We start from the raw sequence: 47,624 nt of genomic DNA on the forward strand, positions 1-47,624 counted from the left end.
CATGCCGCCAGCGTTCAATCTGAGCCAGGATCAAACTCTTCAGTTCAAACCTGTTACTGTTTTTCGGTTCAGTTAAGAACCGGTCGCTCACTCAACGTACTGACGAATGATCATCCTGTCCGAAGTTATGACACCCCAGCAGGAAAACCTTCCTTTAATACTAGTGTGAGACTTGATACTTTCGCTTATGCCAGACTCCGAAGAATCCGGCTCGCGTCGCGCATCAAGCGCCCACACTTATCGGCTGTTAATTTTTAAAGATCGAGTACGCATTCACCACCAAACCAGCACCGCGTCGCACACTTCGCAACCACCGGTACCGCTTCGTTCTGCGTCGCTGCATCAGCAGCAGAGAAACGAGATTATGAAGGCTCTTTTTCGTTTTGTCAACAACATTTTTCCGCTTTCGCTTAAAACCTTGTTGACGCCACCGCCGCTGGTTTCCGCCGCGGCCCTCGTTCGCAAACGAGGAGGCGAACTATAGGCGAACTTGGGTCACGTGACAAGGCTTTGGCGAAAATCTTTTTTTGACGGCTTACTTCCGAGTCGAATTCACTAAAGCTGCGATCGGAACCGCTTCGGCCATCGCGGTGTACCCAGCATCGCTAGGATGAATATGATCGCCGCTGTCAAAGACGTGTTGCAGACGATCCGGTTGCGCCGAATCGCGTAATGCAGCGTCGAAATCTACAACGCCGTCGAAGCCGCGACTGGTTCGAATCCATTGATTGACCGCAAGCCGGATCGCCTCCCGTTGCGCCGGCAGAGAAGCCGGTGTCAACGTTGCGCCGAACACCTTCACCCCACGGTGCCGTGCAGCCGCAACCACCCGCTGGTAACCGGCAATCAGATCGGCGGCTGTCACCGCGGTATGTGGGGCATCGCAGTCGAGCCCCTTACGCGGCGGCATCTCCGCAAAATTGATGTCGTTGATTCCGATCAGCAAAATCGCCGTCTTGACGCCCGGGCGCTCCAGCACGTCCCGGTCGAAACGCTGGACGAGTGCGTCGCCATAGCAGGGAGAATCGCTCAATAGGCGATTGCCGCTAATGCCAAGATTAACGATCGCCGTCGAGTGGTCGCCGGTACTGGCGAACCGGCGGGCCAGCGCGTCCGGCCAGCGTCGATTCTGATTCAGGCTGGAGCGCATGCCGTCGGTGATCGAGTCGCCAATCGCGGCGACGGCCGCTGATGAAGGCGCGTCTACCGACAAGCCCGTTACCCATACATATTGCGTAAACCGGCCGCGAAACGACTCAGCAGAAGCGTCGGCGGTGTGATTACCCGGTCCGGAAACGAAGTTCAACTGATTCGAAACCCGATGCCACGCCACGATTCGCTGTTCCGGCCCCATGAACGCGCTAATCGCATAGGGCGCCCCTTCAGCGATATCAACAGCAATCGGGTCGCTATCCAACTCCCCGCCCGGTGGCACACTCACCGAGCTCTTGCCACCAAACGTCACACGCGCCCCGCCATCGCTCAGCGCCGCGGCGCCACCGGGCGAGCGCGCAATGCGCAGATCTTCGATAACGAGCGCGGTCTTGCCATACTCGTTGCTGAGATGAATTCGGGCGGATTTACCTGACAACGTGGGATAAACGATCTGACGCACCGTACGTCCAGCGACCTCCGGCGCACGGTAAAGCGGCGGCAAATCCGACCGTTGCGGAATGGGTTGCAACGCCGTTGCCCAGGCGGTAACCCAATGGGCCGGGGCGTCGGCGGCAAAAGCAGTCGGAGAAACGGCAAATTGGCAAAGCAGCGCCGCGCCACATGCGGCAGCCAGGGTGCGAATGGTCATTCGGGTGGTCAGTTCGATGCGAAACGTGCATTGTGCCCGATCGCCATGGCCATCGCGGTCGACCTGACGAATGCTGCCGTACGATCGGACCGCCCCACACCGAACGTGCCAAGAGACAGATATGGATGGGCAAGCGCCGACCGATCAACCCGCCGCCAACGCTCCGGTCATCTTCAACGCCAGCGCCTCGGCCACCTCGATCCCGTCGATGGCAGCCGAATAAATTCCGCCGGCATACCCCGCGCCTTCGCCGGCCGGATACAAACCCTCGACATTCATGCTCTGGTAGTCGTCCCGGCGCCGCACGCGAATCGGCGATGAGGTTCTCGTCTCGACGCCCGTCAATACGGCGTCATGCATGGCGAACCCGGCGATCTTCTTGTCCATCTGCGGCAAGGCTTCGCGGATCGCTTCGATCACGTAGTCAGGCAGCGCCGTGCTGAGATCCGTCGGATGCACGCCAGGCTTGTAGGACGGCACCACCGACCCCAGCGACGTTGACGGCCGCCCGGCAATAAAATCGCCGACCAGCTGGCCCGGCGCCATATAGTTGCCGCCGCCCAATTCGAACGCCCGCTCTTCCCATTTGCGCTGAAAGGCGATGCCGGCGAGCGGGCCGCCCGGATAATCTTCCGGCGTGATGCCGACGACAATCCCGGCATTGGCATTGCGTTCCGCCCGTGAGTATTGACTCATGCCGTTGGTCACCACACGGCCCGGCTCGGAGGTCGCCGCGACCACCGTGCCGCCCGGACACATGCAAAAGCTATAAACGGCGCGCCCATTGCTGCAGTGATGCACCACCTTATAGTCGGCAGCGCCGAGTTGCTTGTGCCCCGCGAACTTGCCGAATCGGCTGCGATCGATCAACCCTTGCGGATGCTCGATCCGGAACCCGAGCGAAAACGGCTTAGCTTCCATATACACGCCGCGATCGTTCAGCATCTGGAAGGTATCGCGCGCGCTATGGCCGACCGCCAGCACCACATGATCGCAGCGCAGAATCTCGCCTGTCGAAAGCTTGAGCCCGCGCACTTTGCCCTGATCGATGTCGATATCGTCAACCCGCGTCTCAAAACGCACTTCGCCGCCCAGTTCGTGAATGGTGGCGCGCATCTTTTCGACCATGCTGACGAGGCGGAACGTGCCGATATGGGGCCGGCTCAGATAAAGAATGTCCTCCGGTGCGCCCGCACGGACGAATTCATCGAGAACCTTGCGCCCGTAGTGCTTCGGATCCTTGATCTGACTGTAAAGCTTGCCGTCTGAGAACGTACCCGCGCCGCCTTCGCCAAATTGCACGTTCGATTCGGGATTGAGCACCGACTTGCGCCATAGGCCGAAAGTATCTTTGGTGCGCTCGCGCACGGCCTTGCCGCGCTCCAGAATAATCGGACGAAACCCCATTTGGGCAAGAATCAGCCCGGCAAACAGGCCGCAGGGGCCCATACCGATCACGACCGGACGCGGAGCGGTCATCTGCGCCGGCGCCTTGGCAACAAAACGGTACGTCATATCGGGCGTTACACCGCAGTGCGGCACGTCGGCGAGCCGCTTGAGCGCGGCCGCTTCATCCTTCACCTCAACGTCGACGATATAAGTGAGCTTGATGTCGGCGCGCTTGCGCGCGTCGTGTGCGCGTCGGAACACGGTGTACCGGATGAGCCCTTCGTCGCCCACACCGAGCTCAGCGAGGCGCGCGCGGACAGCGGCTTCGAGAACGCTCTCGGGATGATCGAGCGGGAGTTTGATTTCGCTTAGACGTAACATGAGTACCGGGGGATGCAGGAAGGCCGCAAATCGCAGCCAATTCGCAATTTTATAGGTTAAGTGTCGGCGCGGGGCAGCGGCGCAGGTGAAACGCCTTCGGCGTCGCCTCTTCCTTCCTCTATCGACAATCGCCGTTCGTCTCAAAAAATTTATTAACCGACCGGTCGGTTGGTTTATACTGCGCAGACACAGACAACTTCCGCTGAGAGCGTCCCCATGTACACGCAATCCCTGGATATCCCCGGCAACGTCGCCCCGCTCGACGCCGCAGCGGGTTCGCCCGAGCAGGCGCAATTCGACGCGGTCATGGCCGCCGACGGCAAGATCGAGCCTCAGGACTGGATGCCCGAGGCCTACCGCAAGACGCTGGTGCGGCAAATCTCGCAGCACGCGCATTCCGAGATCGTCGGCATGCTGCCGGAAGGCAACTGGATCACGCGCGCGCCCAGCCTGAAGCGCAAGGCGATTCTGCTCGCCAAAGTGCAGGACGAAGCCGGCCACGGCCTCTATCTATATAGCGCGGCCGAAACGCTCGGCGTTTCGCGCGACCATCTGATCGCCGCGCTGCACGCGGGCAAAGCCAAATATTCGAGCATCTTCAATTACCCGACGCCTACGTGGGCGGACGTCGGCGTGATCGGCTGGCTGGTGGACGGCGCGGCGATCATGAACCAGATCCCACTGTGCCGCTGCACTTATGGCCCGTACGCACGCGCCATGATCCGTATCTGCAAGGAAGAGTCATTCCATCAGCGCCAGGGCTTCGACGCGCTCATGTCGATGATGAGCGGCACCGAAGCGCAACGCGAACTGGTCCAGCAAGCCGTGAACCGCTGGTGGTGGCCGGTGCTGATGATGTTCGGCCCGAGCGACAAGGACTCGATCCACAGCAATCAGTCGTCGAAATGGGGCATCAAGCGCATCTCGAACGACGACCTGCGCCAGAAATTCGTCGACGCTACCGTCGACCAGGCCAAGGTGCTCGGCGTCACGCTGCCGGACCCGGACCTGAAGTGGAATGAAGCCCGCGGTCATCACGACTATGGCGACATCGACTGGGAAGAATTCTGGCGCGTCGTAAATGGTGACGGTCCGTGCAACAGCGAACGTCTCGCCACCCGCGTGAAAGCGCACGACGACGGCGCCTGGGTGCGCGAAGCCGCCCTCGCCCACGCCGAAAAACAACGCCAGCGCGCGCAACAGCACGCCGCCTAACTCAAGCGGCCGCAGGCTAACGCGGCAAGCCGAACAAAGTATCAGGAGATCAGCAATGAACAAGGAATGGCCGATTTGGGAAGTCTTCGTGCGCAGCAAGCAGGGACTCGACCATAAACACTGCGGCAGTCTGCATGCCGCCGACGCGCCGATGGCGCTGCGCATGGCGCGCGACGTCTACACGCGCCGCCAGGAAGGCGTGAGCATCTGGGTGGTGCCGTCCTCGGCGATCACGGCGTCCGCGCCGGAAGACAAGGCGGAGTTGTTCGAACCGGCTGGCGACAAGATTTACCGTCACCCGACGTTCTACACGCTCCCCGACGAAGTCAACCACATGTAAGCGCGGCCATGAACATCACGCCCCAACACTTGCAGTATGTACTGCGCCTCGCGGATACCGCGCTGATCCTCGGTCAGCGCAATACCGAATGGTGCGGACACGGCCCGATCCTCGAAGAGGACATCGCGCTGTCGAACATGAGTCTCGATCTGATCGGCCAGGCGCGCCTGTTGTACACGCACGCCGCCGCGCTGGAACAGCAACTTACCGGCAAAAACCGTACGGAAGACGATTACGCCTATTTCCGCGCCGAGCGCGAGTTCGCCAACTACACGCTGGCCGAGTTGCCGCACTACGGCCCGCTTGCCGGCACCGCGCAAGCCGAAAAGGACTACGCGGTCACGATCGTGCGCAATTTCCTGTACTCGACGCTGATGGCGCATCTGTGGTCGGCACTCACTGCCTCGAAGGACGAACAGCTTGCCGCGATCGCCGCGAAGTCGATCAAGGAAACCAGCTACCACGTGCACCACGCGAGCGAATGGCTGATCCGCTTCGGCGACGGCACGGACGAATCACATCGCCGCGCGCAGGCCGCGCTCGACTATCTGCTGCCGTACACGCGCGAGTTTTTCAGTGCCGACGCAGTGGAGGCGGCCATCGCCGCCGCCGGCATCGGGCCGCTGACGTCGGACCTGGAAGCAGCATGGCTTGAAGACGTAAAGGCCACACTCGACCAGGCCACCCTCACGCTGCCCGCAGCGGTCAAGCACATCACGACCGGCAAGCACGGCGAACACTCCGAGCACATGGGCTTCGTGCTGGCCGAAATGCAAAGCCTCGCGCGCCAGCATCCCGGCGCCACCTGGTAAGTACGCACCTGAGCACGCACCCGAGCGCACAACCGGAACCCAACGGACCGCCACGATGACAACCTTGACTGCCACGCCCACCGCCGACGCCACGCTGGAACGCGCATGGGCCGCGCTCGAAACGGTGCCTGATCCGGAGATTCCGGTGGTGTCGATTCGGGAACTCGGCATTCTGCGCGACGTGCGGCGCGCCGCCGACGGCGCGCTCGAAGTCGTGATCACGCCAACCTATTCCGGTTGCCCGGCAATGTCGCAGATTGCCGAAGACGTCGCCCATGCGCTCGATGTGGCCGAACTGAAGCCTTATCGGATTGCCACGGTGCTGGCCCCGGCCTGGACCACCGACTGGATGACCGCCGAGGCGCGTGAAAAGCTGCGCGCCTACGGAATCGCGCCGCCCACGGGCAATTGCGGCTCGGCCGTGCCGTCCCAGGAAAAAGTGCTGCGTTTCATGCCACGTGCGCTGCCGGCGCCCTCGTGTCCGCGCTGCGGCTCGGCGCATACCGAGCGTCTCGCGCAATTCGGCTCGACGGCTTGCAAGGCGCTGTACCGCTGCCTCGACTGCCGCGAACCCTTCGACTACTTCAAACCATACTGATATGGCTACCCCGCAATTTCACCCGCTGCGTATCCGCGAAGTACGACCTGAAACCGCCGACGCTGTGTCGGTCGCCTTCGAAGTCCCTGCCGAACTGCGCGATCAGTATCGCTTCACGCAGGGCCAGTTCGTCACGCTGAAGACGCACATCGACGGTGAGGAAACGCGCCGTTCGTATTCGATCTGCGTCGGCGTCACCGACTACGATCGCGACGGCGAACTGCGCATCGGCATCAAGCGCGTACGCGGCGGGCGTTTCTCGAACTTCGCCTTCGACACGCTGCAACCCGGTCACACGATTGAGGTGATGACACCCGACGGCCGTTTTTTCACGCATCTCAACGCGGACCAGGGTCAGCAGTACCTCGCGTTTTCCGGTGGCTCGGGCATCACGCCGGTGCTCGCGATCATCAAGACCACGCTCGAAGTCGAGCCGCGCAGCAGCTTCACACTGGTGTACGGCAACCGCAGCGTCGATCAGATCATGTTCGCGGAAGAGCTCGAAGATCTGAAGAACCGCTTCATGAACCGCTTCGTGCTCTATCACGTGCTGTCCGACGACCTGCAGGACGTCGAGCTGTTCAACGGTGTGCTCGACCAGCAGAAGTGCGCGGCCTTCATCGAAAATCTGCTGCCGGCCGATGCAATCGACGAAGCCTTCATCTGCGGCCCCGCCCCGATGATGGACGCGGCCGAGGCCGCGCTGAAAGCCGCGGGCGTGCCTTCGGCAAAAGTACACGTGGAGCGCTTCGGTTCGCCGCTGCCGCAAGCGGGCGTGCCACCGGTCGAGATCACCGACGACACGCCGGCCGCCGACCTCGAGATCGTCCTCGACGGAAAACGGCGCAAACTGCGTCTGCCGTATCAGGGCGTGAGTGTGCTCGACGTCGGCTTGCGTGCCGGCCTCGCGCTGCCGTATGCGTGCAAGGGCGGCGTCTGCTGCACTTGCCGTGCCAAGGTGCTCGAGGGCGAAGTCAAGATGGAAAAGAACTACACGCTGGAAGAACATGAAATCCGCGACGGTTTCGTGCTGACCTGCCAATGCCACCCCATCAGCGATCGCGTGGTGGTCAGTTACGACGAGCGTTGAACCAGGCGCGCCGGGCAAGCTTGCGACGCCCGGAACGCTTTCAGCAGGTCCGCGATCCGCTTACACTAGGGGCCGCTCGCGATCGGATATCTGCCCGATCGATGAGCGGCCCCTTTATTCGTTTTTCGCAAGCCCAAGCCACTGCCGATGAGCACCATCCACCTCACCAACGGCGACGTCGCCGCCGAGTCACTGCGCGCTGCGCTAGCCGAGGCAGGCCGCGACGATCGCGTGCACGCGTTGCGCGACGATCTTGCAGTCGGTCCGCTGCGCGGTATCGATGATGGCCCCGACGTGCGGGCAGAATTCTGGGACCGGGTCAGCACGGACACTCGGCGCGATTTTCTGCGGGAATTCCGCGAGCAGGCGGCCGCGCTGGAGAACATCGCGCGCGGCGAAGCGAACCTGGTGGTCTGGCATGGTGAAAGTTCGGCCGACCAACTCATGCTGCGGCGCGTCTGCTACCACCTGCGCAACAGTCCGCAACGGCTCAATGAAGTGCGCCTGTCGATCCAGGACCTCACCGATCCGGGCGCATGGGCGCACAGCCGCAAAGACCGCGCGACATCCGTCGGCATGTTCGCGCCGGCTGTGCTGCAAGGACGCCTGCCGGATGCGGCGCCGATTTCGGTTCTGCGCATCAGCCGGCTCGCGCTCGAATGGCAGGAAGCCAAACACGCCAATGGCGAGACACGGCGTTGGCGCGACAACACGTTCACGAGCGGCAGCTTCGCCGATCTGGACGCGCTGATCCTCGAACAGGCCACCGGCGACTGGCAGCCCGCCGCGCGGGTTGCCGCCGAGCTGATGGCCGCCGAACTCTGGTATCTGGTAAGTGACAGCATCGTGCTGTGGCGTTTCCGCGAACTGGCCGCTACGCGTCGCATCAAGCTGCGTGGCGACGCGGGCGCATGGCGCACGCTCGAAATGTGCGCGGCACTTGCCCCCTGTCCACACTAATAAAAATCAAATAGACGACCATGGCCCGTACCCGAGCACCCGACCACGAAACCCAGCGCGATCAGATTCTCGAACTGGCCGCAGCGAAATTCGCGCAGACCAGCTACCCGAGCACCTCGATGGCCGACCTCGCCGCCGCCAGCGGCACCTCGAAAGCGCGCCTCTATCATTACTACGCGAGCAAGGAAGCGATCCTGTTCGACCTGCTGGATCGCTACACGAAGCGGCTGATGCTGATCATCGCCGAGGTGGAAGGTGCAAGCCAACGCCGCGGGCTATCCGAGCGGGAAACCTTTGCGGAGCTGATCCGGGCCTTTCTGTCCGAGTACGAAACGTCGCACAGTCGCCACGTCGCGCTCCTGAACGACGTGAAGTATCTGGTCGACACCCAGCGGGAAGTCATCCTGAACCGTCAGCGCGATGTGGTCGCGGCGTTTGCGCGGCAACTGGCGCGCGCTTATCCGGAACGCGCCACGCGCGATAACCAGACCGCCCTCACGATGATGGTGTTCGGCATGATCAACTGGACCTTCACCTGGCTCAAGCCGGACGGCCGGATGGGGTACCGGGAGTTTGCCGAGCAGGTGGTCAATATGGTGGACCACGGATTGAGTTCTGCCGAACGCTGACCGCCCGCGGCGGCCCTATTCAGAGGGAATGGTTGGCACCAGCTGCTTCGCCGCAACAGCTTGTCACGAACGCTCGTTCAATTTATTTTTCTTTAATAATCAATCAATTAAAAATAGGGCGCTAGTTCTTTAGGCAATCTCCTCAATTTTAGATACGGGTTTTCCCTAGTATCGAGACAGGGTTTCCGCTAAAATTGTTTTTGCGGTGCACCATACCGCTCGATCAAAAGGAGAACCCGACCATGAACATGATTACACCCCGCGCCGCTGAGCCGATCGTCGCGCACGATCGTCTGTTGCAGCCAGGCGGTCGTGCGCCTGCTCTGGTCCGTGAACTCACCACGGTCGACCGTGAGCGGCTGCTCACCCACTTCCTGGCACTCGGCGAAGACGACCGCCTCCTGCGCTTTGGCCAGATCGTGCCGAACCACGTCATTGAGAACTACGTCCGCGCGATCGATTTCACGCGCGACACGGTCTTCGGCGTGTTCAACAGCCAGTTGCAACTCACCGGCGTCGGCCATCTGGCTTATCTGCCGGCCGAAGGTAACAAGCGTACCGCCGAGTTCGGCGTGTCGGTGCTGGAAAGCGCTCGCGGGCGAGGCATTGGCTCCAAGCTCTTCGAACGTGCAGCCATCCGCAGCCGCAATACGCATGTCACCACGCTGTACATGCACTGTCTGTCGCGCAATTCGACCATGATGCACATCGCGAAAAAGGCCGGCATGAAGATCGAATACGCGTACGGAGAAGCCGACGCCTATCTGACACTGTCGCCGGCGGATCAATCGAGCATCATTGCCGAGATGCTGCAGGAACAAGCTGCGGTATTCGACTACGCCCTCAAGCGTCAAGCGCGCCAGGCGTCGAAGCTGTTCGAATCGTTCATGCCAGCAACTGAAGCCGCTTGACCCATCAGCGCTTCGGTGAAAAAGAGGGCGGCCTTACGGCTGCCCTTTTTGTTTGCCCATCACTTGATTGCGGTCAGGTGCTCACAAAATCGGCAGCGCCGTCGTTTCCTTGAATTTCTCGAGTGAAAAGCTCGTCTTCACGTCGATTACCGAGGGATGGTGCAGCAACTGCTCCTGCACAAAGCGTGAAAAGTGCGCCATATCTTCAACCTGGACACGCAACAGGTAATCCATGTCACCCGTCATTGCGTGGCATGCGACCACTTCCGGCCACGTCTGCACTGCCGCGCGAAACAGATCGGCATGCGTGGTGTCGCCACGCGGGCGAAGCGCCGGATCGCTACGTTTTTCCAACCGCACGTTGACGTAGGCCAGCAGATCGAGCCCAAGCTTTTGCGCATCGAGCAGCGCGACATAACCGCGAATCACCCCGCTCTCCTCCAGCCGACGAATACGCCGTAGACACGGGCTCGGCGACAGATTGATGCGCTCGGCAAGCTCCTGATTCGACAAGCGGCCATTCTCCTGAAGGATCGCCAGAATGCGTCTGTCGATGGCGTCTATCTCTATTTTGGCCATTTTCTGCCGTCCACGTTGAGAAATTAGCTAGAAAATAGCTCAAGCGTATCGATACGCGATTAACTTCGCAAGTTTTCGTCGCCAGCCGGCCTTTACACTTGCGTCATTCAGTCGCGCTAGTTTTGATCGACAACTTTGTATGGGACCGCAGTAAGCGCTAAAGCGCCAACTGCGGTCGACTACTTTGTATGGGACCGCAGTAAGCGCTAAAGCGCCAACTGCGGTCGACTACTTTGTATGGGACCGCAGTAAGCGCTAAAGCGCCAACTGCGGTCGACACAGGAGACAGGTAATGCAGGTTTCAACTTGGGACAACCCCGTCGGCACCGACGGCTTCGAGTTCATCGAATACACCGCGCCAGATCCGAAAGCGCTCGGCAAGCTGTTCGAACAGATGGGCTTCACCGCCGTCGCACGGCATCGTCACAAAGACGTGACGCTGTATCGCCAGGGCGACATCAACTTCATCGTCAACGGGGAACAGCACTCGTTCGCGCAACGTTTCACTCGCCTGCATGGCCCGTCGATCTGCGCGATCGCCTTCCGTGTGCAGGATGCAGCGAAGGCGTACCAGCAAGCTCTTGAAAAAGGCGCGTGGGGCTTCGACAACAAGACCGGTCCGATGGAACTCAACATCCCGGCAATCAAAGGTATCGGCGACTCGCTGATCTATTTCGTCGACCGCTGGCGCGGCAAGAACGGCGCTGAGCCGGGCACCATCGGCAACATCGATATTTACGACGTCGACTTCGAGCCGATTCCTGGCGCGAATCCGAACCCGGTCGGCCACGGCCTGACCTACATCGATCACCTGACGCACAACGTGCATCGCGGCCGCATGCAGGAATGGGCGGAGTTCTACGAGCGCCTGTTCAATTTCCGGGAAGTGCGTTACTTCGACATCGAAGGCAAAGTAACCGGCGTGAAATCGAAGGCGATGACGTCGCCGTGCGGCAAGATCCGCATTCCGATCAACGAGGAAGGGTCGGACGTAGCCGGTCAGATCCAGGAGTATCTGGACCAGTACCACGGCGAAGGCATCCAGCACATCGCGCTGGGCAGCAACGACATCTACCGCACAGTGGACGGTTTGCGCGCGGCTAACATTTCGCTGCTCGATACGATCGACACGTACTATGAACTGGTCGACCGCCGTGTGCCGAATCACGGCGAGCCGCTCGACGAATTGCGTAAGCGCAAGATCCTGATCGACGGCGCCCCCGACGATCTGCTGCTGCAGATCTTCACCGAGAACCAGATCGGGCCGATCTTCTTTGAGATCATCCAGCGCAAGGGCAATCAGGGCTTCGGCGAGGGCAATTTCAAGGCGCTGTTCGAATCGATCGAGCTGGATCAGATTCGCCGCGGCGTGGTTCAGGACAAGGCCTGACGACTGACACCCCGCGCAGAATCTGGGGGCGGTAAAAAAGGGCGAGGATCTTGCGATCCTCGCCCTTTGTCGTTTATGCCGTCGCCCAAAGCAGGACAACGGCCGATTTCCAATCGACGCGTCGCTTTAGCGACACATCACGAATTCTGCTCTTCCTCGTCGGCCTTCGTGGATCGCGCAATGCGCTCCACCGCGATAGAGGCGGGCGCCACTTGCGCCGTGCTGGTGATCGCGTTCGACAGCGCCCCCGCGCTGCCCGAGTTTGTGCTCGAGCGCACCGGCGCGCTCATGGCGAAAAATGCGGCCGAAACCATCAGGAACGTCTGGATGTTTCTAGTGTTCATGCGTACTCCTTTTCTAACTACCCTGCTGTCCTGAAGCTCCACCGAATGCGGAGCGTTGCGCAGACATTGCTCGCAGGTGGGGTGTTAGACAGACATTTCAACTGCGGTTCCGTAGATTTGTAGCTTTTACAGCTTGTTACAGTGCGCACCGTCGCAGGAAATACTCCGATGTGCCCGTGAAAATCACGCTGCACTGCCGCATTTTCAGACACGCTGCGGCGGGTTTTTACCAGTGCTACCATCACTTAAAACACGTCAATATGGCGACCCCGGCCATACGCATTCACAAGATGCCGCGGCCCAAAAAGTTTTGGCGATCCCAAACTGGGTGGAGGAGTACACATAATGAATGCCCCGCTAGACGCAGGTCAGCGAGCCTCGCTCGAAGCCGCGCTATCTTCCGTCACGCTCGACGACAAATACACCCTGGAACGCGGCCGCGCATATATGAGCGGCATCCAGGCGCTGGTACGCCTGCCCATGCTGCAGCAGGAACGCGACCAGGCCGCCGGACTCAATACCGCGGGCTTTATCTCCGGTTATCGCGGATCGCCGCTCGGCGGACTCGACCAATCCCTGTGGAAAGCGAAGCAGCATCTCGCCGCGCACCGTGTGGTCTTCCAGCCCGGCGTCAACGAAGACCTCGCGGCCACCGCCGTATGGGGTTCACAGCAGGTCAATCTGTACCCGAGCGCCAAATACGACGGCGTGTTCTCGATGTGGTACGGCAAGGGCCCGGGCGTCGACCGCTCCGGCGACGTCTTCAAGCACGGCAATTCAGCCGGTTCGGCGCAACACGGCGGCGTTCTCGTGCTCGCCGGCGACGACCACGCCGCCAAATCCTCGACACTCGCGCATCAGTCGGAACACATCTTCAAAGCGTGTGGCCTGCCAGTGCTGTTTCCGTCGAACGTACAGGAATATCTGGACTTCGGCCTGCATGGCTGGGCGATGAGCCGCTACTCGGGCCTGTGGGTGGCGATGAAGTGCGTGACCGATGTGGTCGAATCGTCGGCTTCGGTCGATATCGATCCCCATCGCACAAAAATCATCCTCCCGGACGACTTCGCGATGCCCGAGGGCGGTCTTAACATTCGCTGGCCGGATCCGCCGCTCGTGCAGGAAGCGCGTCTACTCGACTACAAGTGGTACGCGGCGCTTGCCTATGTGCGCGCCAACAAGCTGGACCGCGTCGAAATCGATTCGCCTCACGCGCGTTTCGGCATCATGACCGGCGGCAAGGCATACCTCGACGTTCGTCAGGCCTTGACCGATCTCGGTCTCGATGACGAAACCTGTTCGCGCATCGGCATCCGTCTGTACAAGGTCGGCTGTGTATGGCCGCTCGAAGCACAAGGCGCACATGCGTTCGCGCGCGGCCTCGATGAAATCCTGGTGGTCGAAGAGAAGCGCCAGATTCTCGAATACGCGATCAAGGAAGAACTGTACAACTGGCCCGACACGCAGCGTCCGCGTGTGTTCGGCAAGTTCGACGAGAAGGACGGCGCCGGCGGCGAATGGTCGGTACCGATGGGCAACTGGCTGCTGCCGGCCCACTATGAACTTTCGCCGGCGATCATCGCCAAGGCAATCGCCACGCGGCTCGACAAGTTCGACCTGCCGTCCGACGTGCGTGCGCGCATCGCGACACGTATCGCGGTAATCGAAGCGAAGGAAAAGGCTCTCGCGCGTCCACGCGTCGAAGCCGAGCGCAAGCCGTGGTTCTGCTCAGGCTGCCCGCACAACACGTCAACGAACGTGCCGGAAGGCTCGCGTGCGATGGCCGGCATCGGTTGCCACTACATGACCGTGTGGATGGACCGCAGCACCAGCACCTTCAGCCAGATGGGCGGCGAAGGCGTCGCGTGGATCGGCCAGGCGCCGTTCACCAACGACAAGCACGTGTTCGCCAACCTTGGCGACGGCACCTACTTCCACTCCGGCCTGCTCGCGATTCGGGCGGCGATCGCGTCGAAAGCGAACATCACCTACAAGATTCTCTACAACGACGCGGTCGCGATGACGGGCGGCCAGCCGGTCGACGGCGTGCTGACCGTGCCGCAGATTACGCATCAACTGGCCGCCGAAGGCGCGACGAAGATCGTGATCGTCACCGACGAGCCGGAAAAGTACAACGCGAACGTCGGTCTCGCGCCCGGCATCGACATTCATCATCGCGACAAGCTCGACGAAATTCAGCGCCAGCTTCGCGAGATTTCCGGCACCACGATCCTGATCTATGACCAGACCTGCGCGACCGAGAAACGCCGCCGCAGGAAACGCGGCACGTACCCGGACCCGGCGCGCCGTGTCGTGATCAACGAAGCAGTGTGCGAAGGCTGCGGCGATTGCTCGGTCAAGTCGAACTGCCTTTCGGTGGAACCGCTCGATACCGAGTACGGCACCAAACGCCAGATCAATCAGTCGACCTGCAACAAGGACTTCTCGTGCGTGAACGGGTTCTGCCCGAGCTTTGTCTCGGTGGAAGGCGGCCAACTGCGCAAGCCGAAGGCGGCCTCAGGTATCGTTGCCGACGCGATGCCGCCGGTGCCGGAGCCTGAACTGCCGTCGATCGAACGTCCTTACGGTGTGCTGGTGACTGGCGTCGGCGGCACGGGCGTCGTGACGATCGGTGCATTGCTCGGGATGGCTGCGCATCTGGAAAACAAGGGCGTCACGGTACTCGACGTCACCGGCCTCGCGCAAAAGGGCGGCGCCGTAATGAGCCACGTGCAGATCGCCAGGAACCCTGCCGACATCCACGCAACCCGCATCGCGATGGGCGAAGCAAGTCTCGTGATCGGCTGCGACGCGATCGTCACCGCGAGCGACGAATGCGTCTCGCGGATGCAGGCGGGCCACACACGCGTCGTGCTCAATAGTGCGCACACGCCGACCGCCGCGCTTATCAAGAACCCGGACTGGCGTTTCCCCGGCAGCAGCACCGAGGCAGACGTGCGGGCCGGCGCGGGCGACGACGGTGTCGACATGGTCGACGCGAATCACTTTGCCGTCGCGCTGCTCGGCGACGCGATCTACACGAACCCGTTCGTGCTCGGCTATGCATGGCAACGTGGCTGGGTGCCGTTGACCTATCAGTCGTTGATGCGCGCGATCGAACTGAACAACGTGCAGATCGAGAAGAATCGCGCGGCGTTCGAATGGGGCCGCCGTGCCGCGCATGATCTGGCAGCGGTACGCGAGCTCGCGAAGTCGCAAGGACGCGGGGCCGCAACGGAAACAGTGAGCAGCAAGATCATCTCGCTGCACACGCCGAAGGCGCTCGACACGCTGATCGACAAGCGCGCCGACTATCTCACCGCATACCAGAACCCTGCTTACGCGGACCGTTATCGTGCGTTGGTATCGCAAGTGCGTGTGGCGGAATCGGCGCTGGATTCGATCGACGGCCAGTTGCCATTGACCGAGGCGGTCGCGAAGAATCTGCACAAGCTGATGGCCTACAAAGACGAATACGAAGTCGCACGGCTCTACAGCGACCCCGCGTTCATCGAAAAACTGAAGGCGAATTTCGAAGGGGACTGGAAGCTGCACCTCCACCTCGCACCGCCGACGTTTTCGAAGAAGGACGCCAAAGGTCATCTGGTCAAGAAAAAGTACGGGCCGTGGATGTTCAGCGCCATGCACATGCTGGCCAAGCTGAAATTCCTGCGCGGCACGGGACTTGATCCGTTCGGCAAGACAGAAGAACGTCGCACCGAACGCGCGCTAATCGGCGAATATGAGGCACTGGTGCGCGAATTGATCGGCGGCCTGACTGTGCAAAAGCGCGAGCTGGCCATCGAGATGGCAAATCTGCCGGACGGCATCCGCGGCTACGGTCACGTGAAGGAAAACAATCTGAAGGGCGTGCGGGTCAAGTGGAACGAGTTGCTGACTCGCTGGCGCTCGGCGGAAGCAGGGAAGACACAGCACGCGGCATGATTTTGCCGGCTTGACCGACTGATGTCGGGTTGAAATGGAAAAGGCGGCTGCCCTCACGGACAGTCGCCTTTTTTTGCCTGTTTCGACACGTGATGCGTGTGTACAAGAACAAGCGGTACTGCTCCTTCCAACAACACAACAACAACCAACCAAAAACAAACAACAACCAGACAGCAACTACGACCTGCAACTTCAACTACTAACTACAACTGCCAACTTCAACCACCAACTGCAACCACCAACTTCAACTTCAACTACAACTACAACTGCCAACTACAACCACCAACTGCAACCACCAACTTCAACTTCAACTTCAACTGCCAACTACAACTACAACTACAACTACAACTACAAACTTCAACTACCACTACCAACCACCAACCACCAACTACACACATCTACTGCGAGTACTACAACCCATTGGTACTACTGTCTTCATCATCAGAACTGCAACTACTCAACACCAGAGATGAAGCGCAACGCCTACAGGGGACAAGGGAGTAACCAGCCGACTGTTCCGTTGCCACCAGGCAGTGCCGCGCCTCAGAAGTAACTTTACAAAAGTGTCACAGCGAATCGAATAGGACCAGTCCTAAAGCCGGTCTATCGACCTAAGAATTCTTCAGATCAACTCCCATTAAATTCAGATCGCATCAACAAAAAAAGCGCCACGGAATTCGCTTCCGTGGCGCTTTTGCAAGATGACTGCGAACGCCGCGATGCGGCGCCGCTTCGACATCAAATCGTCTTTACTGCGCGTTCACCCGCTTGCGCACATTGGCCGAAGCCACCGCGGTCATGTTGATGATGCGGCGCACGGTCGCGGCCGGCGTCAGGATGTGCACCGGCTTTTCCGCGCCCAGCAGGAACGGACCGACGGTCACGCCTTCACCGCCGACCATCTTCAGCAGGTTGTACGCAATGTTCGCGGCTTCGACGTTCGGCATGATCAGCAGGTTCGCTTCGCCGCTCAATGTCGTGCCGGGGAAGGCAGCCTTGCGGACCACTTCCGACAACGCTGCGTCGCCGTGCATTTCGCCGTCGATCTCGAGCGACGGCGCACGTTCGGCAATCAGCTTGCGCGCCGCCGCCATACGTTGCGACGACGCCGACGGCGCGCTGCCGAAGTTCGAATTCGACAGCAACGCGACCTTCGGCGTGATGCCGAATTTTTCGATTTCGCGCGAAGCCAGCATCGTCATGTCGGCGAGCTGTTCGGCGGTCGGCGTTTCATTCACGTATGTGTCGCAGATGAACAGGTTGCGGCCCGGCAACATCAGCAGATTCATCGCGGCGAAGTTCTGCACGTTGTCCGCCTTGCCCAGCACCTGCTCGATGAACTTCAGATGCGTGTGGTACTGGCCAATCATCCCGCAGATCATGCCGTCGGCTTCGCCGAGGCGCACCAGGATCGCGCCGATCAGCGTGTTGAACTTGCGCATCGCGGCCTTCGCGACGTCCGGCGTCACGCCTTCGCGCGCGCCGAGTTCGTGGTAAGCCTGCCAGCATTGCTGATAGCGCGGATCGTCTTCCGGATCGACGACTACGAAGTCTTCACCGCACTTCAGCTTCGAGCCCATCTTCTTCAGACGCATTTCGATCACCGACGGACGGCCCACCAGAATCGGCTTGGCAATCTTTTCCAGCAACACGAATTGCGCGGCGCGCAGCACGCGCTCGTCTTCACCTTCGGCGAACACGATACGCGCCGGCTCCGACTTCGCCGCAGCGAATACCGGACGCATCACCATGCCGGTGCGGTACACGGTCGTGCCGAGTTCTTCGCGATACGCGTCCATGTCCTTGATCGGACGGGTTGCGACGCCCGAGTCCATCGCGGCCTGTGCAACAGCCGGCGCGATCTTGATGATCAGGCGCGGGTCGAACGGCTTCGGAATCAGGTATTCCGGACCGAATTCGAGTGAATGGCCTTCGTAGGCCTTGGCGACTTCATCGCCCTGATCGGTTTCTTCGGCCAGCTCGGCAATCGCGCGCACGCACGCGAGCTTCATTTCTTCCGTGATCGTGGTCGCGCCGACATCCAGCGCGCCGCGGAAAATGAACGGGAAGCACAACACGTTGTTGACCTGGTTCGGATAGTCCGAACGGCCCGTTGCGATGATGCAGTCCGGGCGGACCTTCTTCGCTTCTTCCGGACGGATTTCCGGTTCCGGATTCGCCAGCGCGAGAATCAGCGGCTGCGTGCCCATTTCGGCGACCATTTCCGGCTTCAGCACGCCGGCGCTCGAGCAACCGAGGAACACGTCGGCGCCGCGAATCGCGTCAGCCAGCGTGCGCGCTTCAGTGTTCGCCGCGTAGCGTTCCTTCGACGGATCCAGATTGCCGCGGCCTTCGTAAATCACGCCCTTCGAGTCCGTGACCAGCACGTTCTTTTTCGACAGGCCGAGGTTCACCAGCAGATCCAGACACGCAATGGCAGCCGCGCCTGCGCCCGAACACACCAGCTTCACTTCATCGAGCTTCTTGCCGACCACTTTCAGGCCGTTCAGGATCGCCGCCGAGGCGATGATCGCCGTGCCGTGCTGGTCGTCGTGGAAGACCGGAATCTTCATGCGCTCGCGCAGCTTCTTCTCGATGTAGAAGCATTCCGGCGCCTTGATGTCTTCAAGGTTGATGCCGCCCAAGGTCGGCTCGAGCATGGCGATCGCTTCGACCAGCTTGTCCGGATCGGATTCGGAGAGTTCGATGTCGAACACGTCGATACCGGCGAACTTCTTGAACAGGCAGCCCTTGCCTTCCATGACCGGCTTCGCGGCGAGCGGGCCGATGTTGCCGAGACCGAGCACGGCCGTGCCGTTTGTAATCACACCGACGAGATTGCCGCGCGAGGTGTACTTCTGCGCGTCGAGCGGTTCCTCGTAGATCGCCATACAGGCCGCGGCGACACCCGGCGAGTACGCAAGCGACAGGTCGAGCTGGTTCGACAGCGGCTTGGTGGGCGTGACCGAAATCTTGCCGGGTTTCGGATTCTGGTGGTAGGCGAGAGCGCTTTGCTTAAGTTGTTCGTCCATTTTTTAACCTGCGAGACGTAAGTAATTGGGCCCGGCACACTGCCCGTTGACGGCGCTTCGCGTCTATCGAATGGATAATCGACGGCGGCGGTTTTCGCATGCGCCGGTTGGGCGCAGCGTCGAACCTCGGCGGAGCGCAAGACGGTGCGGAGTGCTACGCGGGTCGATCAGTGTACACCCCGAATGAGTCGATGCACTGACTGGTTAACGCGGCTCACCATCGGCGAAACAGGCGCTGGCAATGCTGCAGCGCCGCATGCGGCGGCCATTTATGCTTACGACCGCGCATGCGTCACGCGTAGGTCATTCGAGTTCGGCGCCGCGTCGTTCGGGAATCAGAAAGAGTGTCGCGAAGATGTCGAGCAGATAGATCGAGGCGAGTAAAGCGAGCGCGGCACCGAATGAATAGCGCGCGGCCAATGCGCCCACCACCACCGGCCCGAAGCCGCCGACCGCCCGGCCGACGTTGAACAGCACGTTCTGCGCGGTGGCCCGCGCATCGGTCGGATAAAGCTCGGAGATCAGCGCGCCATAGCCGCCGATCATCCCGTTGACGAACACGCCCATGGCCGCGCCGCCGATCAGCAGCGCCATCGGCGTGGTCAGATGTGCGTAGACGAACACCATCACCACCGCGCCCACCTGGTAGAACAGGAACGTCGGCTTGCGGCCGAACCGGTCGGCGGCCATGCCGAACAGCCAGATGCCAGCCGCCATGCCGAGAACCGTCGCGGCGGTCCACACGCCGGATTTGGTGAGCGAATAACCGAACGTCTTCGACAAATAGCTCGGAAGCCAGATCATCAGACCGTAATAGCCGAAGTTCTGTACAGAACAGAGAATCGCGACGCCGATGCTCGCACGTGTGGTGCGTGCGTCGGCCACCAGCAATTTGAGCGGCAGCTTGCGCATGCCGCGCGCGACGCGTTCAGTGAACAGCGCCGGCTCCTCGACGCTGCGTCGCACGAAGAACGACACCACGGCGGGCAGCAATCCAAGCGCGAACATGCCGCGCCAGCCGATCACCGGCAGCAGCAGCGGCGTCAGCAACGCGGCCGCCAGCACCCCGAGCTGCCAGCCCAGCCCGACATAGGACGACACGCGCGCCCGCTGCGACGCCGGCCACGCTTCGGCCACCAGCGTCATGCCGATGCCGAACTCGCCGCCAAGACCAATGCCTGCAATGGTCCGATAAGTCAGCAGGTCGGTATAACCCTGCGCCAGCGCGCACAGGCCGGTGAAGACGGCGAAGATCAGAATCGTCCACGTCAGCATTCGCACGCGGCCAAAATAGTCGCTTAAAACGCCGAAGATCAGGCCGCCGGCAACAGCGCCAATCAGCGTCCAGGTCACGAGCGAGCCTGCCTGAGAGGAACTCAGGTGCAGATCCGCGGCAATCACCGGCAACATGAAGCCGAGGATCAGCAGATCGAAGCCATCCATCGCGTAGCCAAGCACCGATGCGATCAGCGCGCGTCCCGCATAGCCGCTCCTGGCGGTTTCTCGGGTCTGGGTGGCGGAAGAAGCGGCAGTCATTGAAAGCATTCCGTAGGACATGGCGGCGACCTGCAGACGCGGTCGCCATGAAATTCGCGTGAGTGTAAAGGCGCCCTAAGCTGCTCACAAGCCAGCCATAAAACCGGTCCCAAAACTGGTTTGGAAGCGGCGATGAAGCAGCGCCCAACGCGCCTTGCAAGCGCCGTCCGGCGTGGCCGTTATGACCGCCATTCGTGGCCGGCCCATGCGACGGCCTCCTCGGGAGGGCCTATTTCGGGTAAAATGTCGGGCTACGCGCGCAGCAAAACCGGCCTGCACTCCACTGACCGTCCGCGTATTCCGCCCATCATGGCGCGGCATACGCCACTTGCTGCGCCATCGGGCCCCGCGCCCGCTTCTCCTCGCTCACACCCAAGGATCCGCCCATGACAGGCTTCGATCGCCAGACGATCTCCGACACCACCGCCAAGATGCTGCTGGAAGTGCAAGCAGTGCACTTCAATGCGGAGAAACCGTACATTTTCACGTCCGGCTGGGCGAGCCCGGTTTATATCGACTGCCGCAAGCTGATCTCGTATCCGCGCGTGCGCCGCGGCCTGATGGAAATGGCCGAAGCCACGATCCTGCGCGACGTCGGCTATGAGCAGATCGACGCGGTGGCCGGTGGTGAAACCGCCGGTATCCCGTTCGCGGCGTGGCTCTCCGACCGCCTGATGGTGCCGATGCAATACGTGCGCAAGAAGCCGAAGGGTTTCGGCCGTAACGCGCAGATCGAAGGTCTGCTGACCGAAGGGCAACGCGTATTGCTGGTCGAGGATCTGACCACGGACAGCCGCAGCAAGATCAACTTCATCAATGCGCTGCGCACCGCCGGCGCAACGGTGAACCACTGCTTCGTGCTGTTCCACTACAACATCTTCAAGGAAAGCGTGTCGGTGCTGAAAGACATCGACGTCGATCTGCACGCGCTTGCCACGTGGTGGGACGTGTTGCGCGTCGCCAAGGCAAACAACTACTTCGACACCAAAACGCTCGACGAAGTGGAAAAATTCCTGCACGCACCGGCCGAATGGTCGGCGGCACACGGCGGCGCCAACGCAACGCCGCAATAAGCGCAGCCGCTCAATGCGGATGGAATAAAAAAGCCGCCTGTCGATGTGAGACAGGCGGCTTTTTCTATTGCGCTCCAGCCGGACGAAAGTACCGCCGCGGCTACGGTGCGTTGCCGGTATCTTCAGCCGAATGCGACGACAGATTCAGCAAACCGTTGCTCTGCGCGTACTGGAACAACTCGGAATCGCGATCGATTCCCAGCTTGCGCATGGCCGTATTCTTCTGCGTGCTGATCGTCTTGATACTGCGATTGAGTTGCTCCGCGATCTCCTTGATCGTCATGCCGGACACGAACAGGCGCACAACCTCGAGCTCGCGGCGGGACAGCATTACGTCGTCGCTCTTGCCGCCGGCATTCATGCGCAGCGTATCGAGCGACGCCTTGACGGACGGGCTCATGTATTCCAGGTTGCGACTGACGTGCTGCACCGCAAGCCCGATGTGGCTGAGGTCGTCCGATTTGTTGACGACCGAGGTCACGCCGAGTTCGCTCAGCCGCTTGAGTAGCGCGGCGTTCTCCAGCATCGTCAGCACGACAATCGGAAGGTCGGGGAAATTGCGGCGCAGATAGCCGATCAACGGCAAGCCGTCGCCATACTGGCCGCCGGGCATGGCCAGATCCGTGACGAGCACATCGCACGGAACGGTCTGCAATACCTTGACCAGTTCGGTTGACTGTCGCGCGCGCGACGACCTGCAGACCGGGAAACTTGAGCAAAGCCTGTTCGGCGCCGAACAGAATCACTGGATGGTCGTCAGCGACCACGACCCTGACTGGATCTTGCATTGCCCTCCCCTCGACAGATAAACCACTCTCCAAAACTTCTGACATGCCTTTCTATTCTTGGTACTTGAACTGATCGGGTGCGCGGTCTGTATTCGCGCGGACAATTCCTCCGACTATAGCCGATTTCAAGTCCATCAAGCCCGCTGGCGGCAACAATGATTCACCGCAAAGCGAATGTTAGACTTGAATCGACCTTGGGGCACAAAATAGGGACAATAATCCTCGCGAGGACAACCGCCTCGCGCCCTGACAGGAGAACCGGCACATGCGCTCGCGTTGCCTGGTTGTTTCGCTTGCTTCGCCGTTCCGCCGTATACCGTCCTTCACCTGCGCAATGCTGGGCCTTGCGCTATTCGCGGCGCATAGCACGCACGCGTTCGCCGAAGACGCGTTCACGCTGTCCAGCGCCAGTTTCCACGCGGGCGGCACTGTCGATGCAGCTCAGGTTTTTAATCAGGACGACTGTAAAGGCGGCAATCGCTCACCACAGTTGACCTGGCGCAATGCACCGGCAGGCACACGCAGTTTCGCGGTCACGATCTTCGATCCGGACGCCCCTGGCCGCGGTTGGTGGCACTGGGCTGTTGCGGCCATTCCGGCCACCGTCGGCAGCTTGCCGGAAAACGCCAGCGCGTCGGGCTTCCTGAAGAAACTCGGCGCGGTTGAAGCGCGCAACGACTTCGATATCGACGGCTACGGTGGCCCGTGCCCGCCGCCCGGCAAACCGCATCGCTACATCATCACCGTTTATGCGCTGAGCTCCGCGGACCTGCGCCTCGCACAGGGACGCCCGGCGCTCATGTTCGATCACGAGATCGGTACCGCCACGCTCGACAGTGCGCGGATTGTAGTCAACTACGGACGGTAGCGGCACCCGCGAAATATGCGCGCATCGTTGCCGTGCCTACCTCTGCTTTTTCATCTTGCCGGAGAGTGTCATGTCGAAGATCGTCATCGTTTATCACAGCGGCTACGGCCACACGAAGAAAGTCGCCGAGGCCGTGCTGGCCGGCACGCTCGAAGCCGGCGCGGACGCGAAACTCCTGCCGGTCGGCGAGATCGACGACGCTGGCTGGGCAGAACTGGCGGCCGCGGACGCCATCGTCTTCGGCGCGCCGACCTATATGGGCGGACCGTCCGCTGACTTCAAGAAATTCGCCGACGCCAGTTCGAAACCGTGGTTCGGCCAAACGTGGAAAGACAAGATCGCGGCCGGCTTCACCAACTCGGCGACCATGAACGGCGACAAGTTCTCGACGATCCAGTACTTCGTCACGCTGGCGATGCAACACAGCATGATCTGGGTCGGCACCGGCATGATGCCGTCGAACACCAAGGCGGCCACCCGTAACGACCTAAACTACGTAGGCGGCTTTACCGGCCTGCTGGCGCAATCCCCGGCGGATGCGTCACCCGAAGAAGCGCCACCCGCGGGCGATCTGGAGACGGCGCGAATGTTCGGCGCACGGGTTGCCGAGGCGACGGCGCGGTGGAATGCAGGGGCGCGCGCGGGGATTTGATAACGCAGCATCCCAAAGCTCGCGTCGGGCAGCAGCACCCGTGCCGCACGCTCGACGCGGGTGCGTCTCGCGCCAGCACACGCACGGCGCAGCGCTCGGCACGCGTCGCCAATCTGCCTGGAACCTGCCTGCATCGGCTTGCATCTGTCGCGTAACCCGTCACGCCGATGTCACTTTCGGCGCGCATCGTCGTTTTTTCACCCCGTTTTGCACACCCATCGCTATCAGGTCTTAAAATAGCGTTCCGGCGCGGCGTCGCGCCCCGTTTCCAGCAAGCCAGTGAGATCGAGATGAGCACGAAAGTTTTTGTCGACGGACAGGAAGGCACGACCGGCCTGAAGATTTTCGAATACCTGTCGCAACGCGCCGACGTTGAGATCCTGCGTATCGAAGAAGCGAAGCGCAAGGATCTCGAAGAGCGCCGTCGTCTCATCAATGCATCGGACGTCACGTTCCTGTGTCTGCCGGACGTCGCCTCGCGCGAGTCGGCCTCGCTGGTCGACAACGATCACACCGTGCTGATCGACGCGAGCACGGCGTTCCGCACCTCGGCCGACTGGGCCTACGGCCTGCCCGAGCTGGCCCGCTCGCAACGCGAGCGTCTGCGCACGGCGAAACGCATTGCCGTGCCGGGCTGCCACGCATCGGCCTTCGTGCTGGCCATGCGCCCGCTGGTCGAAGCCGGCGTCGTGGCGCCGGAGTTCGCCGCGCACGCCTACTCGATCACGGGCTACAGCGGCGGCGGCAAGAAAATGATTGCCGACTACGAAGCCGGCGGCAACGACAAGCTCAAGAGCCCGCGTCCCTATGCGCTTGGTCTCACCCACAAGCATCTGCCGGAAATGGCAGCGCATACGGGCCTGAAGTCGGCGCCGGTGTTCACGCCGATCGTCGGCGACTTCTACAAGGGTCTCGCGGTCACCACCTTCTTCTCGCCGGACCAGTTGGCCAAGAAGGCCACGCCGCAAGACGTGCAGGCGTTGTTCGCCGAGTACTACGCGGGTGAGGCTTTCGTGCACGTCGCGCCGTTCGATGCGGAAGCGAACCTCGACAGCGGCTTCTTCGACGTACAAGCGAACAACGACACCAACCGCGTCGACCTGTTCGTGTTCGGCAACGAAGAGCGCTTCGTGACCGTCGCGCGCCTCGATAACCTGGGCAAGGGCGCGTCGGGCGCGGCAATCCAATGCATGAACCTCGCCATCGGCACCGCCGAGGAAACCGGCTTGAAACGCTGAGCAAGTTCGAGATACAGACGTCATCCACTGACAATCCACAGAAAAGCCGGTCTGCAAAGACCGGCTTTTCTGTTTTAAAAACGTGCCCGCCGAATCCCTCTTTTACCGTTAATCAGTAGTAGCCCCCATTACTTAAAAATAGAAAATCGGACTGCTCATCAAATGACGGTAATTCATTCTCAGAATTGACCTGCACAGCATAGTTTTCCGCATAGGGAAACTCCGGATTTTTTCTCGAACGGTCGTTCGAAGATCATAGAGCCATTTTGCTGTAACGCTTATCTGGCAAGGGCGTGCGGCGAAGCAACGGTACCGCTGTCAAAGCCGAAATTCCTTTTTTGTTTAAAAGGGCTCCCGCGGCCCATGCAGTGTGCGTCCGGCAAAAAATGTCCTGTTTGAATCGATCTTTTTAGACGGCTCATTCAATTGACAGGCATTAAACGCGCAGCGAAATTAGTTCGCACTATTACATGAAGGGAGACAGCTGCATGTCGCACGCCATTATTCGCGGCCTGGCAATGGCCATTGCCACGGCGCCATTGCTCACCGCATGCGGCGGCGGCAAGGCCGGCGATCCCAGCACGATCAGCGCACCGCAATGCTCGGGTTCGACCTGCGGCGTGCAAGGTCCGCCGGCTACAGGCGCGGGTGCCGCGGCGCTATGCCCCGCGACCGCTGACATCGTCAAGACGACCTATCTTGGCGGTGCGGGCAGTGGTGAAATCGTGCAGGTGAACATCAACGCGACTGCGATGACGTACACACTGAAGTGGCTCGAGTCGCCGATTCCGTTGCGCACGGGTCAGGTCACGCCGACGCGCGCGGGCACGCAAATCACGGGCGCCGTGATCCACCCGCCGGCCGGCGTACTGCCGACCGCCGAACAGACGCGTTGCGCGTTCATCCTCGGCGCGGGCACGGGTACAGGCGTTGGCGACGGCCAGCCTTATACGACACCCGACTTCGTCAACAATCCGAATCCCCCGATGATCCTCGTCGGCCTGGGTGTAGCCGGTGGTGGCATTCCAGGTGCGACGGTCGAGTACGACGGGTTGAACCTTGGCCCTCTTGGGTCGAACGTCGGCGCCGTTCCGAACCGGCATTTCGATTTCTACCCGTTCCTCGGTTTCGCCAGCACGACAACCGATATCACCAAGCTGCCCGGCACTTACAACGGCCTGCTTTATCACCTGACGCCATCGGGCAGCTACGCGACGGTCGCGACCAACACGGTCGAAACGTTCGACGCCAGCGGCACCTGTACCAGCAGCAACACGCCTAATCCGAACTACTCGGCGAACGCCGGCGGTTGCCTGACCACCGGCAACCCGCTGGTGCTGAACAGCAACGGGTATTTCGACAGTCAGCAGGCACCGCAAATCGTCGCGCAGTTCAGCATCCCGTTGCTTGGGCGGTCCGGAAAGTCAGGCGTGGCTCATATGATTCTCGGGCAGGTCAACGGCGCCACCGTGCCGCTGGTCGTACGCACCGGCTTTGTCGACACGAGCAATTTGCTGACAGCCAAGGTCGACGACGAGTCCGGCATCGCCATGCTCACCGCAGCCACGCCGCTCGCATCGGGCGGCTTCAACGGCGGCTATGTCGGCGCGGATTCGAACTTCAAGTCAACCGCGACGTTGATCCAGGGAGGCGTGGGCACCTTCATCAATCCGTCGACTTCCGCGGCTGAAGACGGTTTCGGCCTGGGGTACGGCCTGCCGAGCCCGGGACTGGTCGGCGTACAGCAAGCGAACGGCCAGACCGGTTTCGCGATTGCCTCAGGCGGCCTCTATGCGATCGAGATTCAAGGCACCGTCAACGGCGGTATCGCGCCGACGTCGGCGATTTCAGGTACGTCTAGCGCCCCCTACTTCGGCATCGGCGCGCAGATCAGCAAGTAAGGACTGAAGGACCGGCAGTTCGCAGTACGAGACATAAATAGAGCAAAAGGTGGCAGGACAGGGAGCCTGCCACTCACAACGAGAAAATTCTGGAGGCGGTATGAAATGGAGAATCCTTTCGGTGCTCGCTCTTGCAGCACCGTTACTGGGGGCATGCGGTGGTGGTGGCGGCAACGGCGACGGACCGGTCACCGAAGTTCGTCTGTGTCCTGCGTCGCTCGACTACAGCACGGTCTTCACCGGCGGCGGCGGTGACGGCGAACTGGTCAAGCTGCAGATGGACACGACCAAGATGACGTGGCAAATCAACTATATCGAGTCGCCGATCCCGGCGACCGTCGGCACCGTCTCGCCGACGCGCGCGGGCCAAAGTGCCAGCGGCACGCTGACCCAGGAAACCCTCCTGCCGACCGCCAAACTCAATCAGTGTGCGTTCCGCCTGAACGGCGCAAGCCTCGACCCGAATCGTCCGGCGCGGATTTTCGTCGGCGAAGGCGTAGCGGGCGGCACGATTCCGGGGGCTGAGATTTCCTTCGCCGGGATTCTCGGCGTGGGCGCGGTGCCCGACACCACGTTCCCGTACTACCCGTTCATCGGTTTCTCGTCGATTGAAACGAACATCGCGAACGTGGCCGGCACCTACAACCAGCTCGGCTATCACCAGGTTCCGTCGCAAAACTTCGCGCCGGTCCCGGTCGATACGAAGATCACGATCAATGCGGACGGTACGTGGACCGAGTGCGACAACTCCGGCGTCAACGCGGGCAAGTGCCAGCAACCGGGGACGAACTTCGTGCAGTCGTCCGACGGCAGCGGCGCGTTCGAAACCGACAACTTCCTCGGTCAGGCCAAACCGACGCTCGCCACAACGCCGAAGGCACGCGGCTACATGATCGTCGGCAAGCTGCGCAATCAGGTGGTGCCGATTCTGGTGCGGACCGGCGCGGCAAATTCATCGGTGACGACGCCGGTGAACGGCTCACTCGGCCCGTATGCGGACGATGAATCGGGCATCTCCATCCTCGCGCCGCAAAGCGCGATCGCGGTCAACTCGCAGAACGGCGAGTACATCGGCGTGGATAGTCAGTTCGACTATCGCACCACCGCGCTCGAAGGCACACAGGCCACGCTGCTTGATCCGTTCAACGCGTCGCAGGCATCGCTCGCGACGGCGCTGAATCTGGACTTCACGCAGACCGTGCCGGGTGTCGTGACGACCACGCAAGTGGGCGCCTCGACGGGCACCACGCCGACCGGAAAGATGATCTTTACGGGTGGCGTGTTCGGCTACCTCGATATGACCAACGCGGCCTCGCCGTACTTCACGATCGGCGCCTTCGTCCAGTAATGGACGCAACACGCGCCGCTGACACGCAGCGAGGCGTTCGCGTCCCGGCTGTCGCGCATGGAAATAGCGCGGCAGCCGGCGTCCACCGAATATCCAGCGCACCGGCCAGGCAATCAGGCCGCCGTCGCTCGCCGCGCGCGAAGAACGCAACGATCGTCACGTGCGCCTCAGGAGGAACAACATGAAAAAAATCTTTTTCGCGCTACTGACCGCCTGCCTGTCGGTCAGTGCATACGCGCAACACGCGGGCGACAACGTCGCTGTGCTCGGCTGGTTCCACGTCATGCCGCAGGATTCGAGCACGCCGCTGACCACCAACGTCGCTCCGACACCGATCAATACACCGCTGCGTCTGCCGAGTTCGTTCACGTCCAGCGGCACGGGGTTGTCGACCAACACCGCGAATACCGTCGGCCTTGTCTTCAGCCACTACCTCACCGATCACATCGCTGTGTCGACGGTGGCAGGTGTGCCGCCGGTCTTCAAGATCTACGGACACGGCACCATCCAGCCGCCGGGACCCGCGGGCGCGCTCGGCCAGCAGAATCTGGGCGATCCGCAGGCCAATCCGATCGTGAAAAGCGTGCGCCAGTGGAGCCCGGCGCTGCTGTTCCAGTATTACTTCAATGCGCCGACGGCTCATTTCAGGCCGTTCGTGGGCATCGGCGTGTCGTACAACTGGTTCTCCGACGTTCAGTTGAGCCCGAACTTCGTGACCTCGACGCAGAACAACCTGGGCTCGGTGCTGGCAGCGGGCGCGGGCAAGCCGGGACCGACCCAGGTGTCTGCGAAGGCGTCGTCGTCGTGGCAGCCGGTGTTCAATGCGGGTCTCGCGTACAACATCACCGATCACTGGGGCCTCGTGGCGTCGGTCACGTACATTCCGCTGAAGACCACCTCGTCGGTCATCATCAAGGCGGCGGATGGCACGGAGTTGGCCGTCTCGAAGTCGGAACTGAAAGCCGATCCGATCATTTCGTTCCTGGCCGTCTCGTACAAGTTCTGAGTTCGGCGTAGACACGGCAAAGCCGGCGGCCTCGTGCAGAGGTCAGCCGGCTTTGTCTTTTTTGGAGACGCGGGAAATTCGGGGCAAAAAAAAGCCCGCCTATGTGGGCGGGCTGAATCCATATCAGAGGAGACATGGAGGAGACAAGACGAACTATAGCAAATGATTTGGTGCGTCGCAACATTCAAATTAGGGTTGACCCTCAGCGTTGCATACACGCAACAGTCCTTGTGACGTCTGGCAAGCGGCGTTGATCGCCACACGTCAGCCAGGCCCGTCGCTTGCCTAGTGCCGCACCAGCGCCATCATCGCACCGAAGCCGACGAATACACCACCCGTCAGACGATTGAACATCCTGGCGACGCTGCGGCTCTTCAACCTGGCGCCAATCCGCGTGCCGAAGCCGGCGTACACCAGATACCAGCTCACCTCGATAACCGCGACCGTAGCGACGAGCACACCGAACTGCGGCAGCTTGGGCTGCGCCGCGTCGATGAATTGCGGCAGCAGTGCGGCGGCGAACAGGATGGCTTTCGGGTTGCTGCCCGCCACCAGGAAACCCGTGCGAAACAGCGCGAAGCGCGAACGGACTGGCCTGGCGGACAGTTCCTCGACCACACCGGCAGCGCCTTCGTCAGCGGGTGCGCGCCACGCCTTGATTCCCAGATAGACGAGGTACGCCGCACCGATCATGCGCAGTGCGTTGAACATCGCCGGCCACGCCGCGAGAAACACGCCAAGGCCGGCCGCCGACACCGCCAGCATCAACACCAGCGCCGACAGGCAGCCGGCCATGGTCGCGCTGGAACGGCGCAGACCGTGCCGGGCGCCGTGCGTCATGACCAGCAGCATGTTCGGACCGGGAATCGCGCAGACGACGAAAACCGTCGCGACGAAGAGCCACCAGGTGTGCAAATTCATTGGGATCGAGGCAAAAAGGGATCAGCCCGCCATTATGCCTGTGCATGCCCGTGCGCACCTTGAAGCACCCACGCCCGCTCAGCGCCCTGCCCGCCGCGCCGCGACCTGTCCCAGCACGGCGAAGTCTTTCTCGCCGTCGCCATGCGCCACGGCTTCGATCAGGCTGTCGCGCACCACGCTCGCGACCGGCAGCGGCGTCGTGACCGCTTCGGCGGCCGCAAGCGCAAGACGCACGTCCTTTAGTCCGAGGCGCGCCTTGAACAACGCGGGCTCGTACCGCTGCTCCGCGATCATCTTGCCGTAGCCCGAATAGACCGGTCCCGGGAACAGGCCACTCGTGATGACATCGAGGAAATCCTGCATCGCGAGGCCGTGGCCCGATACGAGCGCCGCAGCTTCGCCGAGCGTCTCGACAGCCGCAGCCAACATGAAGTTGGCCGCGAGTTTCATCACGTTTGCCTGCTGCGGCAGCGAACCGATACGCCACGTTTTCTGGCCGATGGCGTCGAAAATCGGCTGTACACGGTCGATCGACTCGGCCGGGCCGCCCGCCACGATTGTCAGCTTGCCCGCCGCCGCGACGTCGGGCCGGCCCAGCACCGGCGCTGCGACGTAATGAATGCCGCGCGAGGCGTGCGCGGTCGCCAGTTCCTCGGCCAGCGCCACCGAGATCGTCGCCATGTTCACGTGAATCAGGCCGCGCGGCGCGTGTTCCAGCAGCGACGCGGTGACGACTTCGCGCAGCGCGGTATCGTCGGCGAGCATCGAGAACACGGCGTCGCCAGCAAACGCTTCAGCCGGCGTCGCAACGATCCGGGCCCCTGCGTCGGCGAGCAACTGCGTGCGTTGCGGCGAGCGGTTCCACACGCGCACCTGGTGTCCGGCTTTCAAAATGTTTGCAACCATCACGGCGCCCATCTCGCCAAGACCGATAAAACCGATGTCCATCTCTCGCTCCATCTTCTAAAGAACCGGCAGTAAAGCACACCCATGCGACACGTGCAGGACAGCGCGCAATTGAACACGGTGCGATACTGATGCGATGGTCACCGCGACATTCCGCTTCTATGAGGAGCTGAACGACTTTCTCGCCCGGCCCCTGCGCCGGCGCGCGTTCACTTACGCCTGCTCGCACGGCGCCACGGCCAAACATATGATCGAAGTACTCGGCGTGCCGCACACCGAGGTCGAGCTGATTCTGGTGAACGGTGAGTCGGTCGGTTTCAATCATCCGCTATCCGACGGCGATCGCATCGCCGTTTATCCGAAGTTTGAATCGCTCGACATCCGGCCGCTCCTGCGCGTGCGCGAACATCCGCTGCGCGTGGTGCGCTTCATTGCGGATGCCCATCTGGGCGGTCTTGCGCCGCTGCTGCGGCTAGCCGGCTTCGATACGCTCTACGACAACCACTATCCCGACGCCGATATCGAAGCGCTCGCGGCCGCCCAACAGCGCATCGTCCTGACCCGCGACCGTGAGCTATTAAAACGCCGCGCCATCACGCATGGCTGCTACGTACGCACGCTGCGGCCGCGTGAGCAATTGCGTGAAGTGTTTGAACGGCTGGATCTGGCCGGCAGCGCGCAGCCGTTCCGTTTGTGTCTGATGTGCAATGCGCCGCTGCGGCGTATCCCCAAAGACGAGGTCGGCGACCGGGCGCCCGACGGCGTGCTGGAACGGCACAGCCAGTTCGTCACCTGCGACGTATGCCGGCGCGTGTTCTGGGAAGGCACCCACTGGCAACGAATGCGTGCGCTGATGGACAGCGTGGCCGGCGCGCCGGAGCGGCCCGCGTGAACAGCGCGCCATGGCTCGAACTCCGCAGCATCTGAACCGCCTGGTGGCTGCTCACGTGCAGAATCGCCGCCGTTGGCTCGACGCGCGGCGCGATGCGTACAATGCGGGATTACTTATCTGGCAGAGGCCTTCCGTATGGCGATGAAAAAAACCGACCTTGAAAAGAACAAGGCACTCAAGCTGAACAATGCAATGAAACTGTCGACCGCCGACCGCTTCGGCAAAGCCGCTGCCGCGGATCCGAAGCTCGATCGCCGTGAACAGCGCAAGCTCGACCAGGCGCAAGGCCTCGTCGCCTTCGCCTGCAAGCTGAATGGCGACCTGGTCACGGAGCTGAAAGAACGTGCCGCCACCCATCCGGAAGGCATGACCGGACTGCTGAACGAGGTCATCAAGCGCGGCCTCGCGGGCTAAACGCCGTCGAACAGCGCCACCCAATACAAAAAGGCCAGAGCAGAAGCTCTGGCCTTTTTGCTGGCGGCATTCAACCGGAATCGCACTGCACTCGCCGGCTAGCAGCGTGCGCAGGCGAACCGGCAGGGTTCGCCTGACAAAACCAAGCGAAAAGCTTAGTTTGCCGTGCCCTTGTCGTTCGTGCCAGCTGCCGAAGCTGCTGCCGCAACCGGAGCGCGCTTGCCGTGCGTCTTCAGCTTCTTGATGTGGTGCTTCTTCGGCGTGCTAGCTGCAGCGGCCGGAGCTGCTGCGTCCGATGCTTGTGCGAAAGCTTGAACGGAGACCAGCGCGATCGATGCGGCTGCGAGCGAGACGATGAATTTTTTCATGTGTTGTTCCCCAAACCTGGACGACTGAGTCAATGTGAATGAAATAGCTGAACGGTGAAGCAGACGGCACGCAAGGCGCCTTCCCGCTCCCCGCGGGAGAGTATTACGCAGTGTATGCAGTTTGTCATGCCCAAAACTCGATATGTATTTTCCGGGAGACAGCTTGCTTTCGGGATGCTTTCACTCGTTGAGCATGCCTTATTAGGGAGATTACCTAGTACAACATTCAGATCAGGTTTCTGAGCAGACTTGCGGTTTCCTGCAGGGTCGGCAGCACCCGATGCAGCGCGGCGTTCGCCGACTCCTGACCGATCGGCATGCTCACGCTGATCGCCGCCACAACCGTGCCGTGCCGGTCCCGCAGCGGCACCGCGACACCGCGCATGCCCAGTTCCAGTTGCTGATCGGTGACGACATAGCCGTCGCGGCGAATTTCGCTCAGCACTTCGCGCAAGCGTTCGACGGTCGAATAGGTATGTGGCGTGAATACCTTGATCGGATAGGACGCCAGCCACTGCTCGATGCTTTCCGGCGCCTGGAAGGCCAGCAGGACCAACCCCGCGGACGACAACGGCGCGCTCGCCCGCGACCCGAGCACGAAGCCGACCGCCATCGCCCGGTTCACGCCATTGCGCGCGACATAGACCACATCCTGTTCATCGAGAATCGCGACCAGTGCGGTTTCCTGCAAGGTGGCGGTGATGCGCTGAAGAAATGGTTGCACGGTGCGCGGCAAGCGCGCCGAATCCAGATACGACTGCCCGAGCCGCAAGACGCGCGGCGCGAGCCAGAACAGCTTGCCGTCGGTGTCCACATAGCCGAGTTCGCGCAGCGTCAGCAGATAGCGGCGCGCCGCCGTGCGCGAGAGCCCCGCGCGAGCGGCCACCATGGTCGGCGTCATGCGTGCATGCTCTTCGTCGAATGCTTCGATGATCGCCAGTGCCTTTGCCGCGCCGGCGATCCAGTCTTTTTCGTCCATTGCGTCTGCCTGAAAATCCGTTGGCCAAATGGGTCAGCGCTATCCTGATTCATCCAACCTGTTGCGCGATTATCGCGCGAGTCGCGGTGCTGTATAGCCGGTTAAGGACCCGGCGAGGATCTATTTGAAGTCCCAGCGCATCTGCTCGGCGATGCCCACCCCGCGCGAAGTCCGCACACACTCGCTCACGTAATCCGTAAAGGGCAGCGGCTCGAAACCAATCTCGTCGCGCAGGCGGCGGTTGTCGAACGTGTAGTCCAGCTCGGCGAAACCGGCGTACAGACGCAGCGCATGCTCGATCAGACGGCCGCTGCCGCAACGGTCCCGGCCCACCACCTCGCTTGCGATCTTGCCGAAGTCGCGCACCCGGCACATTGAGTAGCGGCGGCCCGAAACGCCGGTGGCTTCGTCCATGGCGCTGATGATCTGGCCAATGGTCGGCGCCTCCGAACCCGCCGACACGTGATACGTATCGAAAGCCAGCGACGGCTTCACCGCCAGTAACGCGAGCGCACGCGCGCAATCGTCGGCGGATACCACGTCGAGGCGGTTCATTGCCCGTGCCGTGAAGCGCCGCGCGGCGTGCACCACACGAAACACCCAGAAAATGCTTGCCGAAGGAAGCGTACCGAGCACCGTATGACCCACCACGATCGACGGCCGCACCACGACCAGCGGCAAGTGCGGGTACGTGCTGCGCAGCAGGCGTTCGACTTCGCGTTTGCTGCGTGTGTACGGCACGAGGTGGCGCGTTTCGCCGTAACCGAACGTCGCTTCCTGCACGTTCGCGCCGCATTGCGTGCCGCACGCCATTGCCGTGCTCACATGCACGAAGCGCCGCAGCTTTTTGCTGCCGACAAAACGCGACGCAAACCGCAAGGTATCGTGCACATTTGTGTCGAGCACTTGCGGATGCGTCGAGAACGACGCGAGCGCCGCGCAATTGATCACATGCGACGCCTTGGCGAGCCGCGCCAGATCGATTTCCGAAAATGCGCTGCCAAGTTCGCCGACCATCACGTTGGCTTCCGTGATTCGCCGGGCGCGAGCATGCGGCAGACCACAGCGCACCGCCGAAGCGCGCAGCCGTGCGAGCGCATCGGCCACGCTGGCGCCGCGCACCAGACACACCATGCGGTCGACCAGACCGGCGTTGATCAAGGTCACCAGCAGATTGCCACCGATAAACCCGGTCGCACCGGTCAGCAACATGCTGTCGACGCCCATTGCCTGCGCGCGCGCCGACGATATCAGGCTATCCTGCCAGGCGTTGGAAAGAGGGGTTTGCCATGCAAACATCGCGAGCTCCTTGCAGGGAAGTCTGAGCGTCGGGAAAGTTGATCCGGACAACCGATCAACGGTCACATCAACAGTTGCATCAACACGCGCATCAGTAGCGATACGTCAGCGCAGTGATCGCGAAGTAGTTGTTCTTCGACTGCACGATCGGGCTGTTCGCCGACGCGCCGAGCAGCCGCGTCACGCCGCCCTCGGTATGCACCGACCAGCGCGGCGAGAAACTGTAGGTCCACGCTGCCGACACCTTGGCGCTGTCGAAACCGCCTTTCACCGCATACGGCTGAAAGCGGCTCGCGGCCGCCTGCGCATCGGTGACGCCGAAAAAGGTCTGTGTATAGCGGCCGCTACCGGCATGCACGCTGCCCGTGATGCTGATCTGGTTGTCGACGGTTTGCAGCACCGGCACAGTCAGATCGACGTGCCCGCTCGTGCCGCGGCTCGTATGCGTGAGCGGCTGATCCAGCGTGATGCTGACGGTCGACGGACCAAACAGATGCGCGCCGACCTGCACGGACACCATGACCGAACCCGGAATCCGGCCCATGCCCTTCAGGTAGTCGGAGCCAGGCAGATCGGCACGATTGCGGTCGGTGCGACCGAAGTCATAGCTGAGTGCGGCGGATGCGAACAGCCCGTTGGCGAAGTTGTGTTTGTAGCCGAGGCCGTCCGTCGGGCTCAGAAAGATGCCGTTGCTGAACTCGGCGGAAATCAGCGGGGCAACAAACGGACGGTAATCGCGGCTGCCCTGATAGCGCGGCGCCACGCCGCCGGCCAGCGAAAACATGTAGAAGTTCTCGGCGTAAGCCATCGAGGAGCAGGTCAGACCGAACAGTGGAATACACAGATAAGAGAGGCGTTTGCGCACGATCAGGACTTTTTATTTGGGACGGAAGCCGCAGTCTAGGGACGCCGCCGCGCCACGTCTGTCCTGAAGTTGGGAGAATGTGTGCGCAATTGTGTTCAAGTGTTCGCGAATGTTCGCGGCGTATGCGGTGGCGGTGCGCGCGGATAGAATCGGCGCCTGATAGTGGAGATCAATATGAACGACGCCCCCCTTAAAACCAGCGTGCTGCTGATCGAGGACGACGATCGCCTCGCGCAGTTGATCGGGGAATATCTGAACAGCTACGAATTCAGTGTGACAATCGTGCGGCGCGGCGACACGGCCGTGGCCGCCGTGCGCGAGCACAAACCGGCGCTGGTGATTCTCGATCTGATGCTGCCGAACATGGACGGCATGGAGGTCTGCCGGCGCATTCGCAGTTTTTCGCGCGTGCCGGTGCTGATCCTGACGGCGCGCGTCGACGTATTCGATCAGATTGCAGGACTGGAAACCGGCGCCGACGACTACGTCGTCAAGCCGATCGAGCCGCGCGTGCTGGTCGCCCGCGCCCGTGCGCTGTTGCGCCGCGCGCAGCCGGCGGAAAGCGCGGAGCCGTCCACGCAGGACGACACGCTGAGCTTCGGCGAACTGGTGATCGCGCCGCCCGATCGCGCTGTGAGCTGGCGCGGCCAGCCGGTCGAACTGAAGACCGCCGAGTACAACCTGCTGCTGATCCTCGCGCGCGCGGCCGGCACCGTGCTGAGCCGCGACGATATTCTCAAGCAATTGCGCGGCATTGAATTCGACGGTCTCGACCGTACCGTCGACGCCGGGATCTCCCGGCTGCGCCGGCGTTTCGAAGATGCGTCACCCGAGCCGCGCAAAATCAAGACGATCTGGGGTCGCGGCTACCTGTTCAGCCCGTCGGCGTGGGAGGAATAAATGCTCCGCTCGCTGATCCGGCTGTATCTGATCGTTGTAATCGGTGGCGGCCTCGCCATTGCATTCATCAACACCTCGTTCTCGCAACTGTTCCATGAGCGCGTCACACAAACCGAGCGCGCCGCCGACCGTACGTATGCATTCGTACTCGAGGATTACCTGCAACGGCACGCGGGCCCGGAACGCGCCGCCGCGCTCGCGGAACTGGAAAAGCACGGCAGCGAAGGCTTCAGGTTGATGACGACCGACGAGGCCGCGCCACTGGTCGGCAAGCGCCAACAGCGCGAGTTGCGCGATGGCAAGCTGGTGTTGGACTACGACACCACGAATTACTACCTGCCTCTGTCGGATGGCACCGTCGTCTATGCACGTCGCGGCGATTCCACCACTGTCGAGATTCAGGCACTCGCGTATGCGTTGCTCGCGCTTGCCACGCTGTTTTCGGTGGTCGTATGGGTGCACTATCACTGGCGCGATCTGCGCAAGCTCGAAGCCGCGGCGCGCACCTTCGGCTCGGGCGCGCTATCGACGCGCGTGAAGTTGTCGAGCAAGTCGAACATCTACGACCTGTCGCAACAATTCAACGAAATGGCGCAACGGATCGAAGCGTCGATCCTGCATCAGCGCGAGATGATGCACGGCATCTCCCACGAACTGAAGACGCCGCTCGCACGGCTCGAATTCGGACTTGCGCTGCTGCAATCGCCGGAGTCGCCCGAGCGGCAGCGTGAACGGCAGCTGGCGCTGTGCAAGGACGTGCGCGAACTCGACGACCTCGTCACCGAACTGCTGACCTTGAGCCGCCTGGAACAAGGCGACGGGCATCTGGTGCTGATGCAGGTGTCGGTGGGGGAACTGCTCGACAGCGTGGCCGCGAGCATGTCCAACGATGTCGCCGATCGCTCACTGACGCTTTCGGTCAGCACGGCGGGCGGGTCCGCCACGGGTAGCGCTGCGGGCACGCCCGCCGCCCGCGCTCCGGTTTCCCGTATGCCGATTACCCGCACGCCCACGTATCATGTCTGCGATCCCAAGCTGGTCGCGCGTGCACTGCTGAATCTGCTGCGCAACAGTACCCGCTACGCACGGCAGGCGATTTCGCTGAGCGCGACCGCCAACGCGGCAGGCGCACTGGTGCTGATCGTCGAGGACGACGGTCCCGGTATTCCGCTTGCAGAGCGCGGGCGCGTATTCGAACCGTTTCACCGGATCGACTCCAGCCGTGACCGGCACACCGGCGGCTTCGGCCTCGGCCTCGCGATCGTGCGGCGCGTCGCGCTGGTTCATGGCGGCGACGTCCGGCTCGAAGAAGCGGTATCGGGCGGCGCACGCTTTGTAATCACCTTGCCCGCGTTACCATTGCCGGTGCCGGTTAAGGAATCCGCGCCGCAAGATGCCGTGCATCGCCGTTAAGTCGCGAGCGCCTCGTTAAAACAACCGAATTCGAAAAACAGCCTTTGAAACCCGACACACGCCAACACCTGCGCGCCAATCTGCTGATGCTGGTCGCGGCCATGATCTGGGGCTCCGCGTTCGTCGCGCAACGTCTGAGCCTCGATACGATCGGACCGTTTCTGTTTACCGGACTGCGTTTCCTGCTCGGCGCGCTGGTCGTGTTGACCATGATCGTTTGCGTGCGGCGCTCCGCACTGGCGGAATTGTCAAAGCGCGCCCCCGGCGGCGCACGCGAACTGCTCGGTGCCGGTGTACTGCTCGGCGTCGTGCTATCCGCGTCGATTTCATTGCAGCAGATCGGCCTGCAATACACCAAGGTCGCCAACGCCGGCTTCATCAGTTCGCTGTATGTGGTGCTCGTGCCGCTGCTCGGCGTGCTATTTCGTCATCGAACGGGATTCGGCACATGGCTCGGTGCAACGCTGGCAACCATCGGCATGTACTTTCTGAGCGTGAACGAACACTTCTCGATCCTGTATGGCGACTGGTATCAGCTTGCCGGCGCGTTGGTGATTTCTGTCCAGATGATGCTGGTCGGCCGCTTCGCGCTCCGGCACGACACCCTGATGCTGGCGCTCGTGCAGTTCGTGACGTGCGGGGCGGTGTGTCTGGCCGTCGGCCTCGTGATCGAGCCGATCAGTCTTGCGGTGATCGAGCGCGCCGCGCCGACGATTCTGTACGGCGGTGCGCTGTCGGTGGGCATCGCCTATACGATTCAGGTGGTTGCGCAAAAACACGCGGCGCCCTCGCATGCCGCGGTGATTTTCAGCATGGAAGGCGTGTTCGCCGCCTTCGCCGGCTGGCTGGTACTCGGTGAAACATTGTCAGCGCGCGCGCTGTTCGGATGCGCGCTCATGCTCACCGGCTTGATCGTGTGCCAGGTGATGCCCGCCCGGCGCCCTACAAGCGAACGTGATCGCTTGCCTCACGAAGCGTGAGGCGGCAGCCAGTCGCCCCATTCCACGCCGAAGCGTGCGAGGTATTTACGCAGGCGGTCGGCGTCGTTCGGCTGCTTCCTGGATTGCCGCGACACCGCAAAGAGCGTGCGCCCCGCTTCCGACAGACTTGCCGACGCCTGGCAAACCTCCAGCACACGCTGGAGTTGCAAACGGTCGAACAGGTCGTAGTCGTCAGCGCGTGCGCCGAGCGTGCGTGATACCAGATCACTATCAACACCGTCAGGCGGCGGCGCCCACGTTCGCTGCAACCGCTCGATTTCCTGTCCCGCGTTGTCTTCCGTGATACGCCCGGCGTCCGCCAGCGTCGCCATTCGCGTCACCGAGGCCGACAACTCGCGGAAATTGCCGGTCCACGCCGCCTTCGCGGAAGTGGCGAACGACAGATAGCGGCGCCGTGCTTCGACATTGAAACGCACCAACTCGCCCTGCTCCCGGCCGAAGCGATCGAGCTCGAATTCGAGATTCGGCTCGATATCCTCGATGCGCCCGGCCAGGCCCGGCAGATGGTAGGTCCAAAGGTTGATCCGCGCGTACAGGTCTTCGCGGAAGACGCCCTGCGCGACCATTGTCCGCAGATCTCGGTGCGTACCGGCGATCAGTTGAAAATCGCTGGTCACTTCCGTATCGGCGCCGACGGGCAGAAAGCGTTTCTCCTCCACGGCCTTCAGCAGCATTGCCTGCTCATCCATGCCGAGCTCACCGATTTCGTCGAGAAACAGCAGCCCATGATCAGCCGCGCGCAGCAAACCGCCGCGCGCGCTTTGCGCGCCGGTGAAAGCGCCTTTGACGTGGCCGAATAGTGTCGACATCGCCGAATCCCCTCGCAAGGTCGCGCAGTTCACTTCGATAAACGGCCCGCCCAGTCGATGCCGATTGCGCTTAAGTTCATAGACGCGCCTCGCAAGGAACGACTTGCCCGCGCCGGTCGGGCCGATCAATAGAATCGGCGCGCGCGAGCGGATCGCGACACGCTCGATCTGATCGATCAAGGCGTTGAACTGCGGATTGCGCGTGGCAATACCGGCCTTGAGAAACGACACGGTGTCCTCGCGCTCGCGGGTGAAGCGCTGGGCGATGCGGTTGTAGCGAGACAGATCCAGATCGATGACCGACACCTTGCCAGGCCCGCTCCTGCCCTCGTCGGTTTGCTGCGGCGGGGCGGTTTGCACGAGGCTCGCCGGCAGATAGCGCGCCTCGGTCAGCAGAAACCAGCAGATCTGCGCGACGTGTGTGCCGGTGGTGATGTGGACGAGATATTCCTCGTTGTCGGTATCGAACGTGTAGCCACGCGCGAAATCATGCAGCGACGCGTAGACTTCTTCGAAATCCCACGGATCGTGGGTGGCGATAGCGGTCAGCCGCACTTCGGTGAGCGGTGAAACACCGGCGAGATCGTTCTTCACGCGATTGGCGAGCGATTCGTATCCCGGCGAATGCAGCAACTCGAGACGGTCGATCGGCATGCCCGGCTGCTCGCAGAGACTGATGGTGGGCCGCCAGCGTTGCCAGCGCCGCGCGCCGCCCTGGTCCAACACCGTGCCGAGAAAACCGATAGCGACGCGTTTTTTCATTTTTATCTTTCTGTATAAATCACTAGCTGATGATATCAATTATTGCCCTGTTCGGGCTGCCATCGAGAAGCACCGAGCTACGGCATGCGCGGCATCTTTATGATTCGCATCAGTGACTTACGGCAGAATGATCCGAACGCGCGACCATGCTGGCATGCTCCTCGCAATACATAGCCCGACTGGGCGTCATAACCGACATACCCAGCCGGGGGCGTGCCGCACCACTGCGTGCTGCAGCCAGTCAAAAGAAGAACAGGGAAGTAAAGAAAAATGGATTACCAACTGATGGAAGTCGCGGACGGCAAGCCGGTCAAGATGTGGACCGAAGGTGTCGCCATTGACGATTTCGCCCGCGACCAACTCGCTTATACGGCCAAGCTGCCATTCATCTTCAAGCATCTGGCCGTGATGCCGGACGTGCACGCAGGCAAAGGCTCCACGATCGGCAGCGTGATTCCTACGCTCGGCGCGATCATTCCGGCCGCAGTCGGGGTGGATATCGGCTGCGGCATGATGGCCGCACGCACCACGCTCAAGGCTGCCGATCTGCCCGATTCGCTGGCGGGTCTGCGTAGCGCGATCGAACGCGCGGTGCCGCACGGCCGCGCGCCGGGTCGCCGCGATCCGGGTGCATGGGGTGATCGGCCGCCGCAACCGGTCGACGTCGCGTGGAAGTCGCTTGCTGACGGTTTCAAGCAAATCGTCGACAAGTATCCGAAGCTCGCGCGAACCAACAACTACGTGCACCTCGGTACGCTCGGCACCGGCAATCACTTCGTGGAAGTGTGCATCGACGAAGCGGACAGCGTGTGGTTCATGCTGCATAGCGGCTCGCGCGGCGTCGGCAATGCGATCGGCAACCTGTTCATCGAACTGGCGCAAGCGGATATGCGGCAGCACATCGCGAACCTGCCGGACCGCAATCTGGCTTACTTCGAAGAAGGCAGCGCGCACTACGATGACTACGTCGAAGCGGTCGGATGGGCGCAGAACTACGCACGGCAGAATCGCGAACTGATGATGGGCGCGGTCGTTCGCGCGGCGCAATCGATCATCGCCAAGCCGTTTTCGCTGGATGAGCACGCGGTGAACTGCCACCACAACTACGTGCAAAAGGAACGCCACTTCGGCACGGACATCCTCGTGACGCGTAAAGGCGCGGTGTCGGCGCAGAAGGGCCAACTCGGCATCATTCCGGGTTCGATGGGCGCGAAGAGTTTTATCGTACGCGGGCTCGGCAACCCGGAAAGCTTCTGCTCATGCAGCCACGGCGCCGGCCGCTCGATGAGCCGTACCGAAGCCAAGCGGCGCTTCTCGGTGGAAGATCAGGTCAAGGCAACGGCACACGTCGAATGCCGTAAGGATGAAGGCGTGATCGATGAAATTCCGATGGCCTATAAAGACATCGACGCCGTGATGGCAGCGCAGCGCAGTCTCGTCGAGGTGGTGCACACGCTGCGGCAGGTGGTGTGCGTGAAGGGGTAACAGCGGTAGTAGCAAGGCGCGGATCGCCGTTCAGCGATCCGCGCCGATGCCGGACGCCGGCCACGTCTGCACGCGAAGAACAACAGAATAATCAAAGAACAAAAATGGAAGCTAACCACACATCAGTATTAAGCGAGCACCCGATCACCCCCGCCGTGCGGGAACGGATCATGGCCGAATTGCTCGATATCGAACGCCGTTACGAAGTAACCGTGCTCTACGCCTGCGAATCAGGCAGCCGCGGCTGGGGCTTCGCTTCGCCCGATAGCGATTACGACGTGCGTTTTCTGTACGTGCATCGGCTCGACTGGTATCTGCGCGTCGAGCCGCAGCGCGACGTAATCGAAAAGCCTATCGACGACGAACTCGACGTCAGCGGCTGGGAGTTGCGCAAGGCGCTCGGACTTTTGCATCGTTCGAATCCGGCACTGCTCGAATGGCTCGACTCGCCAGTGGTCTATCGCGAAGACGCGCGCCACGGGCCGGCGTTGCGAACCATGGCTCAGGCGTTTTTCTCGCCGTTGCGCGGGCGCTACCACTACCTCTCGATGGCGAAGAAGAACTTCCGTGGCTATCTGCAGGACGAGATGGTGCGCTACAAGAAGTACCTCTACGTGCTGCGGCCCCTGCTTGCCGTCAAATGGATCGATGCGGGACGCGGCATGCCGCCAATGCGCTTTGCCGATCTCGTCGCGGGGACAGTCGACGATCCGGCGTTGCTCGCCGAAATCAATGCGCTGCTCGAAGTGAAAATGCGGGCGGGCGAAGGTGAGTATGGGATGCGCCGGCCGGCGATCCATCGGTTTATCGAGGCGTCGCTAGCGGAGGTGCAAAGTCCGTCGGACTACAAGCGGCCGGAAGGTGACGTTGCCGCGCTGGACACCTTTCTGCGCCATGTGATTCTTGCCTAAGACATGCGGCCGTCATTTCCTGACGGGGCGGCCGCTTAACCGTCCGAGCCATTAAGCGGCGCGTGGTTGCGTGAGCAGCCTGGGAGCATCGGAGATAGGTGGAAACACACACCAGCAGCCATCGTCGTGACGAAAGAAAAAGAGACTGCGCGATCCGGCCTCGGGAGAAGTTTCCACGCGCACGTAACGCCGGCCACCCAGACGGGTACGGCTGAACTCGGTAACGTGGACCGGAATGGAGGGGCCGGCGGCCAGCCATTTCTCGACCAGAAACCGCAGCGACTGTTCGCTGGCGGCTCTCATGATCCGCTCCGGGCCGGCTTGTCGTGATTCGCCTCACGCGCGGCTTCGCTGCTTTCGTCGCTCTCGGCGCCGTCCTCGTCGTGTTCGGAGGATGCGAGGGATATGGCCCGGTTAGTGGCAGCCGCCCGCAACGTCGTGCAGTGGCTGGCATGCCTGATATCCGAGAGAAGACGGACTAGCTGTCGTGCTGTTCTGCGTTTCATCGCACACCCCCGCACCGCACCAATAACTTCAGAAAACACTTTAACTCTATGCCTGGATAGGCCGTTGCCGAAATGATTTTGACTAAATAGCAACAGTTGCGCTTGCAAAAACATAGACGCAATCTTTGTACCTTCCGGCTTCAATGTGCGCGTCTGAGGGAACTCGGTCTGTACGGTGGCGAGCGGATGGCATCGACGGGAAAACCGACTCGCCGCCCCGGCAAAATACGGTTGGATACGCGAGTTATCCACAATTGCCTATGAATAACTTCGGGATAGCGCACCGGACAGCCTGTGCGCGAAATCTTGATAAGGTGCGGCGCGAGGCAAGCTCCACCAAAGTTATCCCGGCTTCGTAGTTTTTCTACAGACGTGTTCCGCAGGGTTATGGTCTCTGCATGACTTTGATGTGACGGGGAATTAGAGAGTTATCCACAGAAGGGGTTAACCCTTGTTAACTATTACTACATATATATACGCATGAAGTAAAAGACATAGGATAAGTGCCGCTGCGTGATGAGATCAAAGGCTGATCAGGTCTTGATCAGCCCGAACCCGGCAAACATCCGCAGGCATGCTTCACGGCGCCACGCTAGCTCCGCTCGCCGGTTGCACCGACGCGGCAGCCGCCTTGTCGATCGCGTCGGACATATCGGGAAGAGGTGCAGGCGTCGGCGCTTCAACCGGCACGGGTGCCGGCGCCGGCAAGATGCGCGTCTCGATGCGGCTGTTCGCAACCGGCTGCGTGCGCACCACCGTCTGCAAATAGTGATCGACGAGGCCGAAGAAGCGATCGTAGAACTTGCCCGACGGAATCGTCTCACTGGAAATCTTGACCATCGCGTCGTTATTCGAGCGGATCGGCAACGACAGCGAACCCAGCACGCTCAGCCCGACGCTCGCCGACGTATCGCTTTTCTTCAGCGCAAAACCGTTTTGCACCGCGTTGACGTAGACGATGCTGGTATCGCTCGCCTCCTCCCCCGGCGTGCACACCACATGAAACTCGACAACGATGTGCGTATCGCCGGTCGGCTGGAAATTTTTCGTTCCATCGACGGTATCGGTGCGCGTCATCGTCGTCAGATAACCCTGACTCAAGAGCGCGCGGCGTGCGGCCTCGCAGGTATCCGTGGTGCTGGAGTTGAAGTTCCGGGCGTAAGGGCTCGCGCCCGTTTCGAACAGTTCCTGCTGGAATTTTGGCTGCGGCGTGCTGTTGCAGGCAGCAAGGGTCAGCAGGCCAATAAGCGAAACGGCCGTGGTTTTGGAAAACGAGGTGAACATGATCGATCGGAAGAGGCGCAGCGTGAGCTCGGATGGGAATGCATTGTAGAGCGGTTGCCAGGCGTGCGTAAAAAGCGCGCAGCGTCTGCCTCGCGCCGTCTGACATGGCGTGATTGCTCAATCCGCAACTTTAGTGCGGAAGCATGACAACGAGGAAAAGTAAGGGGAAGTGGCCGCTCAGTGCGGCGCTGCGGGCGATGCGCTTTGCAGCGCCGCCCCGCCGCTTACGCCGGTGGCGTTGATTGCATTGTCGGCCGGGATCGTGAAAGCGTCGGCCCAGTTGTCCGGTGCCGGGCAGCGGTCAGCCTCGCACATGCTGGTTTGTGAGCCCAGATGCGATGCGACTTCCTCTGGCCCGGCGACGCCGGCGAAATCTTCGACGCGCAAATTCACCTTCCGTGCGTATGCCTGCGATCCACCGTAGCTCTTGAGCGCCGCGTTCATGTCGCCGTTTGCCGAGCGCATGTAGCCGTAGAGAATCGCCGAGCCCATTTCGATGTTGGTGGTTGGCTCGGTGAGGTCCTTGACGTTTCTCAGCAGCCCGCGATGGGCGCCCGGCACCACCTGCATCAACCCGGTCGCCCCATTGGGACCCTTGGCCTTTTCCTTGAAGCGGGATTCGATCGAGATGATCGCCAGCAGCAGGGCCGGCGGCAGTGAATACTTCGAAGCTGCGGACTGCACCGCGTCGGAGATCTTTTGTGCCTTTTCCTTTGCCAGACCGAATTTCTGCGTCAGATACGCGGACATGCGGTCATTGGTTTCGTCGGCCGTTGCGGTTTGCATCAGGCCGAGCGAAAGCACGATCAGGCAAAGTAGCCGGCTCATAACGGGGACGGAAAAGAAAAAGGGATCCGCGCATTATATCCCTGCCCGAAAAAGAGGCATCAAAACGCCCGAAATCGTCTGACGAAACGTAGTTGCCTGGCGCGCTTGCTTCAGCTACTTCGATGGCTTCGGTTTCAGCACGTAGTCGTCGTTCAAGGTGGCAAGAAATGCCGCGACGTCGTCGATATCGCGCTCCGACCACACGGGGCGCTCGCCCGCTTTGCGCGTAAGCGGCTCGTCGGTGGTATCGACGTTCACGCGCAGCGCAACGGGCAGGTCGTTGAATTTATCGACTCTGCCGTGTGCGTCTTTCGGGTACCACTTCGCCGGATTCGTGTCGCGCTGCACGTAGAAACGCAGCGCGTCCTTCAGCGTATGGAAGCGGCCATTGTGGAAAAACACCTGCCGCGTTGCTGTATTACGCAGCGACACTGACTTGAAAAGTCCGCAGTTGCTCGTGTCGCTCGACTGGTCGGTGCGCAGCGGCCCGCATAGACCCATATCGAAGTACTTCGGGTCTGCATTCGCACGCAGTTCCGGATTGCGCGGCACACCGAGCGCCTGAAAGTTGAAGTCGGTGAAAAGCGGATGCGAGCCGTCGACACCCACCTGGTCGATGTGACAGGAGGCGCAATTGCCACCCGCCGGGTCATCGAACAGTTTCTTGCCTCTCAACTCTTGTGCCGTCAGTTGGACCTTGCCGTCGAGGTAGTAATCGAACTTGCTGGTGTAAGGATGGAAGCTCGGGTCTTCAAGCTCGAAACGCTCGATGGCGTACATCGCCTGGGCGAACGCTTTCGTACGGTCGGCGAAAATGTTCTGACCGAACACTTCCCTGAAACGTGCGGCATATGGCGCCTGCTCCAGCTTCGCAAGCACGGCCGCCGGATCCTTGTTCGCCATCTCGTCCGGGTTGAACAGCGGGAAGCTCGCCTGATCGTGCAGGCGGTTAAAGCGCCCGTCCCAGCCGAAGCCGCCAACCGGCGCGTTGTCCGTCTCGCTCAGCCGCTCGGACAGGCTCGCTGCCTGCGCGTGACTCCACATCGGCGTGCGGTTCAGCACGTAGCGCAGGCTTGGCACGGCGCGCGTGCCTTGGCGGTGCATGTCGGGCCCACCGAATTGCGCGGCGAGCCCGTTAGGCGGCCCGTACGCGTGCGACGGGCTATGACAGCTCGCGCACGACATCTTGCCCGACGCCGACAACGACGCATCGAAGAACATCAGCTTGCCGAGCGCCGCGGCATCGCTGTAG

42 protein-coding genes and 1 pseudogene are annotated in these 47,624 nt (G+C 61.5%); 25 read left to right on the forward strand and 18 right to left on the reverse strand.

The features are described from left to right. Positions 1–535: 535 nt before the first annotated feature. Entirely contained in the window at positions 536–1,804 is a 1,269-nt protein-coding gene (locus BCY88_RS30715; RefSeq protein ID WP_120347916.1) for an SGNH/GDSL hydrolase family protein, read from the reverse strand. Positions 1,805–1,948: 144 nt separating this feature from the next. Further along, a complete protein-coding gene (locus BCY88_RS30720) occupies positions 1,949–3,574 on the reverse strand; it encodes an NAD(P)/FAD-dependent oxidoreductase (RefSeq protein WP_120347917.1) in 1,626 nt (541 codons plus the stop codon). Positions 3,575–3,790: 216 nt separating this feature from the next. Between BCY88_RS30720 and paaA the strand changes: the two genes are divergently transcribed. The 8 genes from paaA to BCY88_RS30760 all read left to right on the forward strand — a co-directional run bounded on the left by paaA (position 3,791) and on the right by BCY88_RS30760 (position 10,129). Beyond that, entirely contained in the window at positions 3,791–4,789 is a 999-nt protein-coding gene (gene paaA, locus BCY88_RS30725) for a 1,2-phenylacetyl-CoA epoxidase subunit PaaA (RefSeq protein ID WP_120347918.1), read from the forward strand. Between the two features lie 55 nt (positions 4,790–4,844). Next, the gene (gene paaB / locus BCY88_RS30730; RefSeq protein ID WP_007179854.1) at positions 4,845–5,129 is read left to right on the forward strand and encodes a 1,2-phenylacetyl-CoA epoxidase subunit PaaB; all 285 of its coding nucleotides are present in this window, start codon (positions 4,845–4,847) and stop codon (positions 5,127–5,129) included. A gap of 8 nt (positions 5,130–5,137) precedes the next feature. Beyond that, positions 5,138–5,941, forward strand: a complete 804-nt coding sequence (gene paaC, locus BCY88_RS30735; protein ID WP_120347919.1) for a 1,2-phenylacetyl-CoA epoxidase subunit PaaC — start codon at positions 5,138–5,140, stop codon at positions 5,939–5,941. 55 nt (positions 5,942–5,996) lie between these two features. After that, on the forward strand, positions 5,997–6,539 hold the full coding sequence (gene paaD / locus BCY88_RS30740; protein WP_120347920.1) for a 1,2-phenylacetyl-CoA epoxidase subunit PaaD: 543 nt from the start codon (positions 5,997–5,999) through the stop codon (positions 6,537–6,539). Between the two features lies 1 nt (position 6,540). Continuing rightward, positions 6,541–7,629 carry a 1,2-phenylacetyl-CoA epoxidase subunit PaaE gene (gene paaE, locus BCY88_RS30745; protein ID WP_120347921.1) on the forward strand — a complete coding sequence of 363 codons (1,089 nt, stop codon included), beginning with the start codon at positions 6,541–6,543 and terminating at the stop codon, positions 7,627–7,629. 147 nt (positions 7,630–7,776) lie between these two features. Continuing rightward, positions 7,777–8,589 carry a DUF1835 domain-containing protein gene (locus BCY88_RS30750; RefSeq protein WP_120347922.1) on the forward strand — a complete coding sequence of 271 codons (813 nt, stop codon included), beginning with the start codon at positions 7,777–7,779 and terminating at the stop codon, positions 8,587–8,589. Positions 8,590–8,609: 20 nt separating this feature from the next. Next, complete coding sequence (locus BCY88_RS30755) at positions 8,610–9,218, forward strand: TetR/AcrR family transcriptional regulator (protein WP_120347923.1); 609 nt, start codon at positions 8,610–8,612, stop codon at positions 9,216–9,218. A gap of 242 nt (positions 9,219–9,460) precedes the next feature. Next, complete coding sequence (locus BCY88_RS30760; protein WP_120347924.1) at positions 9,461–10,129, forward strand: GNAT family N-acetyltransferase; 669 nt, start codon at positions 9,461–9,463, stop codon at positions 10,127–10,129. 81 nt (positions 10,130–10,210) lie between these two features. On the opposite strand, the gene BCY88_RS30765 is transcribed toward BCY88_RS30760, so the two are convergent. Further along, a complete protein-coding gene (locus BCY88_RS30765; protein WP_120347925.1) occupies positions 10,211–10,708 on the reverse strand; it encodes an Lrp/AsnC family transcriptional regulator in 498 nt (165 codons plus the stop codon). A 292-nt stretch (positions 10,709–11,000) separates the two neighbouring features. On the opposite strand from BCY88_RS30765, the gene hppD reads away from it, so the two are divergent. Then, complete coding sequence (gene hppD, locus BCY88_RS30770) at positions 11,001–12,098, forward strand: 4-hydroxyphenylpyruvate dioxygenase (RefSeq protein WP_120347926.1); 1,098 nt, start codon at positions 11,001–11,003, stop codon at positions 12,096–12,098. 137 nt (positions 12,099–12,235) lie between these two features. Here hppD and BCY88_RS30775 read toward each other — a convergent pair whose 3' ends face one another. Further along, complete coding sequence (locus tag BCY88_RS30775; protein WP_120347927.1) at positions 12,236–12,442, reverse strand: hypothetical protein; 207 nt, start codon at positions 12,440–12,442, stop codon at positions 12,236–12,238. A gap of 345 nt (positions 12,443–12,787) precedes the next feature. Here BCY88_RS30775 and BCY88_RS30780 point away from each other — a divergent pair, with 345 nt between their 5' ends. Together BCY88_RS30780 and BCY88_RS39650 are read left to right on the forward strand one after the other, a co-directional pair. Beyond that, positions 12,788–16,387, forward strand: a complete 3,600-nt coding sequence (locus tag BCY88_RS30780; RefSeq protein ID WP_120347928.1) for an indolepyruvate ferredoxin oxidoreductase family protein — start codon at positions 12,788–12,790, stop codon at positions 16,385–16,387. Between the two features lie 34 nt (positions 16,388–16,421). Next, positions 16,422–16,940: a hypothetical protein gene (locus BCY88_RS39650; RefSeq protein WP_147408575.1), complete on the forward strand. Its 519-nt coding sequence runs from the start codon at positions 16,422–16,424 to the stop codon at positions 16,938–16,940. A 196-nt stretch (positions 16,941–17,136) separates the two neighbouring features. Here BCY88_RS39650 and BCY88_RS30785 read toward each other — a convergent pair whose 3' ends face one another. Further along, positions 17,137–19,419, reverse strand: a complete 2,283-nt coding sequence (locus BCY88_RS30785) for an NADP-dependent malic enzyme (RefSeq protein ID WP_120347929.1) — start codon at positions 19,417–19,419, stop codon at positions 17,137–17,139. 303 nt (positions 19,420–19,722) lie between these two features. Continuing rightward, entirely contained in the window at positions 19,723–20,955 is a 1,233-nt protein-coding gene (locus BCY88_RS30790) for an MFS transporter (RefSeq protein WP_120347930.1), read from the reverse strand. Positions 20,956–21,341: 386 nt separating this feature from the next. Here BCY88_RS30790 and BCY88_RS30795 point away from each other — a divergent pair, with 386 nt between their 5' ends. Beyond that, positions 21,342–22,028 (forward strand): orotate phosphoribosyltransferase, encoded by a 687-nt coding sequence (locus BCY88_RS30795; RefSeq protein ID WP_074281967.1) that lies wholly within the window; start codon positions 21,342–21,344, stop codon positions 22,026–22,028. Between the two features lie 100 nt (positions 22,029–22,128). Here BCY88_RS30795 and BCY88_RS30800 read toward each other — a convergent pair. Continuing rightward, positions 22,129–22,816 (reverse strand): annotated as a pseudogene (locus BCY88_RS30800) (response regulator). A gap of 265 nt (positions 22,817–23,081) precedes the next feature. Between BCY88_RS30800 and BCY88_RS30805 the strand changes: the two are divergent. The 6 genes from BCY88_RS30805 (at position 23,082) to BCY88_RS30830 (ending at position 29,829) form a co-directional block, all read left to right on the forward strand. After that, a complete protein-coding gene (locus tag BCY88_RS30805) occupies positions 23,082–23,684 on the forward strand; it encodes a YbhB/YbcL family Raf kinase inhibitor-like protein (protein WP_120347931.1) in 603 nt (200 codons plus the stop codon). 70 nt (positions 23,685–23,754) lie between these two features. Further along, complete coding sequence (locus BCY88_RS30810) at positions 23,755–24,336, forward strand: flavodoxin family protein (RefSeq protein ID WP_120347932.1); 582 nt, start codon at positions 23,755–23,757, stop codon at positions 24,334–24,336. A gap of 290 nt (positions 24,337–24,626) precedes the next feature. After that, positions 24,627–25,574, forward strand: coding sequence for an N-acetyl-gamma-glutamyl-phosphate reductase (gene argC, locus BCY88_RS30815; RefSeq protein WP_120347933.1), 948 nt, complete (start codon positions 24,627–24,629; stop codon positions 25,572–25,574). A gap of 488 nt (positions 25,575–26,062) precedes the next feature. After that, positions 26,063–27,475 (forward strand): DUF2957 domain-containing protein, encoded by a 1,413-nt coding sequence (locus BCY88_RS30820; RefSeq protein WP_120347934.1) that lies wholly within the window; start codon positions 26,063–26,065, stop codon positions 27,473–27,475. Positions 27,476–27,575: 100 nt separating this feature from the next. After that, a complete protein-coding gene (locus tag BCY88_RS30825; RefSeq protein ID WP_120347935.1) occupies positions 27,576–28,823 on the forward strand; it encodes a DUF2957 domain-containing protein in 1,248 nt (415 codons plus the stop codon). Positions 28,824–29,004: 181 nt separating this feature from the next. Continuing rightward, complete coding sequence (locus tag BCY88_RS30830) at positions 29,005–29,829, forward strand: OmpW/AlkL family protein (protein WP_120347936.1); 825 nt, start codon at positions 29,005–29,007, stop codon at positions 29,827–29,829. Positions 29,830–30,114: 285 nt separating this feature from the next. On the opposite strand, the gene BCY88_RS30835 is transcribed toward BCY88_RS30830, so the two are convergent. After that, positions 30,115–30,750, reverse strand: a complete 636-nt coding sequence (locus tag BCY88_RS30835; RefSeq protein WP_120347937.1) for a LysE family translocator — start codon at positions 30,748–30,750, stop codon at positions 30,115–30,117. 78 nt (positions 30,751–30,828) lie between these two features. Continuing rightward, positions 30,829–31,698, reverse strand: a complete 870-nt coding sequence (locus BCY88_RS30840; protein WP_120347938.1) for an NAD(P)-dependent oxidoreductase — start codon at positions 31,696–31,698, stop codon at positions 30,829–30,831. 94 nt (positions 31,699–31,792) lie between these two features. Between BCY88_RS30840 and BCY88_RS30845 the strand changes: the two genes are divergently transcribed. Together BCY88_RS30845 and BCY88_RS30850 are read left to right on the forward strand one after the other, a co-directional pair. Next, a complete protein-coding gene (locus BCY88_RS30845) occupies positions 31,793–32,548 on the forward strand; it encodes a Mut7-C RNAse domain-containing protein (protein WP_120347939.1) in 756 nt (251 codons plus the stop codon). A 135-nt stretch (positions 32,549–32,683) separates the two neighbouring features. Next, positions 32,684–32,962 (forward strand): hypothetical protein, encoded by a 279-nt coding sequence (locus tag BCY88_RS30850; protein WP_120347940.1) that lies wholly within the window; start codon positions 32,684–32,686, stop codon positions 32,960–32,962. A 155-nt stretch (positions 32,963–33,117) separates the two neighbouring features. Here the strand turns inward: BCY88_RS30850 and BCY88_RS30855 are convergent, their stop codons facing one another. The 4 genes from BCY88_RS30855 to BCY88_RS30870 form a co-directional block, all read right to left on the reverse strand. Further along, the gene (locus BCY88_RS30855; protein ID WP_120347941.1) at positions 33,118–33,330 is read right to left on the reverse strand and encodes a hypothetical protein; all 213 of its coding nucleotides are present in this window, start codon (positions 33,328–33,330) and stop codon (positions 33,118–33,120) included. A gap of 226 nt (positions 33,331–33,556) precedes the next feature. Then, on the reverse strand, positions 33,557–34,309 hold the full coding sequence (locus tag BCY88_RS30860; protein WP_120347942.1) for an IclR family transcriptional regulator domain-containing protein: 753 nt from the start codon (positions 34,307–34,309) through the stop codon (positions 33,557–33,559). A gap of 120 nt (positions 34,310–34,429) precedes the next feature. Continuing rightward, a complete protein-coding gene (locus BCY88_RS30865) occupies positions 34,430–35,608 on the reverse strand; it encodes an SDR family oxidoreductase (RefSeq protein ID WP_120347943.1) in 1,179 nt (392 codons plus the stop codon). A gap of 91 nt (positions 35,609–35,699) precedes the next feature. Beyond that, on the reverse strand, positions 35,700–36,446 hold the full coding sequence (locus BCY88_RS30870; protein WP_183081494.1) for a MipA/OmpV family protein: 747 nt from the start codon (positions 36,444–36,446) through the stop codon (positions 35,700–35,702). Positions 36,447–36,647: 201 nt separating this feature from the next. Between BCY88_RS30870 and BCY88_RS30875 the strand changes: the two genes are divergently transcribed. Genes BCY88_RS30875 through BCY88_RS30885 form a run of 3 tightly spaced genes read left to right on the forward strand, consistent with a single transcriptional unit; the run spans position 36,648 to position 39,766 of the window. Further along, positions 36,648–37,373 carry a response regulator gene (locus tag BCY88_RS30875; RefSeq protein ID WP_120347945.1) on the forward strand — a complete coding sequence of 242 codons (726 nt, stop codon included), beginning with the start codon at positions 36,648–36,650 and terminating at the stop codon, positions 37,371–37,373. After that, on the forward strand, positions 37,374–38,786 hold the full coding sequence (locus tag BCY88_RS30880; protein ID WP_120347946.1) for an ATP-binding protein: 1,413 nt from the start codon (positions 37,374–37,376) through the stop codon (positions 38,784–38,786). A 44-nt stretch (positions 38,787–38,830) separates the two neighbouring features. Next, on the forward strand, positions 38,831–39,766 hold the full coding sequence (locus tag BCY88_RS30885) for a DMT family transporter (protein ID WP_120347947.1): 936 nt from the start codon (positions 38,831–38,833) through the stop codon (positions 39,764–39,766). On the opposite strand, the gene rtcR is transcribed toward BCY88_RS30885, so the two are convergent. After that, the gene (gene rtcR, locus BCY88_RS30890; RefSeq protein ID WP_120347948.1) at positions 39,754–41,358 is read right to left on the reverse strand and encodes an RNA repair transcriptional activator RtcR; all 1,605 of its coding nucleotides are present in this window, start codon (positions 41,356–41,358) and stop codon (positions 39,754–39,756) included. The two genes, BCY88_RS30885 and rtcR, sit on opposite strands and share 13 nt — an antisense overlap. 270 nt (positions 41,359–41,628) lie before the next feature. Here rtcR and BCY88_RS30895 point away from each other — a divergent pair, with 270 nt between their 5' ends. Both BCY88_RS30895 and BCY88_RS30900 read left to right on the forward strand, forming a co-directional pair. Then, entirely contained in the window at positions 41,629–42,843 is a 1,215-nt protein-coding gene (locus tag BCY88_RS30895; RefSeq protein WP_183081493.1) for an RtcB family protein, read from the forward strand. 104 nt (positions 42,844–42,947) lie between these two features. Beyond that, entirely contained in the window at positions 42,948–43,754 is an 807-nt protein-coding gene (locus BCY88_RS30900) for a nucleotidyltransferase domain-containing protein (RefSeq protein WP_120347950.1), read from the forward strand. Between the two features lie 51 nt (positions 43,755–43,805). Here BCY88_RS30900 and BCY88_RS30905 read toward each other — a convergent pair whose 3' ends face one another. From BCY88_RS30905 to BCY88_RS30925, 4 genes are all read right to left on the reverse strand, one after another. Further along, positions 43,806–44,057, reverse strand: a complete 252-nt coding sequence (locus tag BCY88_RS30905; RefSeq protein WP_120347951.1) for a hypothetical protein — start codon at positions 44,055–44,057, stop codon at positions 43,806–43,808. 782 nt (positions 44,058–44,839) lie between these two features. Next, the gene (locus tag BCY88_RS30915) at positions 44,840–45,544 is read right to left on the reverse strand and encodes a DUF2242 domain-containing protein (protein ID WP_120347953.1); all 705 of its coding nucleotides are present in this window, start codon (positions 45,542–45,544) and stop codon (positions 44,840–44,842) included. Positions 45,545–45,721: 177 nt separating this feature from the next. After that, a complete protein-coding gene (locus tag BCY88_RS30920) occupies positions 45,722–46,372 on the reverse strand; it encodes a lytic transglycosylase domain-containing protein (protein WP_120347954.1) in 651 nt (216 codons plus the stop codon). 114 nt (positions 46,373–46,486) lie between these two features. Next, positions 46,487–47,624 (reverse strand): cytochrome-c peroxidase (locus tag BCY88_RS30925; protein ID WP_259461562.1); only part of this gene is annotated, 1,138 nt, incomplete at its 5' end.

It is taken from the genome of Paraburkholderia fungorum (assembly GCF_003610895.1).
In the GTDB taxonomy this organism is placed as follows: domain Bacteria; phylum Pseudomonadota; class Gammaproteobacteria; order Burkholderiales; family Burkholderiaceae; genus Paraburkholderia; species Paraburkholderia fungorum_B.

Coding starts and splice junctions, on each gene's coding strand:
- paaC (WP_120347919.1), top strand. CDS start 5,138: ATGAACATCACGCCCCAACACTTGCAGTATGTACTGCGCCTCGCGGAT.
- argC (WP_120347933.1), top strand. CDS start 24,627: ATGAGCACGAAAGTTTTTGTCGACGGACAGGAAGGCACGACCGGCCTG.
- BCY88_RS30810 (WP_120347932.1), top strand. CDS start 23,755: ATGTCGAAGATCGTCATCGTTTATCACAGCGGCTACGGCCACACGAAG.
- hppD (WP_120347926.1), top strand. CDS start 11,001: ATGCAGGTTTCAACTTGGGACAACCCCGTCGGCACCGACGGCTTCGAG.
- BCY88_RS30920 (WP_120347954.1), bottom strand. CDS start 46,372: ATGAGCCGGCTACTTTGCCTGATCGTGCTTTCGCTCGGCCTGATGCAA.
- rtcR (WP_120347948.1), bottom strand. CDS start 41,358: ATGAAAAAACGCGTCGCTATCGGTTTTCTCGGCACGGTGTTGGACCAG.
- BCY88_RS30825 (WP_120347935.1), top strand. CDS start 27,576: ATGAAATGGAGAATCCTTTCGGTGCTCGCTCTTGCAGCACCGTTACTG.
- BCY88_RS30915 (WP_120347953.1), bottom strand. CDS start 45,544: ATGTTCACCTCGTTTTCCAAAACCACGGCCGTTTCGCTTATTGGCCTG.
- BCY88_RS30850 (WP_120347940.1), top strand. CDS start 32,684: ATGGCGATGAAAAAAACCGACCTTGAAAAGAACAAGGCACTCAAGCTG.
- BCY88_RS30855 (WP_120347941.1), bottom strand. CDS start 33,330: ATGAAAAAATTCATCGTCTCGCTCGCAGCCGCATCGATCGCGCTGGTC.
- BCY88_RS30790 (WP_120347930.1), bottom strand. CDS start 20,955: ATGACTGCCGCTTCTTCCGCCACCCAGACCCGAGAAACCGCCAGGAGC.
- paaD (WP_120347920.1), top strand. CDS start 5,997: ATGACAACCTTGACTGCCACGCCCACCGCCGACGCCACGCTGGAACGC.
- BCY88_RS30755 (WP_120347923.1), top strand. CDS start 8,610: ATGGCCCGTACCCGAGCACCCGACCACGAAACCCAGCGCGATCAGATT.
- BCY88_RS30760 (WP_120347924.1), top strand. CDS start 9,461: ATGAACATGATTACACCCCGCGCCGCTGAGCCGATCGTCGCGCACGAT.
- BCY88_RS30820 (WP_120347934.1), top strand. CDS start 26,063: ATGTCGCACGCCATTATTCGCGGCCTGGCAATGGCCATTGCCACGGCG.
- BCY88_RS30750 (WP_120347922.1), top strand. CDS start 7,777: ATGAGCACCATCCACCTCACCAACGGCGACGTCGCCGCCGAGTCACTG.
- BCY88_RS30880 (WP_120347946.1), top strand. CDS start 37,374: ATGCTCCGCTCGCTGATCCGGCTGTATCTGATCGTTGTAATCGGTGGC.
- BCY88_RS30860 (WP_120347942.1), bottom strand. CDS start 34,309: ATGGACGAAAAAGACTGGATCGCCGGCGCGGCAAAGGCACTGGCGATC.
- BCY88_RS39650 (WP_147408575.1), top strand. CDS start 16,422: ATGGAAAAGGCGGCTGCCCTCACGGACAGTCGCCTTTTTTTGCCTGTT.
- BCY88_RS30900 (WP_120347950.1), top strand. CDS start 42,948: ATGGAAGCTAACCACACATCAGTATTAAGCGAGCACCCGATCACCCCC.
- BCY88_RS30765 (WP_120347925.1), bottom strand. CDS start 10,708: ATGGCCAAAATAGAGATAGACGCCATCGACAGACGCATTCTGGCGATC.
- BCY88_RS30845 (WP_120347939.1), top strand. CDS start 31,793: ATGGTCACCGCGACATTCCGCTTCTATGAGGAGCTGAACGACTTTCTC.
- BCY88_RS30830 (WP_120347936.1), top strand. CDS start 29,005: ATGAAAAAAATCTTTTTCGCGCTACTGACCGCCTGCCTGTCGGTCAGT.
- BCY88_RS30875 (WP_120347945.1), top strand. CDS start 36,648: ATGAACGACGCCCCCCTTAAAACCAGCGTGCTGCTGATCGAGGACGAC.
- paaA (WP_120347918.1), top strand. CDS start 3,791: ATGTACACGCAATCCCTGGATATCCCCGGCAACGTCGCCCCGCTCGAC.
- BCY88_RS30805 (WP_120347931.1), top strand. CDS start 23,082: ATGCGCTCGCGTTGCCTGGTTGTTTCGCTTGCTTCGCCGTTCCGCCGT.
- paaB (WP_007179854.1), top strand. CDS start 4,845: ATGAACAAGGAATGGCCGATTTGGGAAGTCTTCGTGCGCAGCAAGCAG.
- BCY88_RS30905 (WP_120347951.1), bottom strand. CDS start 44,057: ATGAGAGCCGCCAGCGAACAGTCGCTGCGGTTTCTGGTCGAGAAATGG.
- BCY88_RS30895 (WP_183081493.1), top strand. CDS start 41,629: ATGGATTACCAACTGATGGAAGTCGCGGACGGCAAGCCGGTCAAGATG.
- BCY88_RS30840 (WP_120347938.1), bottom strand. CDS start 31,698: ATGGACATCGGTTTTATCGGTCTTGGCGAGATGGGCGCCGTGATGGTT.
- BCY88_RS30795 (WP_074281967.1), top strand. CDS start 21,342: ATGACAGGCTTCGATCGCCAGACGATCTCCGACACCACCGCCAAGATG.
- BCY88_RS30720 (WP_120347917.1), bottom strand. CDS start 3,574: ATGTTACGTCTAAGCGAAATCAAACTCCCGCTCGATCATCCCGAGAGC.
- BCY88_RS30775 (WP_120347927.1), bottom strand. CDS start 12,442: ATGAACACTAGAAACATCCAGACGTTCCTGATGGTTTCGGCCGCATTT.
- BCY88_RS30835 (WP_120347937.1), bottom strand. CDS start 30,750: ATGAATTTGCACACCTGGTGGCTCTTCGTCGCGACGGTTTTCGTCGTC.
- BCY88_RS30715 (WP_120347916.1), bottom strand. CDS start 1,804: ATGACCATTCGCACCCTGGCTGCCGCATGTGGCGCGGCGCTGCTTTGC.
- BCY88_RS30780 (WP_120347928.1), top strand. CDS start 12,788: ATGAATGCCCCGCTAGACGCAGGTCAGCGAGCCTCGCTCGAAGCCGCG.
- paaE (WP_120347921.1), top strand. CDS start 6,541: ATGGCTACCCCGCAATTTCACCCGCTGCGTATCCGCGAAGTACGACCT.
- BCY88_RS30785 (WP_120347929.1), bottom strand. CDS start 19,419: ATGGACGAACAACTTAAGCAAAGCGCTCTCGCCTACCACCAGAATCCG.
- BCY88_RS30865 (WP_120347943.1), bottom strand. CDS start 35,608: ATGTTTGCATGGCAAACCCCTCTTTCCAACGCCTGGCAGGATAGCCTG.